Source organism: Mesorhizobium sp. WSM4846 (assembly GCF_055811415.1).
In genome coordinates this window covers 1-53,975 of record NZ_JBVVPZ010000032.1, presented here as the reverse complement: position 1 = coordinate 53,975, position 53,975 = coordinate 1, and the positions used below count along the sequence as shown (strand labels likewise).

The following is a 53,975-nucleotide window of genomic DNA, read 5'->3' as shown; positions in this document are numbered from 1 at the left end:
TTTCGCCGACGGCATGGTCGAGCAGTCGAATTTTCATGACTACGACGCCATGCGCATCTCCCAGTGTCCGGCGTTCGAAGTCGCCATCCTGGAGAATTTTCACAAGATGGGCGGCGTTGGCGAAGTCGGCACGCCGCCGGCGGCACCGGCACTCGCCAACGCCATCTTCGCACTGACGGGCAAGCGCATCCGGACACTGCCCTTGTCGAAGGAGGTGACCTTTGCATGAAATATTCCCATCATGCTGACAGCTGCTGCCATGCTGTTTTGCTGGCGCCTACCAACGGCACTGGCAAGCCGGGCACGGCACCGATGATGGTCGATGCAGCCAAGACTTGCCCGAGGGACGCGGTCTGGCGGTTGCTTTCGCATCCGCGCTGCGCCGAGTGTTATGTCGCAGATAAAAGGCCGCGCTGGTCCGGCGCGCTTCACGGCGGCCGCACCCTGCCCATCGAAGTATTACCCATCAACATTTCTGACTATATTGCGGTGCAACTTTGATGTAGAAGCTCGTTCGCCGATCACGGCAAGTTGAACACGGCCTTGCGCGCACCCATATCGGCGACGCGCCCGAGTTACAAGACGCGGCCTGGCCGAATCCCGCGCACTGGAAAAATGACGATGCCGAAGTACAGGTTTCACAAGCTTGCAGCCATTGTTGTGCTTGTCGGATTCGCTGCCTGGATGGCGACGGGCGAGTTCTCGTCCGTCGGCAGCGCGGCCGCCGACAAACCCAAAGCGGGGGAGGTCGAGCAGCCAAAGGCGCCTGACGCCGGCAAGGCCAAGCCCGCTGAGGCAGAGCAGCCCAAGGCGCCGTTGCGCACCGTCGCGATCTTAACCCCGCCCAGGCGTACCTATGCGCGCGCCATCCGCATTTCCGGACTGACCGAAGCCGACAAGCGCGCGGTGCTGGCGACCCGGGTCGACGGCATCATCGACAAGCTGCCGGTCAAGCAAGGACAGCACGTCAAGACGGGCGACCTCGTGCTGATGCTTGCCACCGAGGAAAAGCTTTCGGCGCTCAGCAACGCCAAGCAGCTTGTCGCGCAGCGTCAGGCCGAACTCGATGCGGCCTCGCGGCTGGCGAAAACCGGCAATCTGCCCAAGCTGCAGCTCGACAACGCTCGCTCCACCCTGACCTTAGCGCAGTCGATGCTGGAAGCGATGCAAGCCCAGCTTGATCGCAATGAGGTGAGGGCTCCGTTTGACGGCGTCATCGACCGGGTGCCGGTGGAGCTTGGCAGTTCCGTGATGCAGGGCGGCGAGGTGGCAACCATTCTGAGCCTCGACCCGGTGATAGCCCGCGGCGAGGTCAGCGAGCGTGATCTCGGCTATCTGAAGATCGGCGACAAGGCGAAGGTACGGTTGGTCAGCGGCCAGAATGTCGAGGGCACCGTGCGCTATATCAGCCGCGACGCCTCGTCCGCCACCCGCACCTTCCGGGTCGAGATCGCAATCCCCAACCCCGAGGGCACCATTCCGGCCGGGATGACGGCCGAGATCGCGCTGAGCGCGCAGCCGACCGACGCAGTCATGCTGCCGCGCTCCGTGGTCACGCTCGGCGACAAGGGCGATCTCGGCATCCGCGCCGTCGACAAGGATAACAAAGTCGTGTTCTTCCCGATCGATCTGGTCGACGATACGCCAACCGGCCTGGTGCTCGGCGGCATCCCTGCCGATGCGCGCATTATCGTCGCCGGCCAGGAACTGGTGAAGGAAGGCGAAGTGGTCAAGCCGGTCGAGGCCGACCAGGCGACCATTCAGAAGCTGCTGGGCGAAGCGACGGCCGGGACGCAGTAATCATGGATATCGTCAAACTCGCAATCAGCAATGCCAGGCTGACCATTTCGGTGCTGGTGTTCCTCATCCTTGCCGGTGCGGTCGCCTATCAGTCGACACCGAAGGAAGCGGAACCCGACGTTCCGATTCCGATGATGTATGTCAGCCTGATCTATCAGGGCATCTCGCCCGAGGATTCGGAACGCCTTCTGCTGCGGCCGATGGAAGCCAAGCTGAAGAGCCTCAAGGGGCTCAAGGAGATGCGTTCGGCCGCCTTCCAGGGCGGCGGTTATGTGCTGGTCGAATTCCACCCGCAGACGGATCTGGCGACGGCGCTGCAGGACACGCGCAGCAAGGTCCAGGACGGCAAGGCCGACCTGCCGCAGGCAGCCGAGGAGCCTGTGGTCTCCGAGGTCAACGTCTCCGAGTTCCCCGTCCTTGTCGTGACGCTGTCGGGCGAGGTGCCCGAGCGCGTTCTGACGACGGCTGCGCGCGAGTTGCGCGACCGCATCGAGGAAGTGCCTGGCGTGCTGGAAGGCTCGCTGCAGGGCGCCCGCGACGATCTCGTCGAAGTCGTCATCGATCCGATGAAACTGTCGTCATACGGGCTGCAGCTCGAGCAGCTGATCGGTGCGGTCGGCGATTCCAACAGTCTTGTCGCCGCCGGCAACATTGAAGGGTCCGAGGGCAAATACGCCGTCAAGGTGCCGTCGCTGATCGAAACGCCACAGGACGTGGCGGCGCTTCCGATCGTCGCCGGCCCCAATGCCGTGGTGCAGGCCAAGGATATCGCCACCGTCCGCTCCACCTTCAAGGACGCCGAGACGGTGACCCGTCTCGACGGCAAGCCGGCGATCGCCATCGAGGTGAAGAAGCGCATCGGCTCCAACCTGATCGACACGATCGCCCAGGTCACGGCGGTGTCCGATGCCTTCATAAAGACTATGCCGGAAGGCATGCACGTCACCTACACGCAGGACAAATCGGTGTTCGTCAACCAGTTGCTCGGCGATCTGCAGAACCACGTCATGATCGCCGTGATCCTGGTGTTCATCGTCATTCTCTACGCGCTGTCTGGCCGTGCCTCGCTGCTGATTGGCCTCGCCATTCCATCGTCGTTCCTGATCGGCATCCTGCTGTTGGCGATGATGGGCTACACGATCAACATGATCGTGCTGTTCAGCCTCATCCTGGCGGTCGGCATGCTCGTCGACGACGCCATCATCGTCACCGAATTCGCCGAGCGGCGGATGAGCGAAGGCATGCCGAAGGCAGAGGCCTTCGCGCTTGCCGCCAAGCGCATGGCCGGTCCGGTCATCGCGGCGACGATGACGCGCATCGCCGCCTTCTCGCCGCTGCTGTTCTGGCCGGGCATCATCGGCGACTTCATGAAATACATGCCGATCACGCTGATCGTCACACTCTCGGCCTCGATGCTTTACGCACTGGTCTTTGCACCGGCGCTGGGCGCCTTGTTCGCCAAGGCGCCGCCGCATCACGAGAACGACAACCGCGACGGCTGGTACATGGCGGTGGTCAAGCAGGCGGTTCGCTTTCCCATCACCGTGCTTCTGCTCACCGTCGGCCTCTTGTTCGGTGTCGGCTTTGCCTATTCGAAATACGGCGCCGGCGTCGAGTTCTTCCCGAATGTCGAGCCCGACTACGGCCTGCTTTATGTGCACGCCCGCGGCAATCTTTCGCTCGCCGAAATGGATGCCGCCACGACGACCGCGGAAAACCGGCTTCTCGGCTGGCCAGGGGTGAAATCGGTCTATACCCGAGTCGGCAAGACGCAAGGCGGCGGCCAGGACATTCCTGAAGACGTGGTCGGCGTCATCCAGTACGAGTTCGTCGACTGGCGCGAGCGCAAATCGGCGAACGCCATCCTGGACGAACTGCGCGGCGTCATGGCCGGCATTCCCGGTGTCGACGTCGAGGTTCGCGTGCCCGAGGCCGGCCCGCCCACCGGCAAGCCGATCCAGATCAGGCTTTCGGCCGTCGACCCGCAAGGCCTCGACGACAAGGCGCGCGCCGTCGCCGCGCGCATTGCCAAGGTCCCCGGTGTCATCGATATTTCCGACGGCTTGCCGCCGCCGGGCGTCGACTGGGCGCTCGACGTCGACCGCGCCAAGGCGGCACAATACGGCATCAGCCCGACCTCGGTCGGAACGGTGGTGCAACTGGTGACGAACGGGCTGAAGCTCAGCGAATACCGGCCGGCCGGTGCTGACGACGCCGTCGACATCAGGCTGCGCCTGCCCGAGGACCGGCGCACGCTGTCGACGCTCGACGACCTCAGGGTGCAGACGTCGCAAGGGTCGGTGCCGATCTCGAATTTCGTCGCGCGCAAGCCCGAGCCGACCGTCGGCATCCTCAACCGCATCGACGGCGCGCGCACCGTGGTCGTCCAGGCCAATGTCGCCGCCGGCGAGCAGGTCGCTTCCGTCCAGCAGCAGGTCACCCAGGCGGTCGCCGAGATGGATCTCGGCAGCGGCATACGCTGGAAGCTTGCCGGCTCGAACGAGGACAGCGCCGAGGCCAGCGCTTTCCTCAGCAAAGCCTTCGGCGCCGCGATCTTCCTGATCTTCCTGGTGCTGCTGATGCAGTTCAACAAGTTCACCAGCGTTTGGCTGGTGCTGTCCTGCGTGGTCATGGCGACGGTCGGCGTGTTCCTGGGATTGCTGTTGACCGGAGAGGCGTTCGGCATCGTCATGTCGGGCATCGGCGTCATCGCGCTGGCCGGCGTGGTGGTGAACAACAACATCGTGCTGATCGACACCTATGACCGGCTGCGCGAAGAAGGCTGGGACAAGATGGACGCGGTTTTGCAGACCTGCCGCGAACGTGCCCGCCCGGTCGTGCTGACGGCGGTGTCGGCGATCCTCGGCGTGCTGCCGATCGCCTTCGGCCTCGGTCTTGAAATCTTCCATCACGAGACGACGATCAACGCGCCGTCGACGCAATGGTGGATTTCTCTGTCGTCGGCAATCGTCTTTGGCCTGTCCTTCGCCACCTTGCTGACGCTGGTGGTGACGCCGTCGATGCTGATGGTGTTCACGCGCAGCAAGAACAGCCGCTTCTATGCATTCTTCCGTCGGCTGTTCCGGCGCGGAACGCCAGCCGATGCGACTATGGAGGCCTCCGCCAGGCCCGGCTTGCTCTACGAGCCGGCGATCGACTTCCCGAGGGCCGCCGAATAGGTCGCTCGCTTCAGCCCAGGTAGAAAAGGCCGCCGGGAACAACCCAGCGGCCTTTTGCATTGTCCTGTCATGGAATGCCTCAAAGCGGGGAGTTTCTCATGACGCTCAGCACCATTCTCATCATCATTCTGATCCTCATTCTGATCGGCGCGGTGCCGGCATGGCCTCATTCGCGTTCCTGGGGTTATGGTCCCTCCGGCATCGTCGGCGTCATCCTGATCGTGCTGCTGGTGCTGCTGCTGATGGGCAGGATTTGACCCGGAGTTGGTGTGCACGAATGCTACAGCGCTGCGCGTCCTGTTGGACTCACAGCGCTGTAGCACTTGATTTTGCGCATGGTCCCGAGCGTTCGGTTCGGATCATGGATTGGGTAACGGCCGCTTTCCGTTTCAGGCAGCTTTCGAAACGCCATCAATCGTGGCGACACCGATATCATCGAGAGCCGCTGCCACCGCCCTATCCAGCGGCGTATGCGGGATCGTGCCGATGATGCCTTCCAGTCTTGCCGAGACCAACTGGTGTGGCTCGAAGCGGAGATAGGACATCGAGACGAGTTCGCGCCACATCGCCACGAACGGACTGCCGGCGCGCAACACCCACCACGGCATCGACGTCAGTTTCAACGAGCGCCCGAGCGCCTGCTCCGCGGCGGCCTTGATCTCCAGATCGGTAACGGCGTGGCCGGGAAAGTTCAGCGCCTCGTAGGCGCCGAGCTTGTCGAGATTCTCAGTCAGTCCGACGAAAGCCTTGGCCATATCAGGCAGATAGGCCCATTCATGCAGGAGATCGGCCGGCCCGGGGGCGGTATAGACGCCCTTGTCCATCTTGGCGGCGACCATTAGATCGAACCACGATCCGGTGCCGGTGCCACCGAAGAAATCGCCGGCTCGCAGCAGAATGGTGCGCACTCGGCCTGCTTCGGCCTCGCGGCGAAAGAGGTCTTCCATGGCGACGCGGATGCGGCCCTTTTCCGTCGTCGGGTAGAATGGCGTGTCTTCGGTGATGACTGCCGGCATCGGCGAGCCGTAGTTGTAAACGCTGCCGGGAGCGAGGTGCAATGCATGGTTCGCCCGGCACGCGGCCATGACGTTCTCGGCCATCGGCAGGCACTTGCCCCAGTCGGTGTAGATCGGGTTGAGACCGTTGAAGATGATGTCGACGCCTTCGGTGGCGCGGATAAGCGCTTCGCGATCGAGCCCGTCGCCGGCGACGGCTGTGGCGCCGGTGAGTTCTGCCGGTATCTTGCCGCTGCGGGTGATGGCGCGGACATCATAGCCGGCGTCGATGAAGGCCTTGGAAACCACGCGGCCGAGCCGGCCATTGGCACCCAGAATTGCGATCTTGGTCATGTTTCGTCTCCGTGTTTACGTTACGGTCACAATATGATCCGCCCGAAAACGAATGGAAATTGACCGAATTTGGCGATGTGTTATTCATTTTTGAATGGAAATCGACTGGAATCTGATCAAGAGCTTCGTCACCGTGGCGGAAACCGGCAGCCTGTCGAGTGCCGCGCGCAAGCTGGCTGCAAGCCAGCCGACGCTCGGCCGCCATATCGCGGAGCTGGAGCAGGCGCTCGGCGTCACCCTGTTCCGGCGCGGGCGGCGCGGCTACGCCCTGACAGAAGCCGGCAGCACGCTCTATGAACGCGGCCGGGCGGTGAGCGAGCAGGCGAGCGCCTTTTCGCTGTTGGCGCTGGGATCGGTCGAGGCGATCGAGGGCACGGTGCGCATTGCCGCCAGCGAGGTGGTGGCGGCCTATGTCCTGCCAGAGATGACGGCGCGGCTGGGCACCGAGGAGCCCGGCATCGAGGTCGAGATCGTCGCGTCGAACCAGGTCGAGAATCTTTTGCGCCGCGATGCCGACATCGCTATCCGCATGGTCAAGCCGGCCCAGAACGAACTGGTGGCGCGCAAGGTGGCAGACATTCCGCTCCGCGCCTGCGCGGCAAAATCCTATCTCGACCGGCGTGGCCGTCCGCGCGAACCCGGCGATCTTGCCGGCCACGACCTGATCGGCTTCGACCGCAGCGATGAGATCATTCGCGGCTTTGCCCAATTCGGTGTCCCGCTCACCCGCAATGCCTTCCGCTTCAGGACCGACAACCAAATTGTGCTGTGGGAGGCGGTGCGGGCGGGAAACGGCATCGGCTTTGGCCAGGAGCCGCTGGCCGACCGCGATCCGCTGGTGGAGACAGTGCTGCCGGGCCTCGGGCTGCCGACGCTGCCGGTATGGCTGGCCATGCACCGCGACGTGCGCACCAGCGTGCGCATCCGCCGTGTCGCGGATTTCCTCTATGAGGAGTTGAAGCGCTATTCGGCCGGGGCCGCGTCAGTCGCGAATTCGGCGCGGTGAGCGAGCCCGGCCATCAAGAATACGACGACCAGCAGTCCCGACAAAGCGACGAAGATCGGACCGAAGCTTGAATGCTCGGCGACGAAGCCGATTGCCGACGGCGCCACCAGAATGCCGGAATAGCCCATTGTGGTGACGACGCTCATGCCGGTGCCGGACGACATGCCTTCCTGGTTGCCGCCGGCCGAAAACAGGATCGGCACCATATTGGCGATGCCGAAGCCGCAAAAGGCAAACGCTGAGATGGCGAGCCAGGGCGAGGGCGCCAGTCCGGCCACCAGCATGCCGGCGGCGGCGACAAGGGCCGAGATGCGCAGCGTCGTCACGGCGCCGAAACGGTTGCGGACCCCGTCGCCGAGGAAGCGCATGACGGCCATGACGCCGGAGAAAGCGGCGTAGGCCAAACCAGCTACGGCGAGATCGGTGCCGAGTTCCTGTTGCAGGTAAAGCGCTGCCCAGTCGAGCACCGCACCCTCGGAGATCATCGTCATCAGCGCCATCAACCCGACCAGATAGACCAGCGGATTTCCAGGCAGCGCAAATTTGCGATGCCCGATTACCCCCGAGGACGCTTGGGGCGGCTTGTCCTCGGCAATCAGGTAGCGGACTGCCACTGCAATCATGGCGAAAGCGAGAGCCGTCACCACCGTCGCATGGGCGAGATGACCGTAATTCTGGATGGCGAGGCCACCGAGAGCGCCGCCGGCGAAACCGCCTAGACTCCAGAAGCCGTGCGAGGACGACATGATGGCCCGGGACAAGCGCCGTTCCACCGTCACCGCATTGGCGTTCATGGCGACATCCATGCCGCCGATCGAACCGCCGAAGATGAACATGGCGATGGCCGCCAGCGGCACGTTTGGAGCCAGCGCCACAACCAGCAGGCCGAAGCTGCCGATGAGACCGAACCAGCGCAGCACGCTGCGCGACCCATGCCTGGAGATCAGGTGGCCGCACCAGATCATCGCTGTGACCGCGCCGGCGCCGAACAGCAGGATCAGCAGGCCGAGCGTGAACTTGTTGACATCCAGCCGGGTCAGCACCACCGGGATCTGCGGCGCCCATGCACCGGTCAGAAAGCCATTGGCCAGGAAGATGGCCGCCACGGCCCATCGTCCACGAATGGCGGCCTGCATGCGGTTTAGCGTGTCCATCGTGTAGAATCCGATGCGGAAAATAGCTTCGCGCGGCAAATTAGATCGATTCAATCCTCAGTCAAGCGCTCGTTCTTGAAAAGTGGTTGGGCCAAACGGCTCGCTTGAACCCAGGTTGATGAAGCCGATCTGGTCGGGCTTTGTTCGACCACGATCTTATCCGAAAACCGGTTTCCACTTTTCGGGATCGTGGTCTTAGTGATCCCTGGGGCGTCTTGCCTCGAACTCGGCCTTCTTGACATTGGAGGCGTCGGTCTGATTGAGCGCCTGCCATTCGGCATAGGGCATGCCGTAGATGATCTCGCGCGACTGGTCCTTGCTGAGATCGACACCCTCGGCCTCGGCGGCGTCGCGATACCAGTTGGAGAGGCAGTTGCGGCAGAAGCCGGCGAGGTTCATCAGGTCGATGTTCTGCACGTCCGTGCGCTCACGCAGATGCGCGACCAGCCGGCGGAAGGCGGCGGCTTCAAAATCGCGTTTCTGCTCGTCGCTGAGTTCGGTCATGTGTTCTGGGCCTCCTTGGGCCTCCTTAGAGCGGCCCGGTGCGCGAGCCGAATCGTGTGACCTGATGTATATCGGTACGGCGGTTGATCGCGTCAACAATCGGCGCCAGCCGTTCGGCCCAGGCGACCGCATCCTGCCGGTCGGCGATCAGGTCCTGACGGATTTCGATTAGCGCATGGGCGAAGCCATTGATGATGGCATGCCTGAACATGGTGTCGCCGCGCAGCGCGCCGTCATAGGGCTCGTTGTCGCCGACGATAAGGCTTTTGTCCTTCGCAAGCATGTCGATCAGCGGCCGCGCCACCCGATCGTCGCGATCCCACAAGATGCCAACATGCCAAGGGCGCACGAACCCCTGCATGAACGGGGTGAAGGAATGCACCGAAAGGATAAAGGGAGCGCTTGCGCAAGCCTGCGCCACCGAGGCGATCATGGCGCCGACCGCATCGTGATAGGGTCGATAGAAGCGGTCGAGCCGCATTTCACGTTCTTTCAAGGTAAGTGGATAATTTCCCGAAATGACGGTGCCGTCATAGAGTTGGCGGATCAGTGTCGGATCGTCTTCGCCGCGATTGGGATCGATCAGAAGCCGCGAAAAATTGGCGAGTACCGCCGGCACGCCGAGCAAAGCGGCCAGTTCGCGCGTCACCGTCTCGACACCGATGTCGTAGGCGATATGGCGGTCGAATTCCGCCGCCGGCAGGCCGAGGCTGCCATACTCTTCCGGCAGGTCGCGACGGGCGTGGTCGGCCAGGAGCACGATGCCTCGCTTGCGATCGCCTTCGAGGACGTCGAAAGGCGCGAAAACTGTGGATCGGGTCATCGGCGGGAAATGGTCTGTTCGCTGGCTTCCAGGGAGGATGGTATCGTCATTCCACGAAGGGGACGATTACGCAATGCCGTCGTTTGGCCACGGTTTCTGCGGAAATCTGGCAGAAGGCGATAGACCGTGCGCCGGAGCCTTTCTAAATCGATTGGAATTGAGCGGAAGGGCGCGTTGACATGCGCCCGGACTTTTCCGAAAAGGGGCGTTGAGAGATGCAAATGTGGTTCTTGAGAGGTTTCAGGATGGGTTCCGCCGGCAGGCCGCGTGTGCGCCATGCCTTCGCCATGCCGTTCCTGACCTTCGCCGTGGGCCTCGCCGCGATGGTTGCTGCCTCGCCGGCGCGCGCCGATTTCCGTGTCTGCAACGCCACGCAGAACCTGGTCGGCGTCGGCATCGGCTATCGCGCCAAGGCCGGCTGGATCACCGAAGGCTGGTGGCACATCGAGGGATCGAGCTGCAAGACGCTGATCGAAGGGCCGCTGTCATCAAGATTTTACTATCTTTATGCAGAAGACGCCGAGCGCGGCGGGCGCTGGGATGGTCCGATCAACATGTGCGTGGCCGAAAAAGAGTTCAAGATCGCCGGCGTTAGCGATTGCGTCGCCCGGGGCTTCCAGCGCGCCGGATTCCAGGAATATGACACGGGCGAGCAGGCAAGCTGGATGGTCCAGCTGACCGATGACCCCGCAACGGGGGGCGTTCCAGCCGCCCCGGGAACAAACAGTCAATGAGACGTAGCCGCAAGGTCAAGATACTCGCCACCATCGGTCCGGCCTCCTCCTCCGAGGACATGCTGAAGAAGCTTTTCGAAGCCGGCGCCGACGTGTTTCGCATCAATATGAGCCACACCGATCATGAATTGATGCGCACACTTGTCGGTCGCATCCGCACCGTCGAGAAAGCGGTCGGCCGGCCGATCGGCATTCTCGCCGACCTGCAGGGACCCAAGCTTCGGGTCGGCAAGTTTGCCAACGGCAAGGAGACGCTGACACTCGGCCAGACCTTCACGCTCGATGACAATCCCGAGCCCGGCAACTCGATCAGGGTCTATCTGCCCCATCCGGAAATCTTGAGATCGGTCGAGGCCGGTCACCGTCTTTTGATCGACGACGGCAAGCTCGAGCTGAAGGCGGTGGAGAGCGACGGACAGGCGATCGTCTGCACCGTCGTCGCCGGCACCAGCATCTCCGACAAGAAGGGCGTCAGCCTGCCCGACACCGACCTGCCGGTCGGCGCGCTGACCGAAAAGGACCGCAGCGATCTCGATGCTGTGCTGGCCACCGGCGTCGACTGGGTGGCGCTGTCGTTCGTGCAGCGGCCGGAGGATCTGGCGGAAGCGCGCAAGATCGCGCGCGGCCGGGCGCTGATCATGGCCAAGATCGAAAAGCCGCAAGCCGTCGCCAGGCTGGCCGAGATCATCGAACTTTCGGACGCACTGATGGTTGCCCGCGGTGATCTCGGCGTCGAAATGCCGCTCGAAGCCGTGCCCGGCATCCAGAAGCAGATCACCCGCGCCGCGCGCCGCGCCGGCAAGCCGGTGGTGATCGCCACGCAGATGCTGGAATCGATGATCACCGCACCGGTGCCGACCCGCGCCGAGGTGTCGGACGTCTCGATCGCCGTGTTCGAAGGCGCCGACGCCGTCATGCTCTCGGCCGAATCCGCGGCCGGCTCCTACCCGGTCGAGGCGGTGGCGATGATGAACCGCATCGCCAGCAAGGTCGAAACCGACCCGACCTATGCCGGCATCATCAATGCGCAGCGCTCGGAGCCGGAAGCGACCGGCGCCGACGCCATTTCGCTTGCCGCCCGCGAAATCGCCGAGACGCTGAAACTGTCGGCGATCATCAGCTATACGGCGTCCGGCACGACCGGCCTGCGCGCCGCGCGCGAGCGGCCGCAGGTGCCGATCGTCGCCCTGTCGCCGATCGTCAACACGGCGCGGCGGCTATCGCTTTTGTGGGGCACGCATTGCGTCGTCTCGCCCGACGCCATCGACCTAGACGACATGGTCGACCGCGCCTGCCGCATCGCTTTGGACGAGGGGTTCGGCAAGCCCGGCGACCGGGTCATCATCACCGCCGGCGTGCCGTTGAGGACGCCCGGCTCCACCAACATGCTGCGCATCGCCTATGTCGGATCGGACGTGCAGGCCCGCCGCTAGGCTTGGCCGTCGCTTCGAATGATTTCGGTTGCTCTAAATTGGCGCGAGTTCGGCTTCCGGCGCTGTGATGTCGGCGCATTTGCCGGCACCGTAGGTGTCGCCGGCAATCCTGATTTCCACGGCCTTCGCCATTGCCTGAAGGTCCACGTCCCTGCCGGCGACCTTTTCGATCGCGCCGACAACGAGATCGGGTGCTATCCAGTCCGGCTTGTGGCCGAGATTGCGGACCCAGACCAGTTCGGCCCCGGCGATGTCTCGGACAAGGCCGACCGAATGGATCGTTGCATAGACCACCTTGTCGCGGTCGCCCGAGATGACCACAGTCGGCGCCTTGATATCGCGGTAGTGCGGTGCGGCATCGAGCGTGTAGCGATAAAGCCCGGCGACATCGGTGGCGTTGGCACGAAAGGCGTTCGGCCGAAGCACCAGCGGGATCGCGACCTCGGCGACATAGAAGTCCGGCACCTTGTTGGGGGCAAAGACGCAGGCGGTGGCGGCGTTCATCTGCAGCGTTCCCGACGGATAGGTCAGCGTTTCGGAAAAAAGGCGGCCGACGATCGGAATGGTCGTCAAATTGTAGTACCAGGCGGTCGCGCCGCCCGGCCAGGGATGGGTGGCAGGCGCCATGAACACCAGGCCGAGCGTCTTGTCGGGATGCTCGCGGCCGAAGGCGGTGGTCACCGAGCCGCCGAAGGAATGGCCGGCGATGATGGCGTTCCTGATGCCGAGATGGTCCATCAGCGCTGCGATGGTGCTGGCCTGCGCCGATGGGGTCTCGTTGTTGCCGGGGCCGCGCGCCGACCAGCCTGCACCCGGGCGGTCGAAGAACAGCATCTCGGCACGGCCTTCCAGCAAGCGCCTCAACGGCAGCATCTGATCCCTTAGATTGGCGCTGGCGCCGTGGATAAAGACGATCGGCGGCAGTTCGGCGTTTTCCCCGGCCGGAACGTGAACGTAGTGGATGCGGGCACCGTTTATATCCGCGAAGTCGCCGATCGGCGGATTGCGGCGCTCGATCAGCCATGAACCGGCGCGGGTGACACCTGCAAGGGTGAACACAAGCGCCAGGAGGAAGGCGAGCGCGGCGTAGATCGGGTTCATGGAGAGAGGTACGGACCGGAGCGAAATTAGTTCACAGTCTAGCTAGAAAGACTTTCACTCAAGTGGAATTGTCCGCCAACCTCATATCCCTTCGCCGGCAAGTTCTTCGGAAAGCGTGCCGACCTGATCCTGGGCACTGCGCATCATCGGATAGATGCTGAGCACGCGCTGCCAGGCTTCCAGCGCCGACTGCTTGTGGCCGGTTACCGCCATGATCTGCGCCAGGCCGGACAGCGCGCCGAAATGGCGCGGCTCGAGCTGCAGCGTGCGGTCGATGTCCGCCATCGATTTCGCAAAGTTATTCATCATGAAATGCACGGTGGCGCGCCGGTTCCAGCCTTCGGCATAGGCCGGTTGCAACGTCACCACCTGGTCGAGGAAGTCGAGCGCCACGTCGAACTTCTTGTCTTCGGCGGCTTTTTGCGACCATTGCATCATCAGGTCGATCGAGGCGCTGCCGGATTGCGACCACTCGTGCCAGATGCGCGCCGCAATGCGCTCGGCGGCTTTTTCATTGCGCTCACGCTTCAGGTCGACAAACAGCTGGTCGAGCCTTTCCTCCCTGGTCGTGGCAACCGGAGGGGTGACCGGGTCTTCCGCTTGAGCCGCAAGCGGGGCGAGACCGAAAAGAAAAAGCGCCGCGAAGAATGCAAAATAAATCCGCATGACCGGAATCTAACCCCGGACAGCGGATCGTCAAACTGAATTTAGCGTGAAAGGGCCGGCAGGCCGATATTAGAGCGCCACCCGTCCTTTTGGACGCGTAAAGGACGTTCCAGCATTTTGAATTCCTGGCATCGTGCTTTCCGAAAATCGATTCCGATTTTTGGATCGATGCGGTACATCATGCAGGCGCGGAGGCAGGCGCCCCCAACGCGAAAAGACTCAGCCCTGGCGCGCCTTGTAGCGCGGAGCGGTCTTGTTGATGATGTACACGCGGCCCTTGCGGCGAACCAGCTGGTTGTCGCGGTGACGCGCCTTGAGCGCCTTGAGCGAATTCTTGATCTTCATGGTCTTGCCCGTCGGTCTGGGCCCGCTTGGGCCGAATTATTAAGGCGCGCTCGGAAAGCGCGCCTCAACTTGTGCGTGGCTCATAAACGAGGAGCCTTGCCCGTGTCAACCGCAAGCGTGCTTCATAGATGAAGCTGATGCGGCGGATTTTGAGTTTCTGCCCTATCGACGGTCATTGGACCGACGCCGTCGAATAGCCTCAACGGTAGCGGCTCATTCGCGTAAAATGGCCCATCTTGCGGCCGGGACGCGCTTCGGCCTTGCCGTAGAGATGCAGCATCAGATCGGGCTCGGCGAGCAGGGCCGGGACACGCAGGATATCGTCGCCGATCAGGTTTTCCATGACGCAGTCGAAATGGCGGCCGGAGTTTCCCAGCGGCAGTCCGGCGACGGCGCGAATGTGCTGCTCGAACTGCGAGACGATGCAGGCGGCTTCCGTCCAGTGGCCGGAATTGTGAACGCGCGGCGCGATCTCATTGGCCAGCAGCGCGCCGTCGGCAAGGACAAAGAACTCGATGCCGATGACGCCGACATAGTCGACCGCGGCAAGTATTTCTGCTGCCGCCGCCTGCGCTGCAGCGGCGGTTTCGGACCCTATCCTGGCCGGCAGGGTCGAGCTGTGCAGGATGCCGCTGCGGTGGACGTTTTCTGCCGGATCGTAGGTGGCGAGCGAACCGTCCATGCCGCGCGCCGCGATCACCGAGATCTCGCGTTCGAAGGCGACGAAGGATTCGAGGATCAGCGGCACGTTGCCCATTGCCTCGCAGGTGCCGGCAAAGCCGCCTGTTTCCATGTTGCGGAATACGCGCTGGCCCTTGCCGTCATAGCCCATGCGTCGCGTCTTCAATATGCCGCTGCCGTCGAACTTTTTCAGCGCCGCCGTCAATTCGTCGTCATTGTCGACGGGGCAGAAATCCGCGGTGGGAATGCCGATGCCGTTGAGGAATTTCTTCTCCGCCACCCGGTCCTGCGCTACTTCCAGCGCGCGCGCCGGCGGGTAGACGGGGACCGTGACGGCAAGCGAGCTGGCGGCCATGACCGGAACGTTCTCGAACTCGTAGGTGACGACGGCGCTGACCGCAGCCAGTTCGGCGAGCGCGGCCGTGTCGTCATAAGCGGCAGTGATCTGCCGGTTGGCGACCTGTGCCGCCGGACAATCCGGCTGCGGCTCCAGCACGACCGTGCGGTAGCCGAGGCGCGCCGCGGCCATCGCCAGCATGCGGCCGAGCTGGCCGCCGCCGATGATGCCGATGGTCGATCCGGCGGCCAGGCTCATGGCGTGTCCGTGGGCTCGGCGGCGACCTTGGCGGTCTGGGCGGCGCGCCAGGCATCGAGCCGGGCGGCGAGCTTTTCGTCGGTCAGCGCCAGCACGGCCGCAGCCAGAAGGGCGGCATTGGTGGCGCCCGCCTTGCCGATGGCCAGCGTGCCGACCGGAATGCCGGCCGGCATCTGCACGATGGAGAGCAGCGAATCCTGCCCGGAAAGCGCCTTCGATTCCACCGGCACGCCAAAAACCGGGAGCGGCGTCATCGCCGCCGTCATGCCGGGCAGGTGTGCCGCACCGCCGGCGCCGGCGATGATCACCCGAAAGCCGGCCGCCTTGGCACCCTTGGCGAAGTCATAAAGCCGGTCGGGGGTGCGATGAGCCGAGACGATCAGCCGCTTGTGCGAAATGCCCAGTGCCTCCAGCGTTTCGGCGGCGTGGCGCATCGTCGCCCAGTCGGACTGGCTGCCCATGATGATGGCGACGTCGGCGCGGTGATCGTCCAAGCTTGTGCTCCCGGCGGCAAAGGCGCGCCTTAGCGGAATTCGGGTTCGACGGCAAGGATGCTTGCCCTCTGCGCAAGCGTTCTGGCGCGAGGCGCCATCATTGCCTAATCCGGCCAGCGCAAGGCGCCGGCGCTATCCTTGCGGGCCGACTTCATCGCATCCGCCGGACGCTCGGCGGCGCTCAACACGGCCCGCAGGCGCTCGGCGACGATTTCCGCCTCGCCAGGATGGAGATTGCACGGATCGAGGAAGAAGTGACCGCGCTCGACCTCGTGGTTGCGCACGATAATGGGAGGCGAACCGGCCGCCAGCGCCGACGCAAGGCCGGCGGCGGTGAATCTGCTTTCGGGCGCAACAAACACCTGCAGGCGGTCGAGCGGATTGCCGGTCGGATCGGGAATGACATGCGCGGCGATGCCGGTCAGGCCCTGCAATGCGTCCTTCCACAGATCGAGCGCCGCTTCTTCCCGCTTGCGGATGCCGGCATGATCGCGCCGCTCCCAGGCCTCCAGTGCGGCCATTGTGCCGGCGATGCTTTCCTTGCCGACCTTCATCGCCCGCGCAACGCCACGGCTCTGCAGATAGGCGGCGCGCACCAGATCCTTGCGCCCGGTGACGATGCCGCTTGTCGGTCCCGAGAGGAATTTGTGCCCGCTATAGACGACGATGTCGGCGCCGCGCGCGAGAAAGCCGCGCAAATCGTATTCGGAGGCGGCGTCAACGATCACCGGGACGCCCTTGGCGTGGCAGATCTCGCAGAACTCCTCGAGCGAGAGCATGCCGTATTGCACCGTGTGATGGGCAACGACATAGAGACCTGCCGCGGTGCGATCGCGGATCGCCTCGCGCACATGGTAGTCCTGCGTCACGCTGACCGTACCGGCCGGTACGGTGCTTGCCCCGGCGAGCCGGATCGACTGGTCGATCGGCGCGCCGTAATTGACGATGTGGCCGAGTTGGACGATGACCTCCGACTTGAGGCCCTCGGTGTCGTCCGGCAGCCGCTCGATCGCCAGAAGGTTGGTGCCGGTCATCGTGCCGGCAATGGCCATGGTGATGCCGCTGGCGCAGCACGCGGTGATGAAGCCGGCCTCGCCGCCGGTGAGGCGCGCGACGACCGTGCTTGCAGCGCGCTGCAGATCGTCCATCTCCACCCACTGCGAGGCGATCTCCGACATGGCGGCGATCGCTTCCGGGACGATGATCGAGGCGCCGAGCGCCGTCATCGTGCCGGAGACATTGATGATCGGGCGAAGGCCGAGCCGTTCGCGGATTGTCCTGTTGGAGCCGATTGCGGAATAGGTTTTCATCTCTGTCCCATTGGTAGACTTCAGGCGGCGATCTCGACGACCGCCTCGATTTCCACGGTGATGTTGCCCGGCAGGGAGCCGACTCCGATCGCCGAACGGGCGTGCCCGCCGATACTATCAAAGACAGCGGCGAAAAGATCGGAACAGCCATTCACCACCTTCGGATGGTCGCTGAAAGTCGGGATCGCGTTGACGAAGCCAAGCAGCTTGACGACGCGCACGATACGGCCGAGGTCGCCTGCCGCAGCGTGCATGACGGCGAGCAGGTTCAGGCCGGTGAGACGGGCATGCTTATAGGCCTCTTCAACCGTGACATCCTCGCCGACCTTGCCGGTGCAAAGCGTGCCGTCGGCGCGCAATGGCCCTTGGCCGGAGAGGAAGATCAGCCGTCCGCTTTCGGCATGGGTGACGAAGTTGGCGATCGGCGTCGGCGGCTCGGGCAGCGTCAGGCCCAATTCGGCGAGTCGGATGTAAGGCGTCATGAAAAGGCTCCTTGCGACAGCTTTCGCCGTCCTTCAGAAATGCGAGGCACGAAACCGCGCCAGGAAACTGCGGAGACGCTCATTGTCGATCTCCGCGCCCAGAATCTCGGCGGGCGGGCCTGCGGCGCTGACGCCGCCATCTGCCATGAAGATGATTCGGCTCGAGGCATCGCGGGCAAAGGCCATCTCGTGCGTGACCATCACCATCGTCATGCCGTCCTCGGCCAGGCTGCGCACGACCTCGAGCACCTCGCCGACGAGTTCCGGGTCGAGCGCGGAGGTTATCTCGTCGAGAAGCAGGATTTTTGGCTCCATCGCCACCGCGCGGGCGATGCCGACACGCTGCTGCTGGCCGCCGGAAAGCTCGGCCGGCAGGCTGTCGGCCTTGTGGGCAAGGCCGACCCGGCCGAGCCAGTGCTCGGCAATGGCGCGGGCCTCGGTACTGCTCTTGCCGCGCACCTTGCGCAGGCCAAGCATGATGTTGCCGGCCGCCGTCAGATGCGGAAACAGATTGAAACTCTGGAACACCATCCCGGTTTCGGCCCGCATCTTCGCCAGGTCGCGCTCGCTGCGGCGCTGGCGTGTTCCCGTGTCGCGGAAGCCGACCTCCTTGCCGTCGATGCGGATGGAGCCGCTGTCGTAGCTCTCCAGGAAGTTGACGCAGCGCAGCAGCGTGGTCTTGCCGCTGCCGGAAGGCCCGATGACAGTCACCACCTCCCCGCGCGTCACCTGCAGGCTGACGGAGCGCAGGACCGCGACGGATCCAAAGGACTTGGAAACCTCGGAGACATCGAGAAGCGCCGGATTGGCGGGCGTGGCGATGGGCATCTTGCTATTCCCGGATGAAGGAGAAACGCCGCTCCAACCGTCGGCTGGCCAGGGAGAGCGCGTAATTGACGGCGAAGTAGATGACTGCACCGAGGATGTAGAGCGGCATCGCTTCGTAGGTGCGGCCGATGACCTGGTTGATGGCGTGCATCAGGTCGGTGATGCCGAGCAGCGAGACCAGCGCGCTACCCTTCACCGCGTCGGTGACGCCATTGATCCATGGCGGCAGGAAACGCCTGAACGCTTGCGGGAAGATGACGTAGGCCAGTCGCTGGCGAAAGGTCAGCCCGATCGCCATCGCCGCTTCGGACTGCCCTTTCGGTATGGAACCGACCGCACCGCGCAGATACTCGATGACCTGCGCCGTCTTGAAGAGGGTGAGCGCCAGCACGGCTGCCCAGAAGGATTCCAGATGGAGGCCGACGGCAGGCAGGCCGTAATAGACGAAGAAGATGAGCACCAGGATCGGAATGCCGCGTATGGTATCGCTGAAAATGCGCACCGCCCAGCGCAGCGGAGCCGGGCCATAGACAAGGCCGACGCCCATCATCACGCCGGCGACGAGCGACAACACCACGACCAGCAGCGACACCCATAGCGTCACGGCAAAACCCTGGGCCAGGAAGGGCAAGGCATAGGCGATCTGGCCAAGCATCCTAGTGCGCCGCCCTGAACCGGCGCTCGACAAGCCGAAGTGCAAAAAGAAGCGCGTAGCCGGTCAAGAGATACATCGCCGTCACCACAAGGTAGACCTCGACGATGCGGAAGGTGTTGAAGTTGATCCACTGGGCGCCGTAGGTGAGTTCGGGCACCGAAATGACCGACGCAACGGACGTGTCCTTGAACAGCGACAGGAACGTGTTGGAAAGCGCGGGCAGCGTTATGCGCAGCATCGTCGGCAGGCGCACATGGACCAGCCTTTGCCATGGCGTCAGGCCGATCGCCTTGCCGGCGTCGAGCTGTCCGCGCGGAACCGCTTCGAGCCCCGAGCGGAACACCTCGACCAGATAAGCGCCGCTATAGAGCGACAGCGTGGCGATGAACGAGGTCTGCGCGCTGTAGGCGATGTCGACCACCGTCGGCAGGCCGTAGAAGACGAGATAGACGAGCAGGATCAGCGGCACGTTGCGGATGAACTCGACATAGGCGGCGATGACGGCCCGCACCGCACGCCCGGCCGACACGTACCAGACCGCCAGAAGCAGCCCGATGAGGATGCCGATCGCGATGGAGATCACGGCCAGCTCGAGGCTGAGCAGCAGCCCGCCCCAAAGCTTGTCGAAATGCCGCCAGATCAGGTTGAAGTTCAGGGTATAGCCCATGTGTCCCTGTCATTATCGAGGCTGTCGACGATAAGCAGGCGGAAGGGCGCGACCCTTCCGCCTGCTTGCATCAGATGACCGGGAAGCCGGGATGGCGCGCCGGCGGCTCCTGTCCAAAATAGTCCTTGAATGCAGCGTCGTAGAGCGCCGTCTCATGGCCGAACATGGCGGTGGTGAAGGTCGTGTTGACGAAGGTCAGCCAGTCGAGGTCGCCTTGCCGAAGTGCGGCGCCGTAAAGCATCGAGAACCAGCTCTTGCCGGCATCGAAGTATTTGTCCGGATTACGCGAGGCGAGCCAGCGAACCGTCGACAGATCGACGGCGGCGGCGTCGACGCGTTTCGATTCCAGTGCCTGCAGCACGTTGGCCTGCGTGTCTATCTGCATCACCTGCGACTCCGGCAGGACGATGTGCACATTTGCCTCGGCATCGACATTCTGCAGGATGGAAACCCGCGTCGCCGAACCGCCGGCAAGCAGCTTGTCGAAGGTCTTGTTTTCGGCGTTCGGGAGGGTCAGCAAGGCGATGCCTTCGACGTAATAGGGCCGGGAGAAGTGGATCAGCTGCGAGCGCTGGGCGGTCATGGTCATGAACTGGATCGAAATGTCGACCTTGTTGGTGGTCACGTTCGGAATGCGCTGGGCCGGATCCTGCATGACGAACTCGACCTTGGTCGTATCGTCGAAAAGTCCCTTGGCAAGAATGCGCCCCATGGTGATGTCCATGCCGACCAGTTCGCCGGCATCGTTTTCAAAGTGCCAGGGCGCGTTGGTGCTGCCGGTGCCGACGATCACCTTGCCGCGATCGAGAACGGTGCGCAGCAGGCTGTCCGGTGCCGCCTGCGCCGCCGCCTTCTGAACATCGACTGTTGTCGCTGCGCCCACCACTCCGGCCGTTGCAAGCCCGGCCAGTTTCAGAAAATCACGTCTTTTGGATGTGTCGTTCACGGCAACCTCCTTTTCGTGTTGTGTTCCCCTTTGCCGATACATGCATCGGTAATCTGCTGGATTGTCTCTTACAAAAGACGCATGTATCCTGTACGAGACAGATACTAACACCAGGAATCAGCAATGCAAGATGGCAATGGCTTGGCAGTTCGACCGGACGCTGGTCCGGACGAAGACAGGATTGCGGGCTCCCGCGAGAAAGGTCTCAACCGCGTGCTCCATATCCTGGAGTTTCTTCATGCGAACCAGCGAGCGATCGGGATTGGCGATCTCGCCAAGGGAGTGAATGCGCCGCGCTCGACGATCTACACGCTTGTGCGCTCGCTCGTGGATGCGGGCCTGCTGGAAATGGCCGGCGACGGCAATCGCGTCTATTTCGGGAAGAAGCTTTATCTCTACGGAATGGACTATGTGCGCGGCAACGACCTGCTCAGGAGAGGGCGTCAGGAAGTCGACGATCTTTCGCGCGAGACAGGCGAGACCTCCGAATTGTGCATGCTGCAAAGCGGCCGCTACACGATTGTCCATTCAAGCCCGGGCACCAGGCCTTTCCGGATCAGTTCGGCCACGGGTCTGCAGATACCGCTTCCCTGGACCGCTTCCGGGCGGTTGCTTCTCGCCGGTTTCGAACGGGCGGTGATCGAAGACATGGTGTCCGAAGACGATCTCGTCCTGCCGGATGGCCGCAGATTGCTGCTGTACGACTTCATAGAAGATATCGCTACGGCCGGGGCTGCCGGCTACTGTGTGACTTCCGGTCTTGTCGACGCCTATACAAAATGCCTTGCCGCGCCGGTCTTTTCAGCTGCCGGCAAGGTCGAGGCGACGATATGCCTGGTGGTTCCCATCGACACTTCCGAGGAAAAGACCGGCGATCTCATCGCCCTGCTGCGCGAACGCGCCGCGAGGCTTTCGATCACGGGATGAGCAGGATTTGTCGCGACCGTAAGTGGGATTCGCTCACGCGATGATGTCGGGGATGATCCGGTCTTCCAGCGCCATCAGCCGGTCTTTCAGGAAGAGCTTTTTCTTCTTCATGCGCTGGATCTGCAGAGGGTCGCAGCCCATGGCGATCATCGCGTTGATCGCCGCGTCGAAATCGGCGTGTTCTTGCTTTAGCCGAGAATATTCGAGGCGGATATCGGCCTGTTCCTGTTCGGACATTATTTACCGTCTGCACGTCTGCGGCGCCCAAAAATGGGCCTGATTGGGCGAGGCCGGAGGTATCTTGCACCGGCGCGCAGCCAATACCACATTTCGTATTGTCGTGGAATGCTACCACGCAGCATTCGACATCGGTGCCCGATAGTGGCACACTGTCATTATGCCGTCACAGAAGCGAAATTGCGGTGGGACGCGCCTTGACGGCTGCAATCGAGGAAACCATGAAAGGGAGAACCAATCATGTCTCTTGCATCCCATCTTGATGAGCTGCAGCGGAAACACGGCGACATCGAACGCGAAATCGATGATGCGATGAACCATCCATCGGTCGACGACCTCGAAATCGTGAATCTCAAGCGGCGCAAGCTGGCGCTCAAGGACGAGATTGAGAAATTGAAGGCGAAACCGAAACCCACCACGCACTGACGCTCATCTACGGCGCTGCGCGTCCTTTGGACGCGCAAAGGGCGCGTCGTGCTTCTGATTTCGGCGCATGGTCCTTTCCGAAAATCCTTTCGGGTTCGGGGTCATGCAGGGAACAGTGCGCGCTTTGCCCGACCATCTTCTCCGGTGGCAACCAATTCCGCCGGAGCGTTCCCCTGTTTGTCCGGCGGTTCGATTTGACAGGTTTGCCTGCCTGTCGCCATTGACAAGCCACCTTTGCTCCTCCACCTCATGCCGGGACCTTCTATAGCGCCGCGCCTCCTTTCGGACGCGCAATGGACGCTGTATTTTGATTTTTGCGCAGATTGTTTCCGGAAACCGATTCCGGAATTCGGCGCTAACAAAGGGCAGCCGGCCATGACCGGATATTTTTCTTCACCCTTCTCGCGCCGCACGTCTGTCGGTGTCGACGTCGGCGGCGTGATGGTCGGCGGGGGCGCCCCTGTCGTCGTTCAGTCGATGACCAACACCGACACCGCCGATGTCGACCAGACAGTCGCTCAAGTTGCCGCGCTGCATCGCGCCGGCTCCGAGATCGTGCGCATCACCGTCGACCGCGACGAGAGTGCCGCCGCCGTGCCCGCCATCCGCGAGCGGCTCGAACGGCTCGGCATCAATGTGCCGCTGGTCGGCGATTTCCACTATATCGGCCACAAGCTGCTCGCCGACCACCCGGCTTGCGCCGAGGCGCTGGCCAAATACCGCATCAATCCCGGCAATGTCGGATTCAAGGACAAGAAGGACCGGCAGTTCGCAGCTATCGTCGAGATGGCGATCCGGCACGACAAGCCGGTGCGCATCGGCGTCAATTGGGGGTCGCTCGACCAGGAGCTTTTGACCAGGCTGATGGACGACAACCAGCGCCAGGGCTTTCCGCTGACCGCGCAGGAGGTAACGCGCGAGGCGATCGTGCAGTCGGCGATCCTTTCGGCCGACATGGCCGAGGAGATCGGCCTTGGCCGCGAGAAGATCATCCTGTCGGCCAAGGTCAGCGGCGTGCAGGATCTGATCGCGGTCTACACCGAGCTTGCCACCCGCTCCAACCACGCGCTGCATCTCGGCCTCACAGAGGCCGGCATGGGTTCGAAAGGCATCGTTGCCTCGTCCGCGGCGATGGGCATTCTTCTCCAGCAAGGCATCGGCGACACGATCCGCATCTCGCTGACGCCGGAGCCGAACGGCGACCGCACCCGCGAGGTGCAAGTGTCGCAGGAACTCCTGCAGACCATGGGGTTTCGGCAGTTCGTACCGATCGTCGCCGCCTGCCCCGGCTGCGGCCGCACCACCTCTACCGTGTTCCAGGAACTCGCGCAGGATATCCAGGCGGATCTGCGCAAGAACATGCCGGTGTGGCGTGAAAAATACCCCGGCGTCGAAAACCTCAAAGTCGCGGTGATGGGCTGCATCGTCAACGGTCCGGGTGAATCCAAGCATGCCGATATCGGCATTTCGCTGCCCGGCACCGGCGAGACGCCGACGGCGCCGGTATTCGTCGACGGCAGGAAGGCGGCGACGCTGCGCGGCCCTTCGATCGCCGCCGACTTCGAGAAAATGGTCGCCGACTATATCGAGCAGCGGTTTGGGCAGCCTGGCAAGGCTGCGGCGGAGTAGGTCGATGCGGCGCTTCCCTTGGGCGACGCCGATTTTGCTTGGTGTTTTACTTGGTGGGCTGGGCTGGGCGACAGCCGTCCACGCCGATCCGCCGCGCCCTGCCAAGCAGCGGCTGCTCGACCGTGTTTGCAATCTGATCGAGGCGCATGCCGATCGAAACGGCCTGCCCAAGGATTTCTTTGCCCGGCTGATCTGGAAGGAAAGCCGCTTCGATCCCAATGCGGTCAGTCCGGTCGGCGCCGAAGGCATTGCCCAGTTCATGCCGGGCACCGCCAAGATACGCGGCCTCGCCAATTCCTTCGATATCGAGCAGGCCATTCCGGCCTCGGCAAAATATCTCGCCGAGATGAAAACCGGCTTTGGCAATCTGGGCCTGGCCGCCGCCGCCTACAATGCCGGCGAAAGCCGGGTGTCGCGATGGGTGAGTTCCGGCGGCTTCCTGCCGATGGAGACCGAAAACTACGTCCTGGACATCATGGGCGAGCCGGCCGACAGGTTCACCGACACCGCCTATGCCGGCAGCATCCAGCCGCTCGACAAGAAAGCGAGCTTCGCGGTCGCCTGCCGCAGGCTGCCGGTCATCAAGTCCCAAACCGTGGCCATGGCGTCGATCAACGTCAAGCCATGGGGCGTGCAGGTGGCCGGCAATTTCCGCCGCGCCGCGGCGCTCAATCGATGGACTGGCGTGAAGCGCCGGTTTCCGGCCTTGCTTAAGGGCCATGATCCGGTGGTCAGCCGGGTGCGCTCGCCGATCGGCAGGCGCGGGATCTATGCTGTCCGCATCGGCGCCGACTCCAAAGCCAAGGCCGACAACATCTGCCGGAAACTGCAAAGCGTCGGCGGTGCATGCATTGTGGTGCGGAATCGGTGATGGCTGCCGACTGATTTTCCCGACAAACCATCGAAGCTGCGCTTTTATTCCACGAATTCTGCTGGTCCGCGGCTTCAGCTATAGGCTTACCATGACCGACCGTCTCTACAACGATCCCGGCCTCGTCCAGTTCTATGATATGGGAGAACGAGGGCGGCGTGGACTTCGAACGATTTCCGCCACAATCCCGCTACCGGTGTCGTCACTTACTCGACCCATTACGAAATGCCGGGCAGCGGACGCGTGCTCAGCGCCGAATCGAAAATCGCCTTTCCGACAAAGGAAAGCCTTGCGCCGATGCTGGACCAGACCGGGCTGGTCGTCGAAGAATGGCTCGGCAACTGGCGTGGCGAGCCATACGCTCCAACATCGCCAGAAATCATTCCGATCGGCCGGCTGCGCTAGCCCGGACATTGCTTCGCCTTGAGCGTTTTCCCATTCCTTGACGTGACCGATTGAGCGTACGGATAAGCCAAAGACACCACCGCCCAATTGCGGCGCTGCGCTGACGACGTGCCCACCGATGCAGTTCGTGAGCATCTCGCAGGTTTACGTGTTCTGAACCCATGGCACCTCCTCGCCAGTGCTGAAGAGGAAAACATATTATGGTTCGCATCTGCTGATAATCGGTGATAGTTTCCGTTCATCTGTGACGAATTGGAATAGATATCATCGACCGGCAAGAGACGATGGGTGTGTACCTGGCAGTTGTCGAGGAAGGCGACTTCTCGGCAGCGGCACGCCGGCTGCGGATGACACCTTCGGCCGTCAGCAAAATCATCGGTCGGCTTGAGTCCCGCCTTGGCGTGCGCTTGCTGCAGCGCTCGACGCGGCGCATCAGCTTGACGGCGGAAGGCAGCACCTATGCCGAAAGCGCTCGCCGCATCCTGAACGACATCAAAGAGGCTGAAATCGCGGTTCAACCCGGAGCAGAACCGCGCGGCCGGCTGCGCGTCAGTCTTCCGAGCGCCTTCGGCCATCGCTTGATCGTGCCGATGTTGCCGGCCTTCATCGATCGCTACCCGGCCGTCGAGCTCGAGCTGATGTTCACAGATGCCATTGTCGACCTGTTGGCTGAGGAAACCGACGTCGCCGTGCGCGTTGCCGCACACAGCGATTCGAGGCTGGTGGTGCGGCGGCTGGCGCCCAATCGCCGTGTCATTTGCGCATCACCTCGATATCTCGAAAGACATGGCATGCCGACAACGCCAGACGACCTTCAAGGTCATGTCTGTCTTGGCGTCACAGCACGCAGCGGTCTCAATATCTGGGAGTTCGATGGCCCGGACGGTCTGCAAAGCATGCGTATCCGCAGCCCGATAGAGGCCAACAGCACCGAAGCGCTACGCCGGCTTGCGCTCGCCGGTATAGGCATCATCCGCATGTCGGAGATATTGGTCGGGCCAGATATCAAGGCAGGCAGACTGACCGCGCTGCTCACCGGATACAATCATCCTGACGGAGCGCCAATCTGCGCTGTCTATCCGCCTGGCCGAATTCTGTCGCCGCGCGTGCGCGTGTTCGTGGATTTCCTGGCCGAACAGTTCGCCAACCCTCCTTGGCTACACGGCGCGCCATAGGACGGGAGTACAGCTTGGAACAGCGTCAGCTGTTGCGGGCCGCCACGAATTCCGCTGCTTGCTTCAGAAGCACGGCGTCTTCGCCATAGGGACAAAGCAAGCCGTGGGCCTGGTCGACGAGGCCTTGAAGCTGGTCCCGCGCCCAGTTGGCGCCGTGCAGCGCCACCAGCGTCGCCTTGCCGGCGGCTGCGTCCTTGCCGGTCGCCTTGCCCATCTGGCGCGCATCCGCCGTCAGATCGAGCAGGTCGTCGGCAAGTTGAAAGGCAAGCCCGATCGCCGAGCCGAATTCCGCCAGTCTTTCACGGTCGGCCGCCGGCGCGCCGGCAACAATTGCGCCCGCTTCGCAGGCGAAGCGGATCAACGCGCCGGTCTTCATCGCCTGAAGCCGGATGATGCCGGCTTCCTCCGGCCCGTTACGCTCGGCTTCGAGATCGAGCATCTGGCCGCCGACCATGCCGCCGGCTCCGGCGGCGCGGGCCAGCGCCAGCACCAGCGCCGCCCGCCGTTCGGCCGGCAGCATCGTCGCTTCGTCGGCAATGATGTCGAAGGCGAGCGCCAGCAAGGCGTCGCCGGCGAGGATGGCGGTCGCCTCGTCGAAGGCCTTGTGAACGGTCGGCTGGCCTCGCCGCAGATCGTCGTCGTCCATGGCCGGCAGATCGTCATGGATCAGCGAATAGCAATGCACGCATTCGAGCGCCGCCGCCACGCGCAGCGCCGCCTCGCCGTCGGCGGAAAACAGCGCAGCGCTTTCCATGACCAGGAAAGGGCGCAGGCGCTTGCCGCCATTCAGCACGCCGTGGCGCATCGCCTCCATCAAACGCTGCGGCCGCGCGATCTCGCCTGAAAGCGGGCGGTCGTCGAGCAGCCGCCTGAGCAGCGCCTCGATCGGCCCTGTGCGTGCGAGAAGCGCTGCCTCGAACGGTATTTGATCGTCTTTCGCCATGCCGGGGACGGGTAGCCGACACTCAGACATTGCGCAAGAAGCCAAGCGCCATTATGCCGGGGGCAGGGAGCAGCATGGATTGAGCGGCTTGGCGGAACCGATCGTCGATCACGAAACCGAAGGGCTGGACATGGTGAGGCCGAAACGCGGCAACCGCATCGGTCTCAAACGCTGGCCCCGGCACTGGGTCCGGCGCGGTATCGCCGTCGCCGTGGTGCTGGCGCTGATGCCGCTGGTGTTGACCTTTCTGTACCTGCCGCCGTTCGTGCATCCGGTATCGACACTGATGCTGAAGGATCTGGCGACGTTTTCCGGCTATGACCGGCGCTGGGTCTCGATCGACGATGTGGCGCCGGCGCTGGCGCATTCGGTCATCATGTCGGAGGACGGGCAGTTCTGTTTCCATCGCGGCATCGACCTTGGCGAGTTGAGGGGCGTCGTCGACGACGCGCTGGCCGGCGAGATGACGCGCGGCGCCTCGACCATCACCATGCAGAGCGTCAAGAACCTCTATCTGTGGTCGCGGCCGCTGGGCTCGGTCCGGAAAGTCGTCGAGCTGCCGCTGGCTGTCTATGTCGACATGGTGATGTCGAAACGGCGCATCATGGAAATCTATCTCAATATCGCCGAATGGGGGCCGGGCATCTATGGCATCGAGGCCGCCGCCCAGCACCATTTCGGGGTTTCGGCAAAACGATTGTCGCGTCGCCAGGCGGCGCTGCTTGCCGTCACCCTGCCGAACCCGATCGCCCGCAACCCGGCGAAGCCCGGGCCGGGGCTGAGACGGCTGGCCTCGCTGATCGAGCGGCGCGCCGGCCGGTCCGGCGCCTATGTCGGCTGTCTGCGATAGCTTAAAAAAATTCGCGGCGGCGCTGGCCAAAACGGCGCAGGGCGTGTATAGGCACCCGACTTTCTCAGATTCCGGCCCTGACGCGGCCCTTTCACGAGGGCAGCCGGGGCATTTTGACCATGTAGTGGAGCATATCCATGGCCGTACCGAAACGAAAAACCTCCCCGTCGAAGCGCGGCATGCGCCGCTCGGCCGATGCGCTGAAGGCCCCGACCTATGTCGAGGACAAGAATTCCGGCGAGATGCGCCGCCCGCACCATATCGACCTGAAGACCGGCATGTATCGCGGTCGCCAGGTTCTGGAGCCGAAGGAAAGCTGAGAACGCTTTCGACGGTTTGGGACTATCGAAGGACCGGCCATCGCGCCGGTCTTTCTGCGTTTTGCGCAGATGATCGCCCCTCGAATTGTTGTCAAATACGCCAGCAGCCATGCCTATGGCAGCCGTACCGGCTGGTACTGTTATTTCGCACGGTCTTTGTCCGTGTTCGCGGTCGCATGCGAAAATTCTTGACGGCGAACGCCGAGCGCATACTAGAGAAGGCTGTCCAACCGGAGCCTTCTGATGTTCGGTGCCATCCCGCTGCTGATCGTACCCTTCGTCCTCTATAATCTTGGGCTTCTGGGAATATTCGGCGGCGGCGACGATCCTTGGGCAATCCAAATGTTCTCGATCCGCATGATGTCGGGCGGAGTGTTCTCGATGACGCTCGGCGATCTGATCGTGCTGATCGGGCTGCTTCTCTTCTTCGTCGAGATCTTGAAATCGACGCGCACGACGAGCGCCTCGATCATGGACCACCTGTTGTCGACCTTCGTCTTCGTGGCGTTCCTGGTCGAGTTCCTGCTGGTGAAGGGCGCGGCGCACTCGGTTTTCTTCATTTTGATGGTCATCGCACTGGTCGACGTCCTGGCCGGCTTCTCAGTATCGATGCGAGCAGCCAGCCGCGACATAACCATGAGCTAATGCATGTCGCGCAAAGCATGCCTCGGGCTTGAACGAGGGTGCGCAGCGGTTTTGCTGTAACGACATGCATAAAAGGCGGTGAAGCAGCCGCCTCGTTGTCAGCACCTGCCGACGGCAGGACAGGCCCGCCCGACACGCCGGACCGCTATTTTTTCTTGGCGCGTGTCGGCTTCTTCACCGGAGCAGCCGGCGCATTGGCGAGGTCTTCCGCTTCCTTGGCAAGGCGGAGCGCCCTCAGCTTGTTGGTCTTTATCTGGCGGGCATCGCTCTCGGCGACATATTCCGCCATCGCCTTCTGACGAACCGTGGCTGCCTCTTCCTGCTTCTTGAAACGCAAATCGGCCCGCGCGCGGGCAGTATCCTTAGAGTTCTCAACCAAGGGCTTTTCCAATCCCGTAAATTATAGTTTTCAATGGCTTTAATAGCAGAGCCGCCCTGCGATGGGGGAAATAAGTTGGTCAGGCGCCGGCATCGCACCCGGCGCCCGGCGCCTTTCGGGCGACAACCGCCTCGTATCCGGCCTGCAACGTCGCACGCACGGTGGCATCCGGCGGCGTGTCGGAAGGCGTGCCCAGATGTTCGTGGCGCAGTTCGTCCATGAACTTTTCCCACATCGGCGGGCCGCCCTTTTCCAGAAGCTCGGCGCGGATCGAGAGCTCCTTGCTGGCCGGCAGCCAGACGCGACCCCAGGCGCCGAGATGCGCCAGGATCGGCACCAGCGTTATCGCCATTTCGGTCAGGCTGTAGATCGCCTTCTGCTTGTGGGTGGGATCGTCGGCCCTGGTCAGCATGCCGAGTTCCATCAGCCGCTTCAGCCGATCGGCGAGGATGTTGGAAGCGATGCGTTCCAATGACCCGTTGAGCAGGTCGCGAAAGTGGCGTTTGCCGCCGAAAATCATGTCGCGGAGGATGATCAGGCTCCACCGGTCGCCGAACACTTCAAGCGACAGGTTGATCGGGCACCCAGACCGATGATCGATGCTCATGCGATTCTCCGATAGAAACCGGTTGCATTACCATATCAGTTTTATTATCGTGCAACTGATTGCGAAATGCAATCGGTTTTGCAGAGAGGAGACGGCGACCATGACCAAGGCAGCGGAACCGGAAATCGTGTCGCAGACGTTTGGCGATCCCGCGCATCCGCCGATGCTGCTGATCATGGGCGCGATGGCTTCGATGCTCTGGTGGCCTGAGGCGTTCTGCCGGAAACTGGCCGGCAACGGCCTGTTCGTGATCCGCTATGACAATCGCGATACCGGCCGTTCGACCAAATATGCGCCGGGCGAACCGCCTTACACTTTCGACGACATGGTGGACGACGCCATTCGCGTCCTCGACAATCATGGCATCGCGAAAGCGCATCTCGTCGGCATGTCGATGGGCGGCATGATCGCACAGCTCGTGGCGTTGAAATATCCATCGCGGATCATCTCGCTAACGGCGATCAGCACTTCACCAGTCGGGATCGACACCTCGCATCTGCCAGGGACGATAGAAGCCTATATGGAGCATTCGGCCGAAGGCGCCAAGGTCGACTGGTCGGACCGAGCCCAGGTGGTCGACTACATCGTCAAGGACGCGCACGCGATCGCCGGCACCGCGCATCCCTTCGACGGGAAGCGGACGAGGGCCTTCGTCGAACAGGACTACGACCGGTCCGGCGGTTTTCTAAGCGCGACCAATCATTTCATGCTCAAGACCGGTGAAGATCGGGGCGGCGAGGATCGGGGCAGCGAGGATCGGAAGGGTCGACTGCACGATTTGAAGGTTCCGCTCCTCGTCATCCACGGCACCGCGGATCCGATCTTTCCGGTCGAGCATGGCGCCGCTCTGGCCGAAGCAGTTGCCGGCGCGAGGCTTGTCCGCATTGAAGGCGGCGGCCACGAACTCCATCCCGACGATTGGGCCACGATCGTTGATGCCATCGTCGCCCATAGCCAAGCCAGGTAAGCTGCGGGTCGCGCCTGGTGCGTCGCTGGCCGGGACGGCGCACCTCAGCTTCCGGGGGAACCAAGCTGCTCGGCCTCCCAGAACTGGTCGAGCCAGATGTTGAGCTTCAGGAAGCCGGCACTGCTGACCGTATAGACGCGCCTTGTCCCTTCCGGCTTGGCGTTGACCAGCCCGGCGTCGAGCAGCACTTTCAGATGCTGCGAAACCGCCGGGCGCGAGACCGGCAACCCGGCGGCCAGTTCGTTGACAGTCTTCGGGCCGCGCCGAAGCTCTTCCAAGAGATAGCGCCGGTTGGGGTCGGCAATCGCCATGAAGGCGTCGGAAAACATCATGCCTTATTTGTGAGGCAAAGTTTTCCAAATCTCAACCGTTGGTTTCAGGCTTTCTACGCGGATCGAGCCGCAAGGCTTCCGGCGTGATCGAGCGCTCGGCCGGTTGCGTCTTGAAGGCGTCGCGGTCTTCGATTGGCACCGGCGCGCGCCGGCTGATGCGCAGCAGCGTATAGCCTGCCAGGCAGAGATGCGCGAGGGCCGTTGCAAGGAACAGGCTTTCCGGCCGCATCCAGCCCATCAGGCCGGCGGCCAGCAGCGGCCCGATCATCGTGCCGAAACCATAGAGCAGCAGCAGGCCGCCGGACACTTTGACAAAATCCTCCGCCCGGGCGTGGTCGTTGGCATGGGCCACGGCGATCGAATAAAGTGTATAGGCAAAGGCCCCGTAGGCAGCGGTGCAGACGATGACGAAGACGCCGGAGCGCGGCTCGAACAGGAACAGCGTGATGGCGAACAGCGCCGCGCCGAAGGCCAGGCCCGCCAGCACGAAGCGGCGGTCGGTCTTGTCGGAGAGACGCCCGGCCGGAAGTTGCATGGCGGCGCCGGCGACGACCACCAGGCTCATCATCAGCGCGATCTCGGCCGTGGAAATGCCGATGCGGGCGCCATAGACGGCGCCAAGCGTGCCCCAGGCGCCGTTGGCGACGCCGATCAAAACGCAGGCGATCGCCGACACCGGCGAATTTATATAGAGCCCCTTGACGTCGAGCGAGACGTCCTGCAGCGGTTTGGGATGCGAAGCCGTCGACACTGCGGTCGGAATGAGCGACAGGCAGAACAGGATACCGGTGATCATGAACAGCGAGGCCGACTTCACATCACCGCCGGCAACGATCATCTGGCCGCCCATGATCGAGGCATAGGTGACCATCATGTAAAGCCCGAAGACGGCGCCGCGGTTCTCGTTGGTGGACTTCTCGTTGAGCCAGCTTTCGATGATCATGAAGGCGCCGGCCATGGTGAAGCCGGTGAAGGCGCGCAGCAGGATCCAGATATATTCGTCGATGATCAGGCCGGTGAGCAGTGCGACGATGGCTCCCGATGCCGCAAAGGCGCCAAAAGCGCGTACGTGACCGGCGCGGCGCACCAGGCGCGGCGCAAAGAAGCAGCCGGTGACGAAGCCGCCGGCCCAGGCCGTGCCCATCAGGCCGAGCGATGCGGTCGAGAAACCCTCCAACTGGCCGCGCAGCGGCAACAACAGCCCGTGCAGTCCGGTTGCCGCAAGCAGGAAAGCGGTGCCGCGAAGCAGCGAAAGGATCGGTCGGTAGCTTGCAAACATTTAGCTGATCCGGCTGTAATTTGGGGAGGGTCTGAAGACAGTCGCATTCGAGCATTTCGGCGGCGGGCGCTTCGGCTCTGGAAACTATCCGCGGCGAAACAGCGCCTCGGCCGCTGATTTGGTGGTGCTCTTAGTCTTGAGTTCGGCTTCGAGCCGGGCGATCTCGTCGCGCAAGATGCCGATCCGCTCGGACAGTTCATCGACGGAAAGAAGCGACAGATCCTGCCCGATCTCATGCGGGCGCGCTTTCTTTTTGGGTTCGTCGTCGAAGATCGCCATCGTCGCTCCTCGCTCATGCGTCAAAATTAAACGGCTACAGCGTCCTTGGCGCGTCCAATCGCACGCCCGGCGCTGCAGTGGCCATTTGCCTGATTTGGCAATCAGCATACATAGGGCAAGGGCATGGATGCAAACAGTCGGCAAGAAAACCGAGAGCTGGCAAGAAACTGGCGTAGCGAGACGGGAAAAATTCATGGCGAGCGGACAGGACAGAATTCCGGCGAAGATGACGGCCATCGCGATCTCGGAACCCGGCGGACCGCGGGTGCTAAAACCGGAAACGCGTGACGTGCCGGTGCCCGGTCCCGGCGAAATCCTGATCCGGGTGCGCGCCGCCGGTATCAACCGGCCGGATGTGCAGCAACGCAAGGGCGTCTACCCGCCGCCGCCTGGTGCGTCGGACCTGCCGGGCCTCGAAGCGTCAGGCGAAGTTGCCGCTCTTGGCGACGAGATATCGCGCTGGCGCGTCGGCGACCGGGTCTGCGCGCTGACGCCCGGCGGCGGCTATGCCGAATACGTCAAGGTCCATGCCGGCAGCGTGCTGCCGCTGCCCGCCGGCTTTACCCACACCGAAGCGGCGGCGGTACCGGAAAACTACTTCACCGTCTGGCATAATGTCTTCGAACGCGGCGCCCTAAAGAGCGGCGAGACGCTGCTCGTGCATGGCGGCTCGTCCGGGATCGGCACCACGGCGATCCAGCTCGCCTCGGCCTTCGGCGCCCATGTCATTACCACTGCCGGCAGCCAGGAGAAGTGTGACGCCTGTCTGAAGCTCGGCGCCGACCGGGCGATCAACTACCGCGAGGAGGACTTCGTCGCGGCGGTCAAGGACGCGACCGGCGGCAAGGGCGCCAACGTCATCCTCGACATGGTCGGCGGCGACTATGTGGCGCGAAACTACGAGGCCGCGGCGGTGGAAGGCCGCATCGTCCAGATCGCCACGCAGAGCGGGGCGGTGGCAAGCACCGACTTCTCGAAGATGATGGCTAAGCGGCTCACCCACACCGGCTCGATGCTGCGGCCGCGCACCGTCGAATTCAAGGCGGCGATCGCCGCAGCGCTGGAGGCGCAGGTGTGGCCGCTGCTCGGCACCCGCAAGGTAGCACCGGTCATGGACATGATCTTTCCGCTCAAGGAAGCGTGGCGGGCGCATGAGCGGATGGAGGACGGCGACCACATCGGCAAGATCGTGCTCGATGTCGGCTGACGGTCGGCAAGCAAGCTGAACAAAACCTTAATTGTGCAATGCAACAAACGCATTGCCGCCATGCAAAAGCGTCTGTTCAACTTTTCATCAACGGTGCCTATTTGAGCGGCATCGAAACGATGGAGGACTACCATGAACCCGATCCGTGCTTTCCTTAACTGGCGCATGTACAATGAAACCGTGCGCGAACTGAACCGCCTGAACGCCCGTGAGCTCAACGACCTCGGCATCAACCGTGCTGACATCGAGAGGATCGCCCGCAAGACGCTTTGATCCGCCAAGCAAGAGCCGAGGCAGGCGGTTTTCCCGTCGCCGGTTCCGAGCCCGCTGGACCCTGTCCGGCGGGTTTTGTCGTTTTGAAGTCCGAGGCTACAGCGGCGGCTGCTATGATGGTCACTATCCAGAACCGAATACAACTCGACCGCAATCTGCGGTTGACTCCGGTTTCAGCGTGGGCATTTTGATCGCGCGGGACTAGGTCAGCGGCTGCGGGCGCCGATCCGGGCCAGTAGCGTGCTGACTCTGAAACAGGCTTGCGCCCATGTTCGACGATCTGACGGACAAGATCTACGAGGCGGCTTTCGTGCCGGAACTTTGGGGCGATGCGCTCGAAGCTGCCGGCAGTCTTTCTGGTTCGGCCACCGGCGCCATCTTCCTGTTCAGTGGCGATTCTCCGGTCCGCGGCAGATTGAGTGACGTTTCTCCGGTTCACGGCAACTCGCTGCGATCCGTGTTTGACGAATTTGTCGCCAGCGACACCTGGAAATTCTCTGACGCCGTACAGCGTATGTGCAGCATGCAGCCAGCGAGCTTCGTTCAGGTCGAAGATTTCTTGACAGCTGAAGAGGTCGAACGTGATCCGGTGCGGATACAGCTGAGAGCGGCCGGTATCGGCGCACACGCTTGTTCGGCAGTCGCCATGCCGAGCGGCGAACTCGTCACTTTCGTCTTTCAACGGTGGATGAAGGATGGCACCTACGATCGGGCGTCGGTCGATCGGCTGGACCAGCTTCGCCCGCATTTCGCGCGTGCCGGCATGGTCTCGGCGCGATTGGGGTTGGAACGAGCCAGGGCGACCGTCTCGGCACTCGAGACCATCGGGCTGCCGGCCGCGGTCATGACTGCATCGGGACGCGTGCTGACGGCCAACGGCCTGCTGGAAGAAATGACCGAGATGTTTCTGCCAACCGCCTATGGCGGCATGGCGATCGCCAATGCCTCGGCCAATGCGCTTTTCCAGCAGGCCATCCTTGAGAACCGCAACGATTTCGCGGTCCGATCCATTCCTGTTGCCGCGAACGAAAGCCGGCCGGCTCTGGTCATCCATCTTTTGCCGCTGCGCCGCGCCGCACATGACATTTTCACCGGCGCGGACATCCTGGTTGCTGCAACGGAAGTAAGGGCCAGTGCCGTCGTGCCTTCACCAACCCTCCTCGCGGGCCTGTTCGACCTGACGCCCTCCGAGGCACGTCTGGCCGCCGTGCTTTCGCAGGGACCACCCTTGAAAGATGCCGCATCCGACTTGAAGATCACCGTGAAGACCGGCCGGACCTATCTCGAACGGATTTTCGCCAAGACCGGGACAAGCCAGCAAAGCCAACTCGTCGCCTTGCTCAAGAGCACAGAACCGCTCAATCGCAGATGACGATCGGCCAAATCGGTGGAAGACCGCCTATTTGTTGCTTCAATGGCTAAGCGCGGCAAAACCAATCGCTATCAAGGCGCCTCCCATCGCCAGCGAACTCGCGCCCAAGGCAATGCCGGCGGCGGCCGAAAGTGCTGTGGCACGCGAAGCGGTTAGCCCGGCCTGCGCGACGACAGCAAAATTGGCGCCCGGCAGCATTGCCAGAAGCGCATAGGAAATGGCGAACGGAAACAACCCCGCCGCGACAGCGTGCCCGGTTTCCAACATCGATCCAGCCCACATCGGCGGCGGCTTGCTCTCCCAAAGCAGCCGCTACCGAAGCGAAATGTGGATGAAACATGTTCCCACTAACAGTCGGCAAATGCCGACAGAAGGACGTTTTGTTGCCGGGCTAGCGGCCGCGGCCGCTGAGCGGCTCACCGAAGGCGCGATGCTGAAGCCGACAAGGCTGCCTTGACAGGTTCGATATCTCCCCCCATCTCGCGACTACTTTCCAAAAACGTTGCGGAACGGCAACGGAGCGGCTATATAAACCGCGATTTTCCCATTTTGGTGGCTCTAAAACCACCGTCCGCGCGGGAACGCGGGCGAACGAGAAGGATATTTGCAATGGCCAATACGCTGCTGATGCCCAAGGCGACCGCCGTCTGGCTGGTCGACAACACCGCGCTGTCCTTCGAGCAGATCGCGCAGTTCTGCGGGCTGCATCCGCTCGAGGTCAAGGCGATCGCCGACGGCGAATCGGCGCAAGGCATCAAGGGCATGGACCCGATCATGACCGGCCAGTTGAGCCGCGACGAGATCGCACGCGCCGAGAAGGATCCGAACCATCGGCTGAAGCTGTCAGACCCCAAGGTGCGGGTGCCGGAATCCAAGCGCAAGGGTCCGCGCTACACGCCGCTGTCGAAGCGCCAGGACCGGCCCAATGCCATCCTCTGGCTGGTGCGCAACCATCCCGAGTTGAAGGACGCGCAGATCGCGCGCCTCGTCGGCACCACCAAGTCGACGATCGACCAGATCCGCGACAGAAAGCACTGGAACTCAGCCAACCTGCAGCCGATGGATCCGGTGACGCTGGGGCTCGCCTCGCAGATCGACCTCGACATGGAAGTCAACCGCGCCTCGCGTGGCCGCGAACAGGCACAGCCGGCCGGCGACACGCTGCTGCCGGCGGCATTGACCGAGCGCCTCGTGCCGGCGCCGGAGAAGCCAAGGGACGAGGATGCGGAACTCGACGCCAACGCCGTCTTCGCCAAGCTCTCGGCGCTGAAGTCGAAGGACGAGGACAAGGACGACGAGGAGTGAGGCGCCTCTTCCTTCTCCCCTTGTGGGAGAAGGTGGATCGGCGCGCAGCGCCGAGACGGAAGAGGGGTGTTGGAAGAAATGAGGCGTCGGCGTTCCCTGGAACACCTCTCATCCGGCCGCTTCGCGGCCACCTTCTCCCACAAGGGGAGAAGGCAAGAAGCGCCGCGCCTAGGTTCGCGCGGCCCGGTCCGGCGCCATGCCGTAGTCCTCGCTGCGCTCCACCGCACGGTAAAAATCGGCGAGCTGCTTGCCGCGCTCCGGCTTGAAGACACGGCCGGCTATGACCACTGAAGCAATGCGGTCGATGCGGAAAGCGCGAAAGTCGTCGCGCATCTCGCACCAGGCGACCAGCGTCCACACCTTGCCCCAGAACCACAGGCCCAATGGCCTGATGTCGCGCACGGTGCTGCGGCCTGCTTCGTCGGAGTAGTCGATGGTCAGCACCTGGCGTTTTTCCACCGCGCGCTCGATCAGATCGATTGCTTCGCGGGCGGCGTCGCTCACCACCCACATCGGCGTGTGGATCTCGGTGCGGGCGATGCGGTCCTTTTCGGCATCGGGCAGCACGGCGCCGATCTTGACCAGCGCCTCGTCGGCGGCCCGCGCCATGGCAGCGCCGCCAAATGCGCGCACCATGCGGGCGCCGGCGACCAGCGCGACGATCTCGTCACGCGTGAACATCAGCGGCGGAAGGTCGAAACCCTCCCTCATCATGTAGCCGACGCCGGCCTCGCCGTCGATCGGCACACCCGTCGACTGCAGGTCGGCGATGTCGCGGTAGATGGTTCGCTCGGAAACCTCGAGCCACGTGCCCAGCTTCTGGGCGGTGACCAGACGGCCACCGCGCAGATGCTGCACGATCTGGAAGAGCCTGTCGGCGCGGCGCATCGTACGGTCCCTCGATGTTGTTTTTAGCCTGTCGTTATCCCCAAACCGGTTCCAACTTTCGGGCGATGCATTATGGCTCAAGCCCTTCGCGCTTGCGCTGCGCGGCGACGAATGCCGCGCCGAAGGACAACTTCCCTGTTGTCGGCGTCTTTGCATCCAGCACCCGCCAGAACGGCGCGATGTCGCTCAGCGTCATGCCGCGTTCCAGACCCTCGTTGGCGGCCTCGGCGACAGTGCGCAGATGATAGCCGATGGTGACCGGACATGTCACTTCGGCGCCGTGCTCAATGGCGAGCGCGGTGCGCAACGCGCGGACATCCATGGCCACGCCCTCTGGAATGGAGCGGATGAAATCATCGACCTGCCGTGCCGTCGGCACCAGCATCGGCTGGCCCTCGACGACGTCGCCAACTGTCCGCGGCGTCGGCTTGATGCCGTTGATGCCCGGCGTGTTCAGCCTGTCGTTCCAGCTCTTTACCATGCGTCACCTAGACGAAGAGCCCGAAGCTGTTGCCGTCGGGGTCAAGGCAATAGGCGAATGTGCCGGCCGGGATGGAGATTGCCGGCGAGACGACCTGACCGCCGTTCTGCCTCACCCGTTCCATCGCGTCCTCGATCGGTGCGGCAACCGACAGATGGATGGTCGGGCCGGTTCCGGGTGCCGCGGGTTTCCCGGGGTAGACGTGCCCGGAGGCCGTTCGGTCCCGCGCGGCGAACATGGCCATCGGGTTCGGGCCGCTCTCCTCCAGAATGAGATCGTTCTGAAGCACCGACCCGTAAAAGGCGCGCGCTCGATCCATGTCGGTGACGGGAATCTCGAACCATGCCGAAGCTTTTGCAGGGATGAAGGCCATGTCTGTCTCCTGGTACTTTCGAATTATTGCACGCCGCTCCTGACACCATACTGTCAGGAGGCTTCAGCATATTCCCCTTCTGCATACTCCTTGGCAAACAGCGTGCGCATCTCAGCGAGATCGCTGCTTCTCTGGGGATAGAGCGTCTTCAAAAAGGCAAGAGCGAAGGTGCCGGGAGCCGAACCCGGCGCGGACACGATGCGACCGTCGGCGACGGCATAGGGCACGTCCTGATAGTTCTGGGCGCCCGGATAGCCCGGTTCCTTTTCGTTGATCCAGTCACGACCATTGCTGGTGTGTTTGGCGTTGCCGAACAGGCCGGCACGCGCCAGTGCCAGCGTGCCCGCACAGATGCCGCCGACCACACCGCCGCGCGCCGCTATCGCTGTCAGCAGTGCGGAGACGTCAGGCGGAGCATCGACCCACTGGTCGGAGCCGATGACCGCGACGGCGTCAAGATCGGTGTTTTCATCAACCGCGGTGGAGCGGTCGGGTGTCAGCATAAATCCGCTGGCCGAAGTCACCGGCTTGCCGTTCGGCGCCAGCGAAACCGCGCGTGCGCCGAACCATTCGACCGCCGAAGCCGCCAGCAGCCCGTATTCCCAGTCGGCGAAGCGATCGATGAAAAGAACGCCGATAGCCTTCTGTTCGGACATTTGCTGCTCCGTCTTTCGGTTTGCCGGACCTGTTTATCTGGGCGCCGTGGCGTCCGCATCCAGCCGTGCTGCGAAAAAATCGCTTCAATGGCCGCGGCCGTGGCGGCCTTCATAATTATCCGGCCAACCGATGTCCTTGCGGATGCTCTGCGGCAACTCGTTCATGAAACGCCGTGTGCGGATCTCGTTGCGCATCGTCCGGATCTTGCCGACATAGTGCTGCACGCTACGCAGAATGGTAAAACCGTTCATGGCTGGTCTCCTCTCTTTCGATGGAGACACTATCGCACACCCCTCCTGACAGCAGTCTGTCAGGAGGCTGAGCGGTCTTTGGTGAGCGTGCCAGGTTTTGCCGGTTCCGATCCGTCTGCCTGAGAGAAACAGGCTTTCTCGTCGCCGGGATCCAAGTCTTTCATCTGCCAACGACGGACCGTCGGAATCCGCAGCGGCGACAGGGCCGGGGTTCTGATATCTATCTAGGGAGAAAATTTTCAGAGATCAGGGAGATGACAATGAGCCTGCAACTGACAGGAATTCACCATCTGACCGCAATCACGGCCAATGCACCCGGAAACCTTCGTTTCTACACCAGGACCCTGGGCCTGCGACTGGTCAAGAAGACGGTCAATCAGGACGACACGTCAGCCTATCACCTTTTCTATGCGGACGCCGTGGCGACGCCTGGCACCGATCTTACCTTCTTCGATTGGCCGGTCGGACGCGAGCGGCGCGGCACCAACAGCATCGTGCGGACCAGCCTGAGGGTCGCCAGCCCTGATAGCCTTGCCTGGTGGAAGCAGCACCTGTCCGGCGAGGCCTTCGCGACAGAAGAGATCGGCGCGACGGAAGAGATCGGCGCGACGGGAGAGATCGGCGATATCGGCGGCTACCCGTCGCTGGACTTCGAAGACCCGGAAGGCCAGCGCCTGCGTCTCGTCAGCGATGGCGGCAAGGGCGACAGTCATCCCTGGGCTCAAAGCCCGGTCCCCATCGAGCACCAGATACGCGGGCTCGGGCCTATCGCCATCAGCGTTCCCGACATCACCAACACTGAAGCGGTGCTGACCAGGGTGATGAACATGCGCAAGGCGCGGGACTATGCCTCGCCGGATGGTCAGGGCCAGGTTCACGTCTTCGAGATGGGAGAAGGCGGCCCGGCGGCGGAGCTTCATGTCGCCGTGCAGCCGGGCCTTGCGCCGGCACGCCAGGGCGCCGGTGCGGTCCACCACGTCGCATTCAGGGCGCCGGACCAGGAGATCTTGCATCAATGGACGGCGCGGTTGGCCGAGTTCCGCCTGCCGTCAAGCGGTGAGGTCGAGCGATACTACTTCCGCTCGCTCTATTTCCGGGAGCCGAACGGCATATTATTCGAGATCGCGACCGACGGCCCAGGGTTCACGGCCGACGAGCCGCTAGAAACGCTGGGCGAAAGCCTGGCCTTGCCACCGTTCCTCGAACCGAAACGGGCCGCGATCGAGGCCGGCCTCAAGCCGCTGGCATAGAACCTCTCAGCCTTATGGCGTTCTGGTGCGAGCGGAGCGCTTTGACAGACGACCGCAACGCTGATCAAAAGCGGCATGTCGAAACTTCTTGCGCTCGTTATCGTCGCCATGATGATCATTCAGCTGATCAAGCCGCTCGGCTGGCCGGGGCTGAAGCGGCGCAGCGATTTTTGGAAGCTGGCGGTATTGGCGATGGCGGCGATTTCGATAACAGCGGCGCTGGGTCATTGGACGTAGGGCCGGGGACGTAGGGCCGGGACGAAGGGCTGGGGACGTAGCGCTGACGGACCGCTATGCGAGGCGTGGTTCGTTGGCCAGCACCAAATCGACCAGATGTTCCGCCCAGGCCCGGTAGCCGGCTTCCGAGGCATGAAATCCGTCGGAGGCAAAACCGGCTTCGGCATCGGTGATCGGCAGGCGCGGCGCCGGCACAGCGCCGCGTTCGAGGCAAAGGCGCTCGCCCATCCGGTTCATCTCGGCGGCGCGGATTTCAAGGATCTTTCCGAGCAGCGGCGGCATTGCCGGTGCGCGGGTGAATTCCAGCACCGGCGACCACACCACGCGCGCCTCCGGCCATTTGGCGCGCAGCGCGTAGAGCAGGCCGCCAAAATCGCTTTTGAAGCGTGGCACCGAGTGAAAGTTCTTGGTGTCGTTGGTGCCGATGGCGAGCACGATATGCGTCCAGGGGTCGGCCGACAGGTTGGGCAGCACATGATCGCGGATCTGGCCTGAGGTCGCCGAGTTGAAGCCGGCTGCCCGCCAGCGCACCGCGCGGCCGGTGCGTTTCGAGATCAGCTCAGCCAGTTGCGCGGCCAGCCCATACTCGGAATTGCCGATGCCGACCGAGGCGGCGGAAGAATCGCCAAGCATCAGCAGCGAGATCGCCGGCGCCTGGCCCGAAATCTCGTGCATGACCGGACCTTGCGCCGGCAGCATGCGGCTGGTGCGGCGGCGCACGCCAAGCCCCTGCCAGACATAGACCGGAAAGGCGAGCCAGGTGAGGAGGGCAAGAAAGCGCTGCATCGCAAACCGTTTAATGGGGCAAACGACTTTCGGGCTCAACGCAAGCCGACAGCGCGCCGCATTTTTTTGGAGCATTTTGGAGCGGATGGAACCCGGGCCATGGCCCGGGTTCGGACGAGGATAAAAAAACCGGTCAGGCGGCCTGTTCCAGTTCCGGCTGCCATTTGCCAAGCGCTGCCAGGTGGTTCATGTGGGCGCGGTGGGCGAAAGCGGCCTGGGCCGCGGCGACGTTGGCCGCCTTGCCGGCCCAGGCCTTCTGTGGCGCCGCCTGCAAGGCGCGGCCATAGGAGAAGGTCAGCTTCCATGGATGCGGGCCGATGGCGTTGATGGCGTTGAGGTTGGCGGTCGCCTCCTCGTCCGATTGTCCGCCGGAGAGAAAGGCGATGCCGCCAATCGCTGCCGGCACCGTCTCGCGGAACAGTTTTATGGTCTTTTCTGCGACCTCTTCGGGGTTGCTGGTGTTGCCAGACTTCTTGCCGGCGAGAACCATGTTCGGCTTCAGAATGGTGCCTTCGAGGACGACGCGGGCGGCGTAGAGCTCGGTGTAGAGTTTCGTCAGCGTTGCCTTGCTGATCTCGTAGCAGGTGCCGATGTCGTGGGCGCCGTCCATCAGCACCTCCGGCTCGACGATCGGCACGATGCCGGCCTCCTGGCAGAGCGCCGCATAGCGGGCGAGCGCATGAGCGTTCGAGCCGATCGACGTGGCGGAAGGCACGCCTTTGGCGACGTCGATGTCGATCACCGCGCGCCATTTGGCGAAACGGGCGCCGAGCTTATAGTAGTCGGCGAGCCGCTCGCGCAGGCCGTCGAGGCCTTCGGTGATGGTGTCGCCGGGATACCCGGCCAGAGGCTTGGCGCCTGCATCGACCTTGATGCCCGGAATCGCGCCGGTCGCCTTGATGATGTCGACCAGCGGCGTGCCGTCCGCGGCTTTCTGACGAATGGTTTCGTCAAAAAGGATGACGCCGGAGATGTATCGGGTCATCGCCTCCTTGGCGCGGAACATCATCTCGCGATAGTCGCGGCGGCTGTCGGCGGTCGATTCGACGCCGATGACGTCGAAGCGCTTCTTGATGGTGCCGGAACTCTCGTCGGCGGCCAATAGACCCTTGCCGTCGGCCACCATCGCAGCGGCAATGTCCTCGAGACGTTCGCTCATTGTGCATCCTCCTGAACCGGTTGTTCCAACAGTGAAATATCCGGGCTAGCAGACCACCAGAGCAAGGCAGGTTCAAGTCGAACCATTCCGAGTGGAAAACTCGAATCGATTGAAACGCGCAAACGCCGTCGTCCGCCTGTTGCCCAGGGCATTCTATCGCTTCAGGACATCGACACCGGGAAGCGGCTTGCCCTCCATCCATTCCAGGAAGGCGCCGCCGGCAGTCGAGACATAAGTGAAGTCCTCGGCGACGCCGGCATGGTTGAGGGCGGCCACCGTGTCGCCGCCACCTGCCACCGAGATCAATTTGCCGGCCTTGGTGCGGGCCGCGGCGTGCCTGGCCGCCGCCACCGTCGCCCGGTCGAACGGCTCGATCTCGAACGCGCCGAGCGGGCCGTTCCAGACCAGCGTCGCGGCGCGGTCGATCCAGTCGGCAACGGTCTTCACGGTGTTTTCGCCGACATCGAGGATCATGGCGTCGGCCGGTACCTCTGCTATGGCGACGGTTTCGCTGGCGGCGCCCGCCTTGAATTCCCTGGCGACGACACCGTCGACCGGCAGGATGACGGCGCAGCCGGCTTCGGCCGCCTCGATCATGATCTGCTTGGCGGTGCTGGCGAGATCATGCTCGCACAGCGATTTTCCGACGGCGGTGCCGCGCGCGGCGAGGAAGGTGTTGGCCATGCCGCCGCCGATCACCAGCGCGTCGACCTTCTTCACCAGGTTCATCAGGAGGTCGATCTTGCTCGAGACCTTGGCGCCGCCGACGATGGCTACGACAGGGCGGACGGGATTGCCGAGGCCCTTTTCCAGCGCGTCGAGTTCGGCTTGCATGGTACGGCCGGCGAAGGCCGGCAGCAGGTGCGCAAGCCCTTCCGTCGACGAATGGGCGCGGTGGGCGGCGGAAAAGGCGTCGTTGACGAAGATGTCGCCATTGGCGGCGAGCTTTTCGGTGAAGGCCGGGTCGTTCTTCTCCTCGGCCTTGTAGAAGCGGGTGTTTTCGAGCAGCAGCACGTCGCCGTTGTTCATGGCGGCGACGGCGCTCGCGGCCTTGTCGCCGATGCAATCGGCCGCGAAGCCGACAGGGCGGCCAAGCACCTCCGCGGCCGCCCTGGCGATCGGCTCAAGCGAGAATTCGGGCGAAGGTCCATCCTTGGGCCGGCCGAAATGGGCAAGCAGGATGACCTTGGCGCCCTTGCCGGAAAGCTCGGCGATGGTCGGCGCGATGCGCTCGATGCGGGTGGCGTCGGTGACCTTGCCGTCGGCGACGGGAACGTTGAGGTCGACGCGCACCAGCACACGCTTGCCGTCGATATTGCCGATGTCGTCCAGTGTCTTAAAGCCGGCCATGCTGTTCCCTTTCGCGAAAAATCGCGGGGACCTTACCCCGCATCAACGACGATGCAAGACCTGCGTGGGAGTTCACGGAAAATATGATCCGCGCCTCGGGTCGCAAGCAGTCAGCCCTCGCCGGTTGTTTTTTCCATCACTGGCTGTGGAGCCGGTTCCGCGTCGTCCGGCGCCTCGGCATCCTGCTTTTTGGTCCGCTTGCGCCAATTGTGAACAAAGCCAACGATGCGGTCGGCGATCTCGCCGGCACTCAGGAACACTGGCACCCGCGCCACCGGCGCGGTCGGCTCCAGGGAAAGACCGAGACCGGTGATCCTGCCCTTGTCGTCGACGTCGCGGACGATCAGCTCGATCGGACCAATCAGCACGCGGTCGGCATATTCGGCATGGCCGCCGAGCCGCGCCGTCACCAGGTCGCCGACGGTCAGCTTGCGTTCCTCCTCGGTCAGGCCTGGCGCGTAAGCGGCTTCCAGTTCCGCGGCGGAGCGCGCCGGATCGACGGCGAAGGCGCCGAAGAAGTCGGCATCCTCGGGATCGACCACGGCGCGGCTGGCGAACAGCTTGTCGAGCAGGGCCGGATAGCGATCCGGCACGAAGATGTAGACATGGTCGCCGGCGGCGAGCCTGCCCATGTCCTGGAAGCGCATCGAGCGGCCGTCGCGCAGCACCAGCGACGGCCGCGCCCAGCGCGGAATGCGCTCGCCGCGCGCCACCGGGCTGCCTGGTGCCACGCGGTAGGCGAGCAGCTCGTGATGGGCGGAGCCAGGCAGTTCGAGCTCGACCTTGTCCAACGGACCCAGGCGGGCGGGCACGATCAGGCCGAGGCGGCGCGCCAGCGGTCCGACGGTCCATCCCTGGATGACCAGCGATACCAGCACCACGATGAAGGCGGTGTTGAAGATGAGGCGGCCATTCTCAAGACCGCCAAGCAGCGGCGTGATGGCGAGCAGGATCGACACGGCGCCACGCAGACCCACCCATGAGACGAAGGCGACTTCCGGGCGCGGCAGACGAAACGGCATCAGGCAAAGCCAGACGGCGATCGGCCGCGCCACGAATATCAGGAACAGGCCCAGCAGCACGGCCGGCAGCAGGATCGCCGGAAATTGCGAGGGCGTCGCGAACAGGCCGAGGATCAGGAACATGATGATCTGCGCCAGCCACGACATGCCGTCCTGGAAGCGCTTGAGGATGGTGACGGCGCGGATGTAGGAATTGCCGGCAATGAGGCCGGCGAGATAGACCGCCAGAAAGCCGGACCCGCCAATGGCGCCGGCGGCGGCGAACACCATCAGCGACAGCGTCAGCACGAAGATCGGCAGCAGCCCGTGGTCGAGATTGAGCCGGTCGACGAGGCGAACGATGGCGAGGCCGCCGAAAATGCCGACGATGGCGCCAAGCCCCATGTTGATAAGGAAGCCGAGGACGAGGTCGGTAACCAGCACCCTGGCCTCGGGGCTGGCGTTGGCGGCGATGATCTCGACCAGGCTTATGGTCAGGAAGATGGCGATCGGGTCGTTGGTGCCGGATTCCACCTCGAGCGTGGAACGCACGCGTTCGCGCAAATTGATCTCGCCGGCGCGCAGCAGGAAGAACACCGCTGCGGCGTCGGTCGAGGCGACAGCGGCGCCGAGCAAGAAGGATTCCAGCCAGCTGAGATCGAGCAGATAGTGGGCGACGGCGCCGAACAGGCCGGTGGTCAGAAGGACGCCGACGGTCGCCAGCGACAGCGCCGGTCCGGCCGCCTGCCGCAGGGCGTTGAGCGGTGTGCCGAAACCGGAATCGAACAGGATGACCGCCAGCGCCAGTGAGCCGGCAAAATAAGCCAGCCGCGCATTGTCGAACTGGATGCCGAGGCCGTCGGTTCCCGTGGCCAGGCCAATGCAGAGAAACAGCAGCAAGAGAGGGGCGCCGAAGCGGAAGGCGATCAGGCTCGAAAACGCGGCGGCGACGACGAGCGCGGCGCCGACCAGCGTCATGAGATAGATCGCATGCTCCATCCGCCAATTGCCCCTCGAATTCGTGTCCCTCTCGCTTTACGGGAGAGTGAGGCGAAGACATGACCGGTGCAAGGCGTGAGGGTGGTTTTTTGCCCTATGCCGCTGATTTTCGAGTGTTTTGGCGCTCAAGGCGCGGGTCTTGCCAGACAAACCCTTAGAGCGTCGTTGCGCATTCAAAAGGGCGCTGGGCGCTCTCATAAAAACGCCCGGACAGGCCGGGCGTTTTCATGTCGCGAGAGGATGGTTCCGCGATCAGGCGATGGTCTTGCCGAAGGCGACGGCGGTGTCGGCCATGCGGTTGGAAAAACCCCATTCATTGTCGTACCAGGACAGCACCGAAACGAAGTTGCCGTCCATGACCTTGGTCTGGTCGAGCGCCATGATCGAGGAATGCGGATCGTGGTTGAAGTCGATCGACACGTTCGGGTGACTGGTGACGGCGAGAACGCCCTTCAACTTGCCGTTGGAGGCGGCGATCACCGCCTCGTTGATTTCCTGCACCGTGGTCGAACGCTTGGCGATGAACTTGAAGTCGACAACCGAGACGTTCGGGGTCGGCACGCGAATGGAGATCCCATCGAGCTTGCCCTTGAGATCGGGCAGCACCAGGCCGATCGCCTTGGCCGCGCCGGTCGAGGTCGGGATCTGCGACAGCGCCGCGGCGCGGGCGCGGTAGAGATCCTTGTGCATGGTGTCCAATGTCGGCTGGTCGCCGGTGTAGGAGTGGATCGTCGTCATCATGCCCTTCTCGATGCCGACGGCCTCATGCAGCACGGCTGCCAGCGGTGCCAGGCAGTTGGTGGTGCAGGAGGCATTCGAGATGACAATGTGGTCCTTGGTCAGCTTGTCATGGTTGATGCCATAGACGACGGTGAGGTCGGCGCCCTCGGCCGGCGCCGAGACGAGGACGCGCTTGGCGCCGGCGGCGAGGTGCGCGGCGGCCTTGTCGCGTGCGGTGAAGATGCCGGTGCATTCGAGCGCAATATCGATGCCGAGTTCCTTCCACGGCAGCTGCGTCGGGTCCTTGATCGCGGTGACCTTGAATCTTTCGCTGCCGACGGTGATCTGGTCACCGTCGACCGTCACTTCATGCGGGAAGCGGCCATGCACGCTGTCGTAGCGCAGCAGATGCGCATTGGTCTCGACCGGGCCGAGGTCGTTGACGGCGACGACATCGATGTCCCTGCGGCCGGATTCGTGGATGGCGCGCAGGATGTTGCGGCCGATGCGGCCGAATCCGTTGATGGCAACTCTGACGGTCATTTTTCTCTCCCTGGGAGTTGGAGGCCGAAGATCAAGTCCGCAGCTTCATAACGGCGGGCTGGCAAAGAATCCAGCCGTCGATGGGTTGGATTTAAGTCCATTAGGTCGCGGCTGCCGGCGAAACCGCCATGTGCGGCTTCGCCGGGCACCAGTACATTTACTCGCCGTGCAGGCGGGCTTCCGCCGCCTTCACCGTCGCTTCGGCGGTGATGCCGAAATGCGGATAGAGCTGTTCAATCGTGCCAGAGGCGCCGAAGCCGGTCATGCCGATGAAGATGCCGTCGGTGCCGATGAAATGATCCCAGCCCTGGCGGATGCCGGCTTCGATGGCGATCTTGACCGGCGCGTTGCCGATCGTCTTCTTGCGGTAATCAGCACTTTGCTTGTCGAACAATTCGAAGCAGGGCACAGAGACGACGCGGGTCGGATGGCCGTGCTTCTCCAATGCCTCGCGCGCCGCCAGCGCAATCTCGACCTCGGAACCCGAAGCGAAGATCGTCACCGCCGCATCGCCACTGGCAGCGGCCAGCTCATAGGCGCCCTGGCGACAAAGGTTTTCCGCAACGAAGTCGTTGCGCACCGCCGCCAGGTTCTGCCGGGTCAGCGCCAGCGTCGAAGGCGTCTTTTCCTGCTCGAGGGCCAACTGCCAGCATTCGGCGGTCTCGACCGCGTCGGCCGGGCGGAAGACACTATGGTTCGGAATGGCGCGCAGTGCGGCCAGATGCTCGACCGGCTGATGGGTGGGGCCGTCTTCGCCGAGACCGATGGAATCGTGGGTCATGACGAAGATCGAGCGGATGCCCATCAGCGAGGCGAGCCGCATCGACGGACGGGCATAGTCGGAAAAGCACATGAAGGTGCCGCCATAGGCGATGAGGCCGCCATGCAGCGTCAGTCCGTTGAGCGCGGCGGCCATGCCGTGCTCGCGGATGCCGTAGTGAACGTAGCGCTGGCCGTAATCGTCTGCCGTGATGTTCTTGGTCTGGCTGGTCTTGGTGTTGTTGGAGCCGGTCAGGTCGGCCGAGCCGCCGATGGTTTCCGGCACGGCGCCATTGATGATTTCGAGCGCCATTTCCGACGATTTTCGGGTGGCGACTTTCGGTTTGTCCGCGGCGAGCTTCTTCTTGTAGTCGGTGATGACGGCGTCGAAATTCGCCGGCAGCGTGCCACTGATGCGGCGCTCGAATTCGCTGCGCAACTGGGCGTCGGCCCTGGCAAGGCGGCCTTCCCAGTCGGCGCGTGCCTGGACGCCGGTCTTGCCGGCGTCGCGCCAGGCATCGAGGATATCGGCAGGAACTTCGAAGGGCGGATAATCCCAGCCGAAGAATTTTCTCGCGCCGGCGATTTCCTCGGCGCCGAGCGGCGAGCCGTGCGCCTTGTTGGTGCCGGCCTTGGTCGGCGCGCCGAAGCCGATCGTCGTCTTGCAGGCGATCATCGTCGGTTTGTCGGAATGCCGCGCCGCCTCGATGGCATAGGCGATCGCTTCCGGATCCTGGCCGTCGATGTGGCTGGCGTTCCAGCCGGACGCCTGGAAGCGGGCGACCTGATCGGTGTTGTCGGCCAGCGAAACCGGGCCGTCGATCGAGATGTTGTTGTTGTCCCAGAAGACGATCAGCTTGTTCAGCTTGAGATGTCCGGCAAGCGCGATGGCTTCCTGGGAAACGCCCTCCATCAGGCAGCCGTCACCGGCGAGCACATAGGTGTAGTGGTCGACGAGGTCGTTGCCGAAGGCGGCATTCATGATGCGCTCGCCGAGCGCGAAACCGACCGAATTGGCAAGTCCCTGGCCGAGCGGGCCGGTCGTCGTCTCGATGCCGGCGGCATGGCCATATTCGGGATGGCCTGCCGTCCTCGACCCCACTTGCCGAAAATGCTTGATCTGGTCGAGGGTGATGTCCTCGTAGCCGGTCAGATAAAGCAGCGAATAAAGCAGCATCGAACCGTGGCCGGCCGACAGGATGAAACGGTCGCGATCGGGCCAATGCGGGTTCTTCGCATCGTATTTCAGGAAACGCGTGAACAGCACCGTGGCAATGTCGGCGCAGCCCATGGGCAGGCCGGGGTGGCCGGACTGGGCCTTCTCGACGGCGTCCATGGAAAGAAAACGGATCGCATTGGCCATCCGGTCATGTTGTTCACGCGAGGTCATGCTTCCTCCAGTGTCGGGGTTCGGGGCCTTGGGAGAGCCCTGGAAAGGGGTGCGCGACACATAGCAGGCGCGGCTTTTTAGTCAACAAACCGGCGCGTATTTGCCAATCTTGTTGATCAGTAAACCGGCGCTTTTGCCGGTCTTGCGATGGCGCCAGGAGGGCTTTGGTGGCCTAAATTAGCGTTAGCAGGGGACAGTCGCGAGAGCTTTATTGACGTTGGCTTCACACGGCGCGTAATGTTTCAGACATAACGCGTTCTGAACGTGGATGATTCGGTGATGGGCAGGGCGCAGGACGAAAGCCATGACCGGGGAAACGACACTCAAGGAAGTCATCGCCAGGCTGGGTAAGGCCATCGAGGGGCTGGAAAACGCCGTCGCGGCCAAGCTCGAGCACGAGCGCGACTATACGGAAGCCGAGGCGGAGGTGCAGCGCATGAACGCCGACCGCTCGCGGCTGGCGCAGGAACTCGACAATTCCGAAGCGCGCGCCGAACGGCTGGAAGACGCCAACAAGGAAGTGTCGCGTCGGCTGGTGACCGCCATGGAAACCATCCGCGCCGTGTTGGATAGATAGGGGCTGGCCCAATGGCACAAGTCACGGTTTCCATCGATGGCAAGCAGTATCGCATGGCTTGCGACGAGGGCCAGGAAGAGCATCTGATCGACCTTGCCGAGCGCTTCGACCGCTATGTCTCGCATCTGAAAGACTCATTCGGCGAAATCGGCGACCAGCGGCTGACGGTGATGGCCGGCATCATGGTCATGGACGAGCTTTCGGAACTGCAAAAACGCGTCAAGGGCATGGAAAGCGAAGTGCTGACGCTGCGCAAGACGCGTGACGAGGCGCTGACCAAGGCCGACAAGAACGATTCCGTACTGACCCAGGCGCTTGGCGCGCTCGCCCAACGCATGGAAGATCTGGCCACGACGCTGGCGGTGAACAAGGCCTAGATTTCCACTACTGTCGCGCCCAACGCCCTATTGCGCCGGCATCAATGGGCGGGAAATGCTGCTGTTTGCGACAAAAGGCGAAAAAGTTTTCGTCGCCGGCCCCGGTACCGGTGCAACAGGCGTATGAAGGATGACGCCGCAGTGGTAAAAAGGCGGAAGCAGGGCCGGTGGGTGGTCCATGCCGGCTGCAATCACAGGGTAGGGACGCATCATGAGCCTTCGTATCAACGACACCGCGCCGGATTTCACGGCCGAAACCACGCAAGGGACGATCAACTTCCACGAATGGATCGGTGACGGCTGGGCGGTGCTTTTCAGCCATCCGAAGAATTTCACGCCGGTCTGCACGACCGAGCTCGGCACGATGGCCGGGCTGGAAGGCGAGTTCAAGAAGCGCAACGTCAAGATCATCGGCATTTCCGTCGATCCGGTCGAGAGCCATGGCAAATGGCAGGAAGATATCAAGAAGGCGACCGGCCAATCGGTGAACTACCCGTTGATCGGCGACAAGGACCTCAAGGTCGCCAAGCTCTACGAGATGCTGCCGGCGGGCGCCGGCGAAACCTCGGAAGGCCGCACGCCCGCCGACAACGCTACGGTGCGTTCAGTTTATGTCATCGGCCCAGACAAGAAGATCAAGCTGGTTCTCACCTATCCGATGACGACCGGCCGTAACTTCGATGAGATCCTGCGTACGATCGATTCCATACAGTTGACCGCCAAGCACCAGGTGGCGACGCCGGCGAACTGGAAGCAGGGCGAGGACGTCATCATCACCGCCGCCGTTTCCAACGAGGATGCGGTCAAGCGTTTCGGCGCCTTCGAGACGATCCTGCCGTATCTCCGCAAGACCAAGCAGCCCTCCGCCTGAGAAGGCGGCACGGAAGGATTTTCGGCTTTTTTGCCTCGGCGAAGCATGCGGTGCTTGACGGCGCGGCGCTGGCGAATGACCATGCTCTTCTTTTACCCCGGCAGGGAAAACCATTCCTGCCGGGTGGGAGTTGAGGGAGCCGGGATTGGACGCATCATCGGCCAAGCTGCAGGTGGCAGGCTTTTACGACAAGCCGAGCGGGTCCATCCAGTATGTCGTTGCCGACCCGCAGACGCGACGATGCGCAATCATCGATCCGGTCCTGGATTTCGACGAGAAGTCCGGCAGCACTGCCACGAAAAATGCCGACGCCCTGCTCGACTTCATTAGAGATCAACGGCTGGTTGTCGAATGGATCCTCGACACCCACCCGCATGCCGACCATTTCTCGGCGGCACACTATCTCAGCACGAAGACAGGAGCGCCGACGGCGATCGGCGAGAAGGTCGTCGACGTCCAGAAACTGTGGAAGGCAATCTACAACTGGCCGGGGTTTCCTGCCGACGGATCCCAGTGGAACAGGCTGTTTGCCGACGGCGAGACCTTTTCGGTCGGCGGCGTTCCGGCAAAGGTGCTTTTTTCGCCGGGCCACACGCTGGCCTCGATCACCTATGTGATCGGCGACGCCGCTTTCATCCATGATACGCTGTTCATGCCGGACAGCGGCACGGCGAGAGCGGACTTTCCCGGCGGCAGTGCCGCGCAACTCTGGCGCTCGATCCAAAATATCCTCGCGCTGCCGGACGAGACACGTCTGTTCGTCGGTCATGACTACCAGGTGGAGGGGCGCGAGCCCTTGTGGGAGAGCACGGTCGCGGAACAAAAATCCAAGAACACCCATGTTGCCGCCTGCAGGACGGAGGCCGATTTCGTAGCGTTGCGCGAGGCGCGCGACAGGACGCTGCCGATGCCGAGGCTGATCCTGCACGCGCTGCAGGTCAACATGAATGGCGGGCGCTTGCCGGAACCGGAATCCAACGGCCGCCGCTATTTGAAATTTCCGCTCGATTGCCTTTGAGGGGTCGTTGGCAGACTGAACTTCGCATTCCGGAAGCCAGCGCCGCCCCTCATTGCCTCTTCTCACTACACTATACGGGGACAAGGTGGCGGCAGCCGGACGAGGGGCAGTGCAGAGGCCAGCCAGTCTAGCTTCAGGGTTTTGTTCGGCGGACTAAATGTTCATACGTGATTTGCCAACGGTCGCTCTCGGAAGATCTTTCCTCGCCGATCCAATGGAAGCTGTTGGCAGTGATCTCGGTGAAACGCCATCGAGTTTTCAGACCGCGCGAATCAGTGCCGAGTTGGACAATGTCCTTACCCTCGGCCCGCCCGATCTGGCGCGAGTGATCTCGATTGAGCGGGTCATTCCATATGATGTGCCAGCCATCGATCCCAGGATCGAAGATGCGCAAAGTCGTGCCATACATCGTGGACGGCGCAGGGCGCTTGGGCCTGATCCAGACGTCCTGAATCGCGCGGCCTTCGAGCACCCAGCCAAAATGGCATTCTCCATCCCATTTCTGGATTGTGCGGTCATCGCGGTAGTGGACCGTGTCCATTTCCCAGCTTCCAATTAACCATCCATACAGGTTCATGTCTTTCGCTCGGTCGGCTGAGGGACCGTCGGATCCGAGAGCGGTGAGAAACGGAGAAATCGTCATCGTCATACTGCCTTTGGTTTCCAAGTAGGCGAGCTCAACTGCCCAGCGCAGCCCCGACGGCCCGTTGTCGCGCCCGCTTGCCGCAAGCGCCGCCTCGTGAAATTTTCGCGACGGAAGCCCGTGTCGGCGCCGGAACATTGCCGCCACAACTTGCAGCGTTGCGGTTTCCAGGGCTTGGGGAAAATTGCTATAATGCCGCTATGAGCCGGCCAGGCTGATCACATCGATGATTGAGCGGTTTATGGCGACGGATCGGGCGTTCGCGAAGGCGCGGCGGAACCGGCAACCCCAGCTGGAATATGACACCAAGGGACAGTTCCCGGCAGTCAGTGGACCACAAAAAAGGCGGCGCCAGGTACCAGGCGCCGCCGCGATTTTTTTACGCCGGGGGTTTTAAGCCGCCCGCTGCGCCGCGATGGTGCGCAGCGCCGGCATATGGCGCTTGGCTGCGGGCGTGACCGCGGC

At 63.0% G+C, this 53,975-nt stretch carries 63 protein-coding genes and 1 pseudogene (1 of these 64 running past the window's edge); 29 read left to right on the top strand and 35 right to left on the bottom strand.

All coding sequences use genetic code 11. The features are described 5' to 3' along the window. From AC0L15_RS23555 to AC0L15_RS23535, 5 genes are all read left to right on the top strand, one after another. Positions 1–229, top strand: the end of a protein-coding gene (locus AC0L15_RS23555) for a xanthine dehydrogenase family protein molybdopterin-binding subunit (RefSeq protein WP_473497228.1). Its footprint begins 2,045 nt before the window's first position; 229 of the gene's 2,274 nt are visible here — the last part of the coding sequence; its start codon lies beyond the left edge, outside the window; it ends in the stop codon at positions 227–229. Beyond that, positions 226–501: a hypothetical protein gene (locus AC0L15_RS23550; RefSeq protein WP_023797015.1), complete on the top strand. Its 276-nt coding sequence runs from the start codon at positions 226–228 to the stop codon at positions 499–501. The genes AC0L15_RS23555 and AC0L15_RS23550 overlap by 4 nt, the downstream gene beginning before the upstream one ends. Positions 502–621: 120 nt before the next feature. Continuing rightward, positions 622–1,800 (top strand): efflux RND transporter periplasmic adaptor subunit, encoded by a 1,179-nt coding sequence (locus tag AC0L15_RS23545; protein ID WP_023797016.1) that lies wholly within the window; start codon positions 622–624, stop codon positions 1,798–1,800. A gap of 2 nt (positions 1,801–1,802) precedes the next feature. Next, on the top strand, positions 1,803–4,979 hold the full coding sequence (locus AC0L15_RS23540; RefSeq protein WP_287247093.1) for an efflux RND transporter permease subunit: 3,177 nt from the start codon (positions 1,803–1,805) through the stop codon (positions 4,977–4,979). Between the two features lie 98 nt (positions 4,980–5,077). After that, on the top strand, positions 5,078–5,236 hold the full coding sequence (locus tag AC0L15_RS23535) for a DUF3309 family protein (RefSeq protein WP_091593346.1): 159 nt from the start codon (positions 5,078–5,080) through the stop codon (positions 5,234–5,236). Between the two features lie 132 nt (positions 5,237–5,368). On the opposite strand, the gene AC0L15_RS23530 is transcribed toward AC0L15_RS23535, so the two are convergent. Continuing rightward, positions 5,369–6,328 carry an NAD-dependent epimerase/dehydratase family protein gene (locus AC0L15_RS23530; RefSeq protein ID WP_287247094.1) on the bottom strand — a complete coding sequence of 320 codons (960 nt, stop codon included), beginning with the start codon at positions 6,326–6,328 and terminating at the stop codon, positions 5,369–5,371. A 94-nt stretch (positions 6,329–6,422) separates the two neighbouring features. On the opposite strand from AC0L15_RS23530, the gene AC0L15_RS23525 reads away from it, so the two are divergent. Further along, entirely contained in the window at positions 6,423–7,334 is a 912-nt protein-coding gene (locus tag AC0L15_RS23525) for a LysR family transcriptional regulator (protein ID WP_287247095.1), read from the top strand. Here AC0L15_RS23525 and AC0L15_RS23520 read toward each other — a convergent pair. The 3 genes from AC0L15_RS23520 to AC0L15_RS23510 all read right to left on the bottom strand — a co-directional run bounded on the left by AC0L15_RS23520 (position 7,292) and on the right by AC0L15_RS23510 (position 9,815). Then, on the bottom strand, positions 7,292–8,488 hold the full coding sequence (locus tag AC0L15_RS23520; protein ID WP_287247096.1) for an MFS transporter: 1,197 nt from the start codon (positions 8,486–8,488) through the stop codon (positions 7,292–7,294). The two genes, AC0L15_RS23525 and AC0L15_RS23520, sit on opposite strands and share 43 nt — an antisense overlap. 195 nt (positions 8,489–8,683) lie before the next feature. Beyond that, positions 8,684–8,992, bottom strand: a complete 309-nt coding sequence (locus tag AC0L15_RS23515; RefSeq protein WP_287247097.1) for a DUF1244 domain-containing protein — start codon at positions 8,990–8,992, stop codon at positions 8,684–8,686. A gap of 25 nt (positions 8,993–9,017) precedes the next feature. Further along, the gene (locus AC0L15_RS23510; protein WP_287247098.1) at positions 9,018–9,815 is read right to left on the bottom strand and encodes an N-formylglutamate amidohydrolase; all 798 of its coding nucleotides are present in this window, start codon (positions 9,813–9,815) and stop codon (positions 9,018–9,020) included. 245 nt (positions 9,816–10,060) lie between these two features. Between AC0L15_RS23510 and AC0L15_RS23505 the strand changes: the two genes are divergently transcribed. Continuing rightward, entirely contained in the window at positions 10,061–10,549 is a 489-nt protein-coding gene (locus AC0L15_RS23505; RefSeq protein ID WP_473497235.1) for a DUF1036 domain-containing protein, read from the top strand. Continuing rightward, positions 10,546–11,982 (top strand): pyruvate kinase, encoded by a 1,437-nt coding sequence (gene pyk / locus AC0L15_RS23500; protein ID WP_287247099.1) that lies wholly within the window; start codon positions 10,546–10,548, stop codon positions 11,980–11,982. Before AC0L15_RS23505 ends, pyk begins: the two co-directional genes overlap by 4 nt. A 33-nt stretch (positions 11,983–12,015) precedes the next feature. On the opposite strand, the gene AC0L15_RS23495 is transcribed toward pyk, so the two are convergent. From AC0L15_RS23495 to AC0L15_RS23445, 11 genes are all read right to left on the bottom strand, one after another. Next, positions 12,016–13,083: an alpha/beta fold hydrolase gene (locus AC0L15_RS23495; protein WP_287247100.1), complete on the bottom strand. Its 1,068-nt coding sequence runs from the start codon at positions 13,081–13,083 to the stop codon at positions 12,016–12,018. A gap of 81 nt (positions 13,084–13,164) precedes the next feature. Next, a complete protein-coding gene (locus AC0L15_RS23490) occupies positions 13,165–13,749 on the bottom strand; it encodes a tetratricopeptide repeat protein (protein WP_287247101.1) in 585 nt (194 codons plus the stop codon). A 219-nt stretch (positions 13,750–13,968) separates the two neighbouring features. Further along, complete coding sequence (gene ykgO, locus AC0L15_RS23485) at positions 13,969–14,094, bottom strand: type B 50S ribosomal protein L36 (RefSeq protein ID WP_006327841.1); 126 nt, start codon at positions 14,092–14,094, stop codon at positions 13,969–13,971. Between the two features lie 199 nt (positions 14,095–14,293). Then, positions 14,294–15,370, bottom strand: coding sequence for a 5-(carboxyamino)imidazole ribonucleotide synthase (locus AC0L15_RS23480; RefSeq protein ID WP_287247102.1), 1,077 nt, complete (start codon positions 15,368–15,370; stop codon positions 14,294–14,296). Then, on the bottom strand, positions 15,367–15,864 hold the full coding sequence (gene purE / locus AC0L15_RS23475) for a 5-(carboxyamino)imidazole ribonucleotide mutase (RefSeq protein ID WP_236368899.1): 498 nt from the start codon (positions 15,862–15,864) through the stop codon (positions 15,367–15,369). The genes AC0L15_RS23480 and purE overlap by 4 nt, the downstream gene beginning before the upstream one ends. 104 nt (positions 15,865–15,968) lie before the next feature. Then, positions 15,969–17,174, bottom strand: coding sequence for an aminotransferase class V-fold PLP-dependent enzyme (locus AC0L15_RS23470; protein WP_287247103.1), 1,206 nt, complete (start codon positions 17,172–17,174; stop codon positions 15,969–15,971). A gap of 20 nt (positions 17,175–17,194) precedes the next feature. Beyond that, positions 17,195–17,656: a RidA family protein gene (locus AC0L15_RS23465; RefSeq protein WP_027152960.1), complete on the bottom strand. Its 462-nt coding sequence runs from the start codon at positions 17,654–17,656 to the stop codon at positions 17,195–17,197. Positions 17,657–17,689: 33 nt separating this feature from the next. Beyond that, positions 17,690–18,484 carry an amino acid ABC transporter ATP-binding protein gene (locus AC0L15_RS23460; protein ID WP_031254069.1) on the bottom strand — a complete coding sequence of 265 codons (795 nt, stop codon included), beginning with the start codon at positions 18,482–18,484 and terminating at the stop codon, positions 17,690–17,692. Positions 18,485–18,488: 4 nt separating this feature from the next. After that, positions 18,489–19,139 (bottom strand): amino acid ABC transporter permease, encoded by a 651-nt coding sequence (locus AC0L15_RS23455; RefSeq protein WP_077380470.1) that lies wholly within the window; start codon positions 19,137–19,139, stop codon positions 18,489–18,491. 1 nt (position 19,140) lies between these two features. Further along, positions 19,141–19,806, bottom strand: a complete 666-nt coding sequence (locus AC0L15_RS23450) for an amino acid ABC transporter permease (RefSeq protein WP_287247104.1) — start codon at positions 19,804–19,806, stop codon at positions 19,141–19,143. Positions 19,807–19,876: 70 nt separating this feature from the next. Beyond that, positions 19,877–20,752, bottom strand: coding sequence for a transporter substrate-binding domain-containing protein (locus tag AC0L15_RS23445; protein ID WP_091593538.1), 876 nt, complete (start codon positions 20,750–20,752; stop codon positions 19,877–19,879). Between the two features lie 123 nt (positions 20,753–20,875). On the opposite strand from AC0L15_RS23445, the gene AC0L15_RS23440 reads away from it, so the two are divergent. Next, positions 20,876–21,679 carry an IclR family transcriptional regulator gene (locus AC0L15_RS23440; RefSeq protein ID WP_023797034.1) on the top strand — a complete coding sequence of 268 codons (804 nt, stop codon included), beginning with the start codon at positions 20,876–20,878 and terminating at the stop codon, positions 21,677–21,679. A gap of 33 nt (positions 21,680–21,712) precedes the next feature. Here AC0L15_RS23440 and AC0L15_RS23435 read toward each other — a convergent pair whose 3' ends face one another. Beyond that, entirely contained in the window at positions 21,713–21,916 is a 204-nt protein-coding gene (locus tag AC0L15_RS23435) for a YdcH family protein (protein ID WP_023797035.1), read from the bottom strand. A gap of 240 nt (positions 21,917–22,156) precedes the next feature. On the opposite strand from AC0L15_RS23435, the gene AC0L15_RS23430 reads away from it, so the two are divergent. From AC0L15_RS23430 to AC0L15_RS23410, 5 genes are all read left to right on the top strand, one after another. Beyond that, positions 22,157–22,342, top strand: a complete 186-nt coding sequence (locus tag AC0L15_RS23430) for a YdcH family protein (protein WP_023797036.1) — start codon at positions 22,157–22,159, stop codon at positions 22,340–22,342. Between the two features lie 375 nt (positions 22,343–22,717). Next, complete coding sequence (ispG, locus tag AC0L15_RS23425) at positions 22,718–23,971, top strand: flavodoxin-dependent (E)-4-hydroxy-3-methylbut-2-enyl-diphosphate synthase (protein WP_091593321.1); 1,254 nt, start codon at positions 22,718–22,720, stop codon at positions 23,969–23,971. 4 nt (positions 23,972–23,975) lie between these two features. Further along, a complete protein-coding gene (locus AC0L15_RS23420) occupies positions 23,976–24,842 on the top strand; it encodes a lytic transglycosylase domain-containing protein (RefSeq protein ID WP_473497225.1) in 867 nt (288 codons plus the stop codon). A gap of 243 nt (positions 24,843–25,085) precedes the next feature. Next, positions 25,086–25,247 (top strand): hypothetical protein, encoded by a 162-nt coding sequence (locus tag AC0L15_RS23415; RefSeq protein WP_473497224.1) that lies wholly within the window; start codon positions 25,086–25,088, stop codon positions 25,245–25,247. 284 nt (positions 25,248–25,531) lie between these two features. Continuing rightward, entirely contained in the window at positions 25,532–26,422 is an 891-nt protein-coding gene (locus AC0L15_RS23410; protein WP_473497222.1) for a LysR family transcriptional regulator, read from the top strand. A gap of 25 nt (positions 26,423–26,447) precedes the next feature. Here the strand turns inward: AC0L15_RS23410 and AC0L15_RS23405 are convergent, their stop codons facing one another. Continuing rightward, positions 26,448–27,365: a polyprenyl synthetase family protein gene (locus AC0L15_RS23405; protein WP_473497220.1), complete on the bottom strand. Its 918-nt coding sequence runs from the start codon at positions 27,363–27,365 to the stop codon at positions 26,448–26,450. Between the two features lie 79 nt (positions 27,366–27,444). Here AC0L15_RS23405 and AC0L15_RS23400 point away from each other — a divergent pair, with 79 nt between their 5' ends. The 3 genes from AC0L15_RS23400 (at position 27,445) to AC0L15_RS23390 (ending at position 29,180) form a co-directional block, all read left to right on the top strand. Beyond that, positions 27,445–28,215 (top strand): biosynthetic peptidoglycan transglycosylase, encoded by a 771-nt coding sequence (locus AC0L15_RS23400; RefSeq protein ID WP_473497218.1) that lies wholly within the window; start codon positions 27,445–27,447, stop codon positions 28,213–28,215. 137 nt (positions 28,216–28,352) lie between these two features. Further along, complete coding sequence (gene rpmF, locus AC0L15_RS23395; RefSeq protein WP_006203806.1) at positions 28,353–28,535, top strand: 50S ribosomal protein L32; 183 nt, start codon at positions 28,353–28,355, stop codon at positions 28,533–28,535. Positions 28,536–28,778: 243 nt separating this feature from the next. Then, positions 28,779–29,180: a hypothetical protein gene (locus tag AC0L15_RS23390; protein WP_091593310.1), complete on the top strand. Its 402-nt coding sequence runs from the start codon at positions 28,779–28,781 to the stop codon at positions 29,178–29,180. A gap of 145 nt (positions 29,181–29,325) precedes the next feature. Here AC0L15_RS23390 and AC0L15_RS23385 read toward each other — a convergent pair whose 3' ends face one another. Next, the gene (locus AC0L15_RS23385) at positions 29,326–29,559 is read right to left on the bottom strand and encodes a hypothetical protein (protein WP_023797044.1); all 234 of its coding nucleotides are present in this window, start codon (positions 29,557–29,559) and stop codon (positions 29,326–29,328) included. Between the two features lie 79 nt (positions 29,560–29,638). Further along, positions 29,639–30,166 carry a winged helix-turn-helix transcriptional regulator gene (locus AC0L15_RS23380; protein ID WP_473497216.1) on the bottom strand — a complete coding sequence of 176 codons (528 nt, stop codon included), beginning with the start codon at positions 30,164–30,166 and terminating at the stop codon, positions 29,639–29,641. Between the two features lie 100 nt (positions 30,167–30,266). On the opposite strand from AC0L15_RS23380, the gene AC0L15_RS23375 reads away from it, so the two are divergent. Further along, complete coding sequence (locus tag AC0L15_RS23375) at positions 30,267–31,133, top strand: alpha/beta fold hydrolase (RefSeq protein ID WP_473497214.1); 867 nt, start codon at positions 30,267–30,269, stop codon at positions 31,131–31,133. Between the two features lie 44 nt (positions 31,134–31,177). On the opposite strand, the gene AC0L15_RS23370 is transcribed toward AC0L15_RS23375, so the two are convergent. The 3 genes from AC0L15_RS23370 to AC0L15_RS23360 all read right to left on the bottom strand — a co-directional run bounded on the left by AC0L15_RS23370 (position 31,178) and on the right by AC0L15_RS23360 (position 33,023). Further along, entirely contained in the window at positions 31,178–31,465 is a 288-nt protein-coding gene (locus AC0L15_RS23370; protein ID WP_027152975.1) for an ArsR/SmtB family transcription factor, read from the bottom strand. A gap of 31 nt (positions 31,466–31,496) precedes the next feature. Continuing rightward, positions 31,497–32,744: an MFS transporter gene (locus AC0L15_RS23365; protein WP_473497212.1), complete on the bottom strand. Its 1,248-nt coding sequence runs from the start codon at positions 32,742–32,744 to the stop codon at positions 31,497–31,499. 84 nt (positions 32,745–32,828) lie between these two features. After that, positions 32,829–33,023: a DUF1192 domain-containing protein gene (locus AC0L15_RS23360; RefSeq protein WP_023797052.1), complete on the bottom strand. Its 195-nt coding sequence runs from the start codon at positions 33,021–33,023 to the stop codon at positions 32,829–32,831. Between the two features lie 193 nt (positions 33,024–33,216). On the opposite strand from AC0L15_RS23360, the gene AC0L15_RS23355 reads away from it, so the two are divergent. From AC0L15_RS23355 to AC0L15_RS23345, 3 genes are all read left to right on the top strand, one after another. Next, on the top strand, positions 33,217–34,230 hold the full coding sequence (locus AC0L15_RS23355) for an NAD(P)H-quinone oxidoreductase (RefSeq protein WP_287238274.1): 1,014 nt from the start codon (positions 33,217–33,219) through the stop codon (positions 34,228–34,230). Positions 34,231–34,362: 132 nt separating this feature from the next. Continuing rightward, positions 34,363–34,503, top strand: a complete 141-nt coding sequence (locus AC0L15_RS23350; protein WP_473497210.1) for a DUF1127 domain-containing protein — start codon at positions 34,363–34,365, stop codon at positions 34,501–34,503. A gap of 268 nt (positions 34,504–34,771) precedes the next feature. Beyond that, a complete protein-coding gene (locus AC0L15_RS23345) occupies positions 34,772–35,875 on the top strand; it encodes a helix-turn-helix transcriptional regulator (RefSeq protein WP_473497208.1) in 1,104 nt (367 codons plus the stop codon). Between the two features lie 39 nt (positions 35,876–35,914). On the opposite strand, the gene AC0L15_RS23340 is transcribed toward AC0L15_RS23345, so the two are convergent. Further along, positions 35,915–36,142 (bottom strand): hypothetical protein, encoded by a 228-nt coding sequence (locus AC0L15_RS23340; protein WP_473497206.1) that lies wholly within the window; start codon positions 36,140–36,142, stop codon positions 35,915–35,917. A 342-nt stretch (positions 36,143–36,484) separates the two neighbouring features. Between AC0L15_RS23340 and AC0L15_RS23335 the strand changes: the two genes are divergently transcribed. Continuing rightward, positions 36,485–37,180, top strand: coding sequence for a DUF1013 domain-containing protein (locus AC0L15_RS23335; protein ID WP_027152980.1), 696 nt, complete (start codon positions 36,485–36,487; stop codon positions 37,178–37,180). 168 nt (positions 37,181–37,348) lie between these two features. On the opposite strand, the gene AC0L15_RS23330 is transcribed toward AC0L15_RS23335, so the two are convergent. The 5 genes from AC0L15_RS23330 to AC0L15_RS23310 all read right to left on the bottom strand — a co-directional run bounded on the left by AC0L15_RS23330 (position 37,349) and on the right by AC0L15_RS23310 (position 39,830). Further along, positions 37,349–38,068, bottom strand: a complete 720-nt coding sequence (locus tag AC0L15_RS23330) for a helix-turn-helix transcriptional regulator (protein WP_023797058.1) — start codon at positions 38,066–38,068, stop codon at positions 37,349–37,351. 70 nt (positions 38,069–38,138) lie between these two features. Next, complete coding sequence (locus AC0L15_RS23325) at positions 38,139–38,549, bottom strand: hypothetical protein (protein ID WP_287174397.1); 411 nt, start codon at positions 38,547–38,549, stop codon at positions 38,139–38,141. Positions 38,550–38,556: 7 nt separating this feature from the next. Continuing rightward, complete coding sequence (locus AC0L15_RS23320) at positions 38,557–38,922, bottom strand: VOC family protein (protein ID WP_287320701.1); 366 nt, start codon at positions 38,920–38,922, stop codon at positions 38,557–38,559. 53 nt (positions 38,923–38,975) lie between these two features. Then, the gene (locus AC0L15_RS23315) at positions 38,976–39,578 is read right to left on the bottom strand and encodes a DJ-1/PfpI family protein (protein ID WP_287305588.1); all 603 of its coding nucleotides are present in this window, start codon (positions 39,576–39,578) and stop codon (positions 38,976–38,978) included. A gap of 84 nt (positions 39,579–39,662) precedes the next feature. Then, positions 39,663–39,830 carry a hypothetical protein gene (locus tag AC0L15_RS23310; protein WP_077380489.1) on the bottom strand — a complete coding sequence of 56 codons (168 nt, stop codon included), beginning with the start codon at positions 39,828–39,830 and terminating at the stop codon, positions 39,663–39,665. A gap of 260 nt (positions 39,831–40,090) precedes the next feature. Here AC0L15_RS23310 and AC0L15_RS23305 point away from each other — a divergent pair, with 260 nt between their 5' ends. After that, the gene (locus AC0L15_RS23305; protein WP_473497204.1) at positions 40,091–41,080 is read left to right on the top strand and encodes a ring-cleaving dioxygenase; all 990 of its coding nucleotides are present in this window, start codon (positions 40,091–40,093) and stop codon (positions 41,078–41,080) included. 75 nt (positions 41,081–41,155) lie between these two features. Continuing rightward, complete coding sequence (locus tag AC0L15_RS23300) at positions 41,156–41,317, top strand: hypothetical protein (RefSeq protein ID WP_287068435.1); 162 nt, start codon at positions 41,156–41,158, stop codon at positions 41,315–41,317. A 54-nt stretch (positions 41,318–41,371) separates the two neighbouring features. On the opposite strand, the gene AC0L15_RS23295 is transcribed toward AC0L15_RS23300, so the two are convergent. The 6 genes from AC0L15_RS23295 to tkt form a co-directional block, all read right to left on the bottom strand. Further along, positions 41,372–42,103, bottom strand: coding sequence for an SGNH/GDSL hydrolase family protein (locus AC0L15_RS23295; protein ID WP_236368861.1), 732 nt, complete (start codon positions 42,101–42,103; stop codon positions 41,372–41,374). Positions 42,104–42,236: 133 nt separating this feature from the next. Further along, the gene (locus tag AC0L15_RS23290) at positions 42,237–43,262 is read right to left on the bottom strand and encodes a class I fructose-bisphosphate aldolase (RefSeq protein ID WP_473497202.1); all 1,026 of its coding nucleotides are present in this window, start codon (positions 43,260–43,262) and stop codon (positions 42,237–42,239) included. 153 nt (positions 43,263–43,415) lie between these two features. Further along, positions 43,416–44,612 (bottom strand): phosphoglycerate kinase, encoded by a 1,197-nt coding sequence (locus AC0L15_RS23285; RefSeq protein WP_473497200.1) that lies wholly within the window; start codon positions 44,610–44,612, stop codon positions 43,416–43,418. 110 nt (positions 44,613–44,722) lie between these two features. Beyond that, entirely contained in the window at positions 44,723–46,612 is a 1,890-nt protein-coding gene (locus AC0L15_RS23280) for a potassium/proton antiporter (protein ID WP_473497198.1), read from the bottom strand. A gap of 252 nt (positions 46,613–46,864) precedes the next feature. Beyond that, positions 46,865–47,875, bottom strand: coding sequence for a type I glyceraldehyde-3-phosphate dehydrogenase (gap, locus tag AC0L15_RS23275; protein WP_287247126.1), 1,011 nt, complete (start codon positions 47,873–47,875; stop codon positions 46,865–46,867). 157 nt (positions 47,876–48,032) lie between these two features. Beyond that, entirely contained in the window at positions 48,033–50,024 is a 1,992-nt protein-coding gene (gene tkt / locus AC0L15_RS23270) for a transketolase (protein ID WP_287247127.1), read from the bottom strand. Between the two features lie 304 nt (positions 50,025–50,328). Here tkt and AC0L15_RS23265 point away from each other — a divergent pair, with 304 nt between their 5' ends. The 4 genes from AC0L15_RS23265 to AC0L15_RS23250 all read left to right on the top strand — a co-directional run bounded on the left by AC0L15_RS23265 (position 50,329) and on the right by AC0L15_RS23250 (position 52,867). Then, positions 50,329–50,601 carry a DUF4164 domain-containing protein gene (locus AC0L15_RS23265; protein ID WP_023797069.1) on the top strand — a complete coding sequence of 91 codons (273 nt, stop codon included), beginning with the start codon at positions 50,329–50,331 and terminating at the stop codon, positions 50,599–50,601. 11 nt (positions 50,602–50,612) lie between these two features. Beyond that, on the top strand, positions 50,613–50,978 hold the full coding sequence (locus tag AC0L15_RS23260) for a cell division protein ZapA (RefSeq protein WP_287068428.1): 366 nt from the start codon (positions 50,613–50,615) through the stop codon (positions 50,976–50,978). Between the two features lie 211 nt (positions 50,979–51,189). Then, on the top strand, positions 51,190–51,849 hold the full coding sequence (locus tag AC0L15_RS23255; protein ID WP_473497196.1) for a peroxiredoxin: 660 nt from the start codon (positions 51,190–51,192) through the stop codon (positions 51,847–51,849). A 145-nt stretch (positions 51,850–51,994) separates the two neighbouring features. Then, positions 51,995–52,867, top strand: a complete 873-nt coding sequence (locus AC0L15_RS23250) for an MBL fold metallo-hydrolase (RefSeq protein ID WP_287247128.1) — start codon at positions 51,995–51,997, stop codon at positions 52,865–52,867. A gap of 133 nt (positions 52,868–53,000) precedes the next feature. Here the strand turns inward: AC0L15_RS23250 and AC0L15_RS23245 are convergent, their stop codons facing one another. Next, positions 53,001–53,648 carry a hypothetical protein gene (locus AC0L15_RS23245; RefSeq protein ID WP_287247129.1) on the bottom strand — a complete coding sequence of 216 codons (648 nt, stop codon included), beginning with the start codon at positions 53,646–53,648 and terminating at the stop codon, positions 53,001–53,003. 64 nt (positions 53,649–53,712) lie between these two features. Between AC0L15_RS23245 and AC0L15_RS23240 the strand changes: the two are divergent. Then, positions 53,713–53,907: pseudogene (locus AC0L15_RS23240) on the top strand (DUF2274 domain-containing protein); the annotation flags it as partial. Positions 53,908–53,975 lie beyond the last annotated feature (68 nt).

Bases quoted from the DNA above. Each gene is read 5' to 3' on its own strand.
- AC0L15_RS23550 (WP_023797015.1), top strand. From the start codon at position 226: ATGAAATATTCCCATCATGCTGACAGCTGCTGCCATGCTGTTTTGCTG.
- AC0L15_RS23545 (WP_023797016.1), top strand. From the start codon at position 622: ATGCCGAAGTACAGGTTTCACAAGCTTGCAGCCATTGTTGTGCTTGTC.
- AC0L15_RS23540 (WP_287247093.1), top strand. From the start codon at position 1,803: ATGGATATCGTCAAACTCGCAATCAGCAATGCCAGGCTGACCATTTCG.
- AC0L15_RS23535 (WP_091593346.1), top strand. From the start codon at position 5,078: ATGACGCTCAGCACCATTCTCATCATCATTCTGATCCTCATTCTGATC.
- AC0L15_RS23530 (WP_287247094.1), bottom strand. From the start codon at position 6,328: ATGACCAAGATCGCAATTCTGGGTGCCAATGGCCGGCTCGGCCGCGTG.
- AC0L15_RS23525 (WP_287247095.1), top strand. From the start codon at position 6,423: ATGGAAATCGACTGGAATCTGATCAAGAGCTTCGTCACCGTGGCGGAA.
- AC0L15_RS23520 (WP_287247096.1), bottom strand. From the start codon at position 8,488: ATGGACACGCTAAACCGCATGCAGGCCGCCATTCGTGGACGATGGGCC.
- AC0L15_RS23515 (WP_287247097.1), bottom strand. From the start codon at position 8,992: ATGACCGAACTCAGCGACGAGCAGAAACGCGATTTTGAAGCCGCCGCC.
- AC0L15_RS23510 (WP_287247098.1), bottom strand. From the start codon at position 9,815: ATGACCCGATCCACAGTTTTCGCGCCTTTCGACGTCCTCGAAGGCGAT.
- AC0L15_RS23505 (WP_473497235.1), top strand. From the start codon at position 10,061: ATGGGTTCCGCCGGCAGGCCGCGTGTGCGCCATGCCTTCGCCATGCCG.
- pyk (WP_287247099.1), top strand. From the start codon at position 10,546: ATGAGACGTAGCCGCAAGGTCAAGATACTCGCCACCATCGGTCCGGCC.
- AC0L15_RS23495 (WP_287247100.1), bottom strand. From the start codon at position 13,083: ATGAACCCGATCTACGCCGCGCTCGCCTTCCTCCTGGCGCTTGTGTTC.
- AC0L15_RS23490 (WP_287247101.1), bottom strand. From the start codon at position 13,749: ATGCGGATTTATTTTGCATTCTTCGCGGCGCTTTTTCTTTTCGGTCTC.
- ykgO (WP_006327841.1), bottom strand. From the start codon at position 14,094: ATGAAGATCAAGAATTCGCTCAAGGCGCTCAAGGCGCGTCACCGCGAC.
- AC0L15_RS23480 (WP_287247102.1), bottom strand. From the start codon at position 15,370: ATGAGCCTGGCCGCCGGATCGACCATCGGCATCATCGGCGGCGGCCAG.
- AC0L15_RS23470 (WP_287247103.1), bottom strand. From the start codon at position 17,174: ATGAAAACCTATTCCGCAATCGGCTCCAACAGGACAATCCGCGAACGG.
- AC0L15_RS23465 (WP_027152960.1), bottom strand. From the start codon at position 17,656: ATGACGCCTTACATCCGACTCGCCGAATTGGGCCTGACGCTGCCCGAG.
- AC0L15_RS23460 (WP_031254069.1), bottom strand. From the start codon at position 18,484: ATGCCCATCGCCACGCCCGCCAATCCGGCGCTTCTCGATGTCTCCGAG.
- AC0L15_RS23455 (WP_077380470.1), bottom strand. From the start codon at position 19,139: ATGCTTGGCCAGATCGCCTATGCCTTGCCCTTCCTGGCCCAGGGTTTT.
- AC0L15_RS23450 (WP_287247104.1), bottom strand. From the start codon at position 19,806: ATGGGCTATACCCTGAACTTCAACCTGATCTGGCGGCATTTCGACAAG.
- AC0L15_RS23440 (WP_023797034.1), top strand. From the start codon at position 20,876: ATGCAAGATGGCAATGGCTTGGCAGTTCGACCGGACGCTGGTCCGGAC.
- AC0L15_RS23435 (WP_023797035.1), bottom strand. From the start codon at position 21,916: ATGTCCGAACAGGAACAGGCCGATATCCGCCTCGAATATTCTCGGCTA.
- AC0L15_RS23430 (WP_023797036.1), top strand. From the start codon at position 22,157: ATGTCTCTTGCATCCCATCTTGATGAGCTGCAGCGGAAACACGGCGAC.
- ispG (WP_091593321.1), top strand. From the start codon at position 22,718: ATGACCGGATATTTTTCTTCACCCTTCTCGCGCCGCACGTCTGTCGGT.
- AC0L15_RS23420 (WP_473497225.1), top strand. From the start codon at position 23,976: ATGCGGCGCTTCCCTTGGGCGACGCCGATTTTGCTTGGTGTTTTACTT.
- AC0L15_RS23410 (WP_473497222.1), top strand. From the start codon at position 25,532: ATGGGTGTGTACCTGGCAGTTGTCGAGGAAGGCGACTTCTCGGCAGCG.
- AC0L15_RS23405 (WP_473497220.1), bottom strand. From the start codon at position 27,365: ATGGCGAAAGACGATCAAATACCGTTCGAGGCAGCGCTTCTCGCACGC.
- rpmF (WP_006203806.1), top strand. From the start codon at position 28,353: ATGGCCGTACCGAAACGAAAAACCTCCCCGTCGAAGCGCGGCATGCGC.
- AC0L15_RS23390 (WP_091593310.1), top strand. From the start codon at position 28,779: ATGTTCGGTGCCATCCCGCTGCTGATCGTACCCTTCGTCCTCTATAAT.
- AC0L15_RS23380 (WP_473497216.1), bottom strand. From the start codon at position 30,166: ATGAGCATCGATCATCGGTCTGGGTGCCCGATCAACCTGTCGCTTGAA.
- AC0L15_RS23375 (WP_473497214.1), top strand. From the start codon at position 30,267: ATGACCAAGGCAGCGGAACCGGAAATCGTGTCGCAGACGTTTGGCGAT.
- AC0L15_RS23370 (WP_027152975.1), bottom strand. From the start codon at position 31,465: ATGATGTTTTCCGACGCCTTCATGGCGATTGCCGACCCCAACCGGCGC.
- AC0L15_RS23365 (WP_473497212.1), bottom strand. From the start codon at position 32,744: ATGTTTGCAAGCTACCGACCGATCCTTTCGCTGCTTCGCGGCACCGCT.
- AC0L15_RS23360 (WP_023797052.1), bottom strand. From the start codon at position 33,023: ATGGCGATCTTCGACGACGAACCCAAAAAGAAAGCGCGCCCGCATGAG.
- AC0L15_RS23355 (WP_287238274.1), top strand. From the start codon at position 33,217: ATGGCGAGCGGACAGGACAGAATTCCGGCGAAGATGACGGCCATCGCG.
- AC0L15_RS23350 (WP_473497210.1), top strand. From the start codon at position 34,363: ATGAACCCGATCCGTGCTTTCCTTAACTGGCGCATGTACAATGAAACC.
- AC0L15_RS23345 (WP_473497208.1), top strand. From the start codon at position 34,772: ATGTTCGACGATCTGACGGACAAGATCTACGAGGCGGCTTTCGTGCCG.
- AC0L15_RS23340 (WP_473497206.1), bottom strand. From the start codon at position 36,142: ATGTTGGAAACCGGGCACGCTGTCGCGGCGGGGTTGTTTCCGTTCGCC.
- AC0L15_RS23335 (WP_027152980.1), top strand. From the start codon at position 36,485: ATGGCCAATACGCTGCTGATGCCCAAGGCGACCGCCGTCTGGCTGGTC.
- AC0L15_RS23330 (WP_023797058.1), bottom strand. From the start codon at position 38,068: ATGCGCCGCGCCGACAGGCTCTTCCAGATCGTGCAGCATCTGCGCGGT.
- AC0L15_RS23325 (WP_287174397.1), bottom strand. From the start codon at position 38,549: ATGGTAAAGAGCTGGAACGACAGGCTGAACACGCCGGGCATCAACGGC.
- AC0L15_RS23320 (WP_287320701.1), bottom strand. From the start codon at position 38,922: ATGGCCTTCATCCCTGCAAAAGCTTCGGCATGGTTCGAGATTCCCGTC.
- AC0L15_RS23315 (WP_287305588.1), bottom strand. From the start codon at position 39,578: ATGTCCGAACAGAAGGCTATCGGCGTTCTTTTCATCGATCGCTTCGCC.
- AC0L15_RS23310 (WP_077380489.1), bottom strand. From the start codon at position 39,830: ATGAACGGTTTTACCATTCTGCGTAGCGTGCAGCACTATGTCGGCAAG.
- AC0L15_RS23305 (WP_473497204.1), top strand. From the start codon at position 40,091: ATGAGCCTGCAACTGACAGGAATTCACCATCTGACCGCAATCACGGCC.
- AC0L15_RS23300 (WP_287068435.1), top strand. From the start codon at position 41,156: ATGTCGAAACTTCTTGCGCTCGTTATCGTCGCCATGATGATCATTCAG.
- AC0L15_RS23295 (WP_236368861.1), bottom strand. From the start codon at position 42,103: ATGCAGCGCTTTCTTGCCCTCCTCACCTGGCTCGCCTTTCCGGTCTAT.
- AC0L15_RS23290 (WP_473497202.1), bottom strand. From the start codon at position 43,262: ATGAGCGAACGTCTCGAGGACATTGCCGCTGCGATGGTGGCCGACGGC.
- AC0L15_RS23285 (WP_473497200.1), bottom strand. From the start codon at position 44,612: ATGGCCGGCTTTAAGACACTGGACGACATCGGCAATATCGACGGCAAG.
- AC0L15_RS23280 (WP_473497198.1), bottom strand. From the start codon at position 46,612: ATGGAGCATGCGATCTATCTCATGACGCTGGTCGGCGCCGCGCTCGTC.
- gap (WP_287247126.1), bottom strand. From the start codon at position 47,875: ATGACCGTCAGAGTTGCCATCAACGGATTCGGCCGCATCGGCCGCAAC.
- tkt (WP_287247127.1), bottom strand. From the start codon at position 50,024: ATGACCTCGCGTGAACAACATGACCGGATGGCCAATGCGATCCGTTTT.
- AC0L15_RS23265 (WP_023797069.1), top strand. From the start codon at position 50,329: ATGACCGGGGAAACGACACTCAAGGAAGTCATCGCCAGGCTGGGTAAG.
- AC0L15_RS23260 (WP_287068428.1), top strand. From the start codon at position 50,613: ATGGCACAAGTCACGGTTTCCATCGATGGCAAGCAGTATCGCATGGCT.
- AC0L15_RS23255 (WP_473497196.1), top strand. From the start codon at position 51,190: ATGAGCCTTCGTATCAACGACACCGCGCCGGATTTCACGGCCGAAACC.
- AC0L15_RS23245 (WP_287247129.1), bottom strand. From the start codon at position 53,648: ATGTTCCGGCGCCGACACGGGCTTCCGTCGCGAAAATTTCACGAGGCG.